At 43.1% G+C, this 57,671-nt stretch carries 47 protein-coding genes and 1 pseudogene (1 of these 48 running past the window's edge); 36 read left to right on the top strand and 12 right to left on the bottom strand.

What is annotated here, in order from left to right:
• Positions 1–285 precede the first annotated feature (285 nt).
• On the bottom strand, positions 286–1,578 hold the full coding sequence (gene metK / locus QVP90_RS16805; RefSeq protein ID WP_021937060.1) for a methionine adenosyltransferase: 1,293 nt from the start codon (positions 1,576–1,578) through the stop codon (positions 286–288).
• Between the two features lie 46 nt (positions 1,579–1,624).
• Positions 1,625–1,750, bottom strand: a pseudogene (locus QVP90_RS16810) (S-adenosylmethionine synthetase N-terminal domain-containing protein); the annotation flags it as partial.
• A gap of 208 nt (positions 1,751–1,958) precedes the next feature.
• On the opposite strand from QVP90_RS16810, the gene QVP90_RS16815 reads away from it, so the two are divergent.
• The 8 genes from QVP90_RS16815 to QVP90_RS16850 all read left to right on the top strand — a co-directional run bounded on the left by QVP90_RS16815 (position 1,959) and on the right by QVP90_RS16850 (position 6,872).
• Entirely contained in the window at positions 1,959–2,141 is a 183-nt protein-coding gene (locus tag QVP90_RS16815) for a hypothetical protein (RefSeq protein ID WP_005927901.1), read from the top strand.
• A 106-nt stretch (positions 2,142–2,247) separates the two neighbouring features.
• Entirely contained in the window at positions 2,248–3,729 is a 1,482-nt protein-coding gene (locus QVP90_RS16820; RefSeq protein ID WP_021937062.1) for a tetratricopeptide repeat protein, read from the top strand.
• Between the two features lie 135 nt (positions 3,730–3,864).
• On the top strand, positions 3,865–4,047 hold the full coding sequence (locus QVP90_RS16825) for a hypothetical protein (protein ID WP_021937063.1): 183 nt from the start codon (positions 3,865–3,867) through the stop codon (positions 4,045–4,047).
• Positions 4,008–4,226: a DUF3244 domain-containing protein gene (locus QVP90_RS16830; RefSeq protein ID WP_224203621.1), complete on the top strand. Its 219-nt coding sequence runs from the start codon at positions 4,008–4,010 to the stop codon at positions 4,224–4,226. The genes QVP90_RS16825 and QVP90_RS16830 overlap by 40 nt, the downstream gene beginning before the upstream one ends.
• A gap of 95 nt (positions 4,227–4,321) precedes the next feature.
• Complete coding sequence (locus tag QVP90_RS16835; RefSeq protein WP_264381015.1) at positions 4,322–4,819, top strand: hypothetical protein; 498 nt, start codon at positions 4,322–4,324, stop codon at positions 4,817–4,819.
• 17 nt (positions 4,820–4,836) lie between these two features.
• Positions 4,837–5,448, top strand: coding sequence for a hypothetical protein (locus QVP90_RS16840; protein WP_055293951.1), 612 nt, complete (start codon positions 4,837–4,839; stop codon positions 5,446–5,448).
• 4 nt (positions 5,449–5,452) lie between these two features.
• Positions 5,453–6,190, top strand: coding sequence for a hypothetical protein (locus QVP90_RS16845; protein WP_021937066.1), 738 nt, complete (start codon positions 5,453–5,455; stop codon positions 6,188–6,190).
• 85 nt (positions 6,191–6,275) lie between these two features.
• Positions 6,276–6,872 (top strand): hypothetical protein, encoded by a 597-nt coding sequence (locus QVP90_RS16850; protein ID WP_007479519.1) that lies wholly within the window; start codon positions 6,276–6,278, stop codon positions 6,870–6,872.
• 145 nt (positions 6,873–7,017) lie between these two features.
• On the opposite strand, the gene folK is transcribed toward QVP90_RS16850, so the two are convergent.
• From folK to QVP90_RS16885, 7 genes are all read right to left on the bottom strand, one after another.
• Positions 7,018–7,485 carry a 2-amino-4-hydroxy-6-hydroxymethyldihydropteridine diphosphokinase gene (gene folK, locus QVP90_RS16855; RefSeq protein ID WP_021937067.1) on the bottom strand — a complete coding sequence of 156 codons (468 nt, stop codon included), beginning with the start codon at positions 7,483–7,485 and terminating at the stop codon, positions 7,018–7,020.
• 11 nt (positions 7,486–7,496) lie between these two features.
• A complete protein-coding gene (gene queA, locus QVP90_RS16860) occupies positions 7,497–8,552 on the bottom strand; it encodes a tRNA preQ1(34) S-adenosylmethionine ribosyltransferase-isomerase QueA (RefSeq protein WP_005927906.1) in 1,056 nt (351 codons plus the stop codon).
• 17 nt (positions 8,553–8,569) lie between these two features.
• Positions 8,570–9,283: a tRNA pseudouridine(55) synthase TruB gene (truB, locus tag QVP90_RS16865; RefSeq protein ID WP_005927909.1), complete on the bottom strand. Its 714-nt coding sequence runs from the start codon at positions 9,281–9,283 to the stop codon at positions 8,570–8,572.
• An 83-nt stretch (positions 9,284–9,366) separates the two neighbouring features.
• Positions 9,367–10,167: an undecaprenyl-diphosphate phosphatase gene (locus QVP90_RS16870; RefSeq protein ID WP_021937068.1), complete on the bottom strand. Its 801-nt coding sequence runs from the start codon at positions 10,165–10,167 to the stop codon at positions 9,367–9,369.
• Positions 10,168–10,169: 2 nt separating this feature from the next.
• A complete protein-coding gene (locus QVP90_RS16875; RefSeq protein WP_005927915.1) occupies positions 10,170–10,409 on the bottom strand; it encodes a DUF3098 domain-containing protein in 240 nt (79 codons plus the stop codon).
• A gap of 74 nt (positions 10,410–10,483) precedes the next feature.
• Positions 10,484–11,365 (bottom strand): cell division protein FtsX, encoded by an 882-nt coding sequence (locus tag QVP90_RS16880; RefSeq protein ID WP_021937069.1) that lies wholly within the window; start codon positions 11,363–11,365, stop codon positions 10,484–10,486.
• Positions 11,365–12,264 carry a class I SAM-dependent methyltransferase gene (locus QVP90_RS16885; protein ID WP_021937070.1) on the bottom strand — a complete coding sequence of 300 codons (900 nt, stop codon included), beginning with the start codon at positions 12,262–12,264 and terminating at the stop codon, positions 11,365–11,367. The genes QVP90_RS16880 and QVP90_RS16885 overlap by 1 nt, the downstream gene beginning before the upstream one ends.
• Before the next feature lie 276 nt (positions 12,265–12,540).
• Between QVP90_RS16885 and QVP90_RS16890 the strand changes: the two genes are divergently transcribed.
• From QVP90_RS16890 to QVP90_RS16945, 12 genes are all read left to right on the top strand, one after another.
• Positions 12,541–13,128 (top strand): RNA polymerase sigma-70 factor, encoded by a 588-nt coding sequence (locus QVP90_RS16890; RefSeq protein WP_221659823.1) that lies wholly within the window; start codon positions 12,541–12,543, stop codon positions 13,126–13,128.
• A gap of 131 nt (positions 13,129–13,259) precedes the next feature.
• Complete coding sequence (locus tag QVP90_RS16895) at positions 13,260–14,264, top strand: FecR family protein (RefSeq protein WP_021937073.1); 1,005 nt, start codon at positions 13,260–13,262, stop codon at positions 14,262–14,264.
• Between the two features lie 186 nt (positions 14,265–14,450).
• The gene (locus QVP90_RS16900; RefSeq protein WP_224203617.1) at positions 14,451–17,927 is read left to right on the top strand and encodes a SusC/RagA family TonB-linked outer membrane protein; all 3,477 of its coding nucleotides are present in this window, start codon (positions 14,451–14,453) and stop codon (positions 17,925–17,927) included.
• A gap of 15 nt (positions 17,928–17,942) precedes the next feature.
• Positions 17,943–19,421, top strand: coding sequence for a RagB/SusD family nutrient uptake outer membrane protein (locus tag QVP90_RS16905; protein ID WP_005927937.1), 1,479 nt, complete (start codon positions 17,943–17,945; stop codon positions 19,419–19,421).
• A gap of 93 nt (positions 19,422–19,514) precedes the next feature.
• A complete protein-coding gene (locus QVP90_RS16910; RefSeq protein WP_021937075.1) occupies positions 19,515–21,467 on the top strand; it encodes a putative Ig domain-containing protein in 1,953 nt (650 codons plus the stop codon).
• A gap of 66 nt (positions 21,468–21,533) precedes the next feature.
• Positions 21,534–23,342 (top strand): T9SS type A sorting domain-containing protein, encoded by a 1,809-nt coding sequence (locus QVP90_RS16915; protein WP_264381014.1) that lies wholly within the window; start codon positions 21,534–21,536, stop codon positions 23,340–23,342.
• Positions 23,343–23,346: 4 nt separating this feature from the next.
• Positions 23,347–24,636: an MFS transporter gene (locus tag QVP90_RS16920; RefSeq protein ID WP_021937077.1), complete on the top strand. Its 1,290-nt coding sequence runs from the start codon at positions 23,347–23,349 to the stop codon at positions 24,634–24,636.
• Between the two features lie 19 nt (positions 24,637–24,655).
• Positions 24,656–25,486: an endonuclease/exonuclease/phosphatase family protein gene (locus QVP90_RS16925; protein WP_021937078.1), complete on the top strand. Its 831-nt coding sequence runs from the start codon at positions 24,656–24,658 to the stop codon at positions 25,484–25,486.
• A gap of 18 nt (positions 25,487–25,504) precedes the next feature.
• Positions 25,505–26,344 carry an endonuclease/exonuclease/phosphatase family protein gene (locus QVP90_RS16930; protein WP_021937079.1) on the top strand — a complete coding sequence of 280 codons (840 nt, stop codon included), beginning with the start codon at positions 25,505–25,507 and terminating at the stop codon, positions 26,342–26,344.
• 21 nt (positions 26,345–26,365) lie between these two features.
• A complete protein-coding gene (locus tag QVP90_RS16935) occupies positions 26,366–27,070 on the top strand; it encodes an N-acetylmannosamine-6-phosphate 2-epimerase (RefSeq protein WP_007479539.1) in 705 nt (234 codons plus the stop codon).
• 30 nt (positions 27,071–27,100) lie between these two features.
• Positions 27,101–28,555, top strand: a complete 1,455-nt coding sequence (locus tag QVP90_RS16940) for a phosphoglucomutase (RefSeq protein ID WP_007479540.1) — start codon at positions 27,101–27,103, stop codon at positions 28,553–28,555.
• Positions 28,552–29,826 carry an acetylxylan esterase gene (locus QVP90_RS16945; protein ID WP_021937080.1) on the top strand — a complete coding sequence of 425 codons (1,275 nt, stop codon included), beginning with the start codon at positions 28,552–28,554 and terminating at the stop codon, positions 29,824–29,826. Before QVP90_RS16940 ends, QVP90_RS16945 begins: the two co-directional genes overlap by 4 nt.
• A 536-nt stretch (positions 29,827–30,362) precedes the next feature.
• Here the strand turns inward: QVP90_RS16945 and QVP90_RS16950 are convergent.
• Both QVP90_RS16950 and miaB read right to left on the bottom strand, forming a co-directional pair.
• On the bottom strand, positions 30,363–31,466 hold the full coding sequence (locus QVP90_RS16950; protein ID WP_007479542.1) for a glycoside hydrolase family 88/105 protein: 1,104 nt from the start codon (positions 31,464–31,466) through the stop codon (positions 30,363–30,365).
• Positions 31,467–31,557: 91 nt separating this feature from the next.
• Positions 31,558–32,931 (bottom strand): tRNA (N6-isopentenyl adenosine(37)-C2)-methylthiotransferase MiaB, encoded by a 1,374-nt coding sequence (miaB, locus tag QVP90_RS16955; RefSeq protein WP_007479543.1) that lies wholly within the window; start codon positions 32,929–32,931, stop codon positions 31,558–31,560.
• A gap of 347 nt (positions 32,932–33,278) precedes the next feature.
• Between miaB and QVP90_RS16960 the strand changes: the two genes are divergently transcribed.
• The 4 genes from QVP90_RS16960 to QVP90_RS16975 all read left to right on the top strand — a co-directional run bounded on the left by QVP90_RS16960 (position 33,279) and on the right by QVP90_RS16975 (position 38,049).
• The gene (locus QVP90_RS16960; protein WP_224203611.1) at positions 33,279–33,635 is read left to right on the top strand and encodes a hypothetical protein; all 357 of its coding nucleotides are present in this window, start codon (positions 33,279–33,281) and stop codon (positions 33,633–33,635) included.
• A 35-nt stretch (positions 33,636–33,670) separates the two neighbouring features.
• Positions 33,671–35,170, top strand: coding sequence for an acetyl-CoA hydrolase/transferase family protein (locus tag QVP90_RS16965; RefSeq protein ID WP_005927971.1), 1,500 nt, complete (start codon positions 33,671–33,673; stop codon positions 35,168–35,170).
• 377 nt (positions 35,171–35,547) lie between these two features.
• Positions 35,548–36,639 carry a DUF4434 domain-containing protein gene (locus QVP90_RS16970; protein ID WP_005927974.1) on the top strand — a complete coding sequence of 364 codons (1,092 nt, stop codon included), beginning with the start codon at positions 35,548–35,550 and terminating at the stop codon, positions 36,637–36,639.
• A gap of 9 nt (positions 36,640–36,648) precedes the next feature.
• Positions 36,649–38,049, top strand: a complete 1,401-nt coding sequence (locus QVP90_RS16975; protein ID WP_021937081.1) for a sugar porter family MFS transporter — start codon at positions 36,649–36,651, stop codon at positions 38,047–38,049.
• A gap of 34 nt (positions 38,050–38,083) precedes the next feature.
• On the opposite strand, the gene QVP90_RS16980 is transcribed toward QVP90_RS16975, so the two are convergent.
• Positions 38,084–38,860, bottom strand: coding sequence for an endonuclease/exonuclease/phosphatase family protein (locus QVP90_RS16980; protein ID WP_005927981.1), 777 nt, complete (start codon positions 38,858–38,860; stop codon positions 38,084–38,086).
• A 282-nt stretch (positions 38,861–39,142) separates the two neighbouring features.
• Here QVP90_RS16980 and QVP90_RS16985 point away from each other — a divergent pair, with 282 nt between their 5' ends.
• The 12 genes from QVP90_RS16985 to QVP90_RS17040 form a co-directional block, all read left to right on the top strand.
• Positions 39,143–39,715 (top strand): RNA polymerase sigma factor, encoded by a 573-nt coding sequence (locus tag QVP90_RS16985; protein ID WP_005927984.1) that lies wholly within the window; start codon positions 39,143–39,145, stop codon positions 39,713–39,715.
• A gap of 66 nt (positions 39,716–39,781) precedes the next feature.
• Positions 39,782–40,819 (top strand): FecR family protein, encoded by a 1,038-nt coding sequence (locus tag QVP90_RS16990; RefSeq protein ID WP_005927987.1) that lies wholly within the window; start codon positions 39,782–39,784, stop codon positions 40,817–40,819.
• Positions 40,820–40,834: 15 nt separating this feature from the next.
• A complete protein-coding gene (locus QVP90_RS16995) occupies positions 40,835–44,149 on the top strand; it encodes a TonB-dependent receptor (protein ID WP_005927989.1) in 3,315 nt (1,104 codons plus the stop codon).
• A 12-nt stretch (positions 44,150–44,161) separates the two neighbouring features.
• On the top strand, positions 44,162–45,925 hold the full coding sequence (locus QVP90_RS17000; RefSeq protein WP_005927993.1) for a RagB/SusD family nutrient uptake outer membrane protein: 1,764 nt from the start codon (positions 44,162–44,164) through the stop codon (positions 45,923–45,925).
• 37 nt (positions 45,926–45,962) lie between these two features.
• The gene (locus tag QVP90_RS17005) at positions 45,963–48,002 is read left to right on the top strand and encodes a DUF6259 domain-containing protein (RefSeq protein WP_007479548.1); all 2,040 of its coding nucleotides are present in this window, start codon (positions 45,963–45,965) and stop codon (positions 48,000–48,002) included.
• A 4-nt stretch (positions 48,003–48,006) separates the two neighbouring features.
• On the top strand, positions 48,007–49,722 hold the full coding sequence (locus QVP90_RS17010) for a phosphodiester glycosidase family protein (RefSeq protein ID WP_021937082.1): 1,716 nt from the start codon (positions 48,007–48,009) through the stop codon (positions 49,720–49,722).
• A gap of 49 nt (positions 49,723–49,771) precedes the next feature.
• On the top strand, positions 49,772–51,076 hold the full coding sequence (locus QVP90_RS17015) for a hypothetical protein (RefSeq protein ID WP_288204901.1): 1,305 nt from the start codon (positions 49,772–49,774) through the stop codon (positions 51,074–51,076).
• Positions 51,077–51,207: 131 nt separating this feature from the next.
• Entirely contained in the window at positions 51,208–53,520 is a 2,313-nt protein-coding gene (locus QVP90_RS17020) for a beta-glucosidase (protein ID WP_021937084.1), read from the top strand.
• Between the two features lie 7 nt (positions 53,521–53,527).
• On the top strand, positions 53,528–54,646 hold the full coding sequence (locus tag QVP90_RS17025) for an SGNH/GDSL hydrolase family protein (RefSeq protein WP_021937085.1): 1,119 nt from the start codon (positions 53,528–53,530) through the stop codon (positions 54,644–54,646).
• The gene (locus QVP90_RS17030) at positions 54,643–55,917 is read left to right on the top strand and encodes a DUF4855 domain-containing protein (RefSeq protein WP_264379970.1); all 1,275 of its coding nucleotides are present in this window, start codon (positions 54,643–54,645) and stop codon (positions 55,915–55,917) included. Before QVP90_RS17025 ends, QVP90_RS17030 begins: the two co-directional genes overlap by 4 nt.
• 168 nt (positions 55,918–56,085) lie before the next feature.
• Positions 56,086–57,240, top strand: coding sequence for a PD40 domain-containing protein (locus QVP90_RS17035; RefSeq protein WP_021937087.1), 1,155 nt, complete (start codon positions 56,086–56,088; stop codon positions 57,238–57,240).
• 285 nt (positions 57,241–57,525) lie between these two features.
• Positions 57,526–57,671 carry the start of a DUF4855 domain-containing protein gene (locus QVP90_RS17040; RefSeq protein WP_005928007.1) on the top strand. 934 nt of this gene lie beyond the right edge of the window, so the window shows 146 of its 1,080 coding nt (coding positions 1–146); the start codon lies at positions 57,526–57,528; its stop codon lies off the right edge, out of view.

Here is a 57,671-nt window from a genome sequence, read left to right on the forward strand (position 1 = left end):
CCAATTCTGTAAACTTTCTGTGAGGTTTTCTTTTGGTTGACATACTTTTTTTTGATTTAGAAAGTGTCAACTTATTCAGTACACTACACAAATTCTGCCCCAGATACATATATCCATTCAGACATATACTATATTACAATAGTTTAGCAGACACTATACTGCTGAACACAAGAACAATCAAACAACAATTACATATCCAATTTACAAAAAGAAGAAAGCCGCCTCTCGTTGCATGATGCACGGGAGGACGGCTCTCTATAATAAATAGCTGTAAAGCTACGCTGATTACAAACCGAAAGCGGTTTTCACCTTATCTACATAATCCAGTTTCTCCCAAGTGAAGAGCTCTACTTCAACAGTCTTGGAAGGTTGATAACGGGAAGTGAAAGTTTTGGTAACGACACGCGGTTCGCGTCCCATATGGCCATAAGCTGCTGTTTCACTATAAATCGGATTACGCAGCTTCAGACGTTCTTCGATAGCCTTCGGGCGAAGGTCGAACAATTCGTCAATCTTTTTGGCTATTTCGCCATCGCTCATCTTCACATGGCTACGTCCGTAAGTATCGACATAAATATTGATCGGACGGGCTACGCCAATCGCATAAGACACCTGTACAAGGATCTCGTCGGCTACACCGGCAGCCACCAGATTCTTGGCAATATGGCGGGCTGCATAAGCAGCGCTACGGTCCACTTTGCTGGGGTCTTTTCCGGAGAAGGCACCACCACCGTGCGCACCTTTACCGCCATAAGTATCTACGATAATCTTACGCCCGGTAAGACCGGTATCACCGTGAGGACCGACAATCACGAACTTGCCCGTCGGATTTACGTGATAAATGATACGATCATTAAACAATGCCAGCACATCGGCATGATGAATGGAAGCGATCACCCGGGGCATCAAAATCTCGATTACATCTTTGCGGATGATCGCAAGCATCTCCTCATCAGCCTTCAATTGAGCTTCCACAGAATCATCTGCCGGCTGTATAAAGTCATCATGTTGAGTAGACACCACAATCGTATCGATACGTACGGGTTTGCCATTATCGTTATATTCAATAGTCACCTGACTCTTAGCATCAGGACGCAGGTAAGTCATCTCCTTTCCTTCGCGACGGATATCTGCCAGTACCAACAAGATACGGTGTGCCAAATCAAGAGAAAGAGGCATGTAATTTTCTGTTTCATTCGTAGCATAACCAAACATCATTCCCTGGTCGCCCGCCCCCTGATTCATCGGGTCTTCGCGTTCTACACCACGGTTGATATCGGCACTCTGCTCATGGATGGCAGAGAATACACCACACGAGTTACTTTCGAACATGTACTCGCCTTTGGTATAACCGATTTTCTTGATTACTTCGCGTGCAACAAGCTGTAAATCAATGTAAGCACTGGTTTTCACTTCTCCCGCAAGTACCACCTGTCCGGTAGTTACTAAGGTTTCGCAAGCTACTTTCGAACTGGGATCAAATGCCAACAGTTTGTCAAGTACAGCGTCCGATATTTGATCGGCCACTTTGTCGGGGTGTCCTTCTGACACCGATTCGGATGTGAATAAATATCCCATACTTCTAAATTAAAGAATGAATAATTAAAGAATGAAAACGAAGCTATTCGCAAGCTACTTTCGAACTGGGGTCGTAAGCCAACAGTTTGTCAAGCACAGCGTCCGATATTTGATCGGCCACTTTGTCGGGGTGTCCTTCAGACACCGATTCGGATGTGAATAAATATCCCATAATTAGAATTATGATTTATAAATTATGATTTATGAAACAGGGATAAGATGAGTAGAGACGCCAAAAGACACAGAAAGGAATGTTGTTTTAGCATTTTTTTCTGTGGTTGCAAGCTACTCAAATCTTTCCACATTTCATTTCGGAAGACAAAGGTAGAGATTATTTCTGATTAATTACTAACTTTGCTGCACATTAACATCATTTTTGTATGAAGAAGAGACTGAAAAGAGTAATAACTCTGCTGATATACATCGGGGTGACGATAGGAATCTATTATGTCGTTTGCCTGTCGATGCACAAGCCTTTTACAGAACTACACTATCTGTATGGAGCCTTAATAGGATGCATTGCTTACCTGCCGCAATTTATTGCGGAGAGAAAGAAGAAGTAAAAAGTTCTTTCATTGTTTTTGCAAACATTAATCTAAAGGTAGTATTAGACGCACTCAATAAGACGAATAACCCACACACAAATAAAAACTATAAGATACAAAAATCATGAACAGAATTGGCGAACCAATTGCAAAGTGTATTATAAGCACTTTAATATCAGTCACTTTATTTTCTTGTCACATGGATAAAGAGTCAGCTATCACACTGTTTGAACAAGGAAAGAAAATGGAAAAAAGAATGCTGCCCGATTCTGCGGTAATTATGTATCAAAGAGCCATAAAACAATCTGCCACTCAAAAGGACATAGAGTTAACCGGAATAATTTATAATCAGTTAGGAGACTTATATTTATCACATTATTTATTTAATAAATCTCTTTCAGCATATAAATTAGGACTAAAATACACCCAGTTATCATCTGATAAAACAAATAAATCCAAATCCCTAAGAGGTATCGGGAAAAGTTATACATACAACTCCAAACCCGATTCAGGATTGATTTACTTATCTCAAGCTTTACTACTATCCAAGTCAATAAATGACAAAGAAGAAGTCGTTCGTATTCACAATAATATCTCTAATGCCTATTTTGAACTAAAACAGTTTAAAAAAGCATTAGAACATAACTCCCGAGCATTGAATATAACAATGGATAGTACAAGCAAGTATATTAATAGTTTCGCAAGAGCTGATATTATGTATCAAATGCAGAAATATGATTCTGCACTCTATTATTACACCATTGGAACCCAGTGTGATAACCTTAACACCCGAACCGGTTGCTATTATATGCTCTATAAACTTTCAAGCCTATTGAATAAACCGGATTCTGCATATTATCTTAGCCATTTTACAACAATTCGAGATTCGATAGAAGAAGCCAATCACCCAGACCTAATTCAATCAGCAGAGAATAATTATCTCACTGATAACATCATCAAGAAGAAAAATAATAATTTAATAGTGGGACTGGGCTTTATTTTATTTCTTTCATCTATCACATTCCTAATAACAATATCCACCCACAAAATAAAACTCAAAAATCATGAAAGAGCCAAAGAAAAAGAAATAAAGAAGTATACTGAAGAAACAAACGAGTTACAACGAAAATTGGCTATATATGCCAAGGAAAAAGAAAGACAAGCAATCAAGCTCTCCCAAACCGAAGCAACACAAAAATTGTCGTTAATACAAAACAGAATTGTTAATGACATAAAAATACATGCAATCGAGTGCAGTGAAGATTTCATGAAGTCACAACTCTATAATGAAATGAAAATACATTTCAGAAAAGACCCTTCATTGTTAACAACTAAAGAACAAAAAAAACTCTTAGACGTAATAAATAAAAGATATCATACATTCGTTCAATATTTGCAAGCATTCACTAACATGCCGGAAGACGACTGCCTTTTGTGTTGTTTAGCTTTAGCTCAATTTACCACCAAAGAATGCTCATTTATTCGTGGTGTCACAAGTGATGCTATTCGCTCACAAAAAGCCCGAATAAAGAAAAGATTAATAGAATCTTTTTGCTCCATAGAACTATTTGAATACATTTTTTCCACAAAAGAAAAAAACAAATAATAGGTTTAGCACATTTTATATTTATACATTACTGATAATGTGATAATTACGCAGAACAGACTTCGCACACTTTTTAATTGTAACCATTTAAATTTCATTCTACATTTGCACCATAAACAATTATAATAACAAAAAATGAAAAAAATTATTTTTATTATTATTGCATTAGTTGTAAATGTAAATATGCTAATGCATGCTCAGCCAAAAGTGCCGACAAAAGTAATCATCCTCACAGGTAAAGGACAATTAACCTCTGAAAGTGTCGAAGTAGAAATGGCTTGGAAAGGTGGCTTGTTAGCAAAATTAACGAACCATTAGAAAATGCCACGATTGAAATTCTAAGCATAGATAGAGAAGTTATTTATCAACAAAATATGGATGCTAAAACTAATGATACACTCTCTATTGAACTACCCAAAAATAAACCAGGAAAATATATAATTGAAATTATTTCTCCACAAGGTATATTAGAAGGAGAATTTTATATCCACAATTGATTAGACAAAATATATCCATGTCTGCCTACTAACAGTAATTATCTACCTACTGCTTTATATCATTTCGATTTTTCATTTGAACACGCAGTTTAATTATGAAAATATTAAATATTTTATCAATACTATATTTACTTCTTTGGTCTATGACTTCATGTAAACAAGACACTAAAAGTTTAGAAATACCGAATTTATGTAAAATCAAAATCTCCACATATAATGATTTTGAGAATTTCGACTTATTCGGTGTTACAATGAGCACATCATCCGGTACATCCATATTATATGATGGAGAATACAATAAACTAGGAAACGCATGTCAGTTGAGGAACACCGATTTTGAGTCGGGCGAGAAAGAAATTAACTTTTTATTTTTTGATAAATCAAAAAATGAACTTGAAATAGTGACTTTCGGTATTGATATAATTGCAAGAGAAGAAGAGAGGAAAATATTAAAAATCAGAATACAAGGTTACAATAACGGTAATCAAATTATTGATACGATGTTCACTTTCCATTCTATATATAATGACGAATTGCCACCGACGGGTAGTATATTAGATATAAACACATATCAAATCAACTTAATAAATTAACTCAAAAAAAAGACCATATGAAAAAACAATTATTATTATTAATTTCAGGTATTATGTTATTTTCGTGTGCCAATGAGGATGACAACATTAAAAAACATTCTACATCTGTGGAATCCAGTAGTCCTATACCGATCGTAGGTAGTTTTAAAGAACTTTATGAACTAAGTGGAATAAAATTTGAAGAACCTATTCAACAATCTTCAGATGATATTATACCATATAAATTACAAGATTACACAGCAATAGGTTATACAAGAATAACCGAAAGCAGGTATATGATTACAATGTTTGAACCTGTATTTGCTGACGCTATTGGACTAGTACCGTATACCACTTACGTATATAATTGGCTATTTGTAGAAAAAGACATCAATACTAATGGTGCAAGATTCTATCGAGGGAAAACATCTCCTAAATGTGGAATGACCCCTGTTATGAGTGATGACTATCAAGAAATTACCGATTTTTTAAATAGAGGTTATAGGATTCTTGATGAAGGAAATCCAACCATATTGAGAACTCATATCTTCTATGTGCTTAGCATATATAACGGTGCTCAACTTAATAAATATGTACCGTGTTTACCTGAAGATTTGCAGTGGAATTATTACTTACTAACTAATGATTAAAAACATGAAAAGAGACATCAAAGAAGCTTTAATAGTGACAATTATAATATGTACGGGATTAACATCATGTGACAACGAATTTGACCCAACCAAAATTGATACTCCTATGGCAAAAGGTGAACTTGTTTCGGATGATATACGGATGAAAATAGAGTTAAATCTTGACACGACAGTTTTTTTCATTGATAACATGGATGACATTAATGCATTGTTAGAAAAAGTATCCCAAGCGAAAGCTTTTGAATTAGAGCACAAGGGTTGGAAAAAGGCAAAAGCAAATACCCATAACGTTTCAACACGAGCAACTGTTAAAGATTATACCATATATGAAGCTACCAGTTATCCTATAGCCAACAGTCAATTCAAAGCAAAATTCAGCGCAAGTCTAGTAAATGAAATAAATGCGGTAACTGGCTCTGAGTTGGATATCAGTTCAAATAAAACATATATATGCGAGTGGAGATATATTGAACCATTTGTAAACCTTGGACCATCTGACATAGTAGCTCAATTGGAATCTCCTCTATGTGGTCTAAGACCGTCAAAAAGAAATGGCTATAGCGCTAGAGGATATGAATCATATACAAATTCATCAGGAACACAGTTTCTTATGCTTACAAATCTTCTGACTATATTATATGAAGATGTCAATCATACAACTACATATCTTAGTATAAAATATCCTTTCTTTTTCAATCATAAGGGGTATGAATTCAATTATTCCATATTAACATTGGATTAAGCCAATTTAGTATAATTATCTCACCTCTCTCGACAGCAGCAAGATACTATCGAATTATTTTCTAATTTCTAAGAATCACCTTATTATGATGAAGATTTTATTTATTATATTTTTATTAGGTACAAGCATGTTTTACTCGTGTACAAGTGATATAATTGATGATGTTAATTCTTCTATAAACACAAATATAGATATGACTTTATCCAACTCTTTAGACCAAATAAATGCATTCGATAATTTAAATATTATCTCGGATTCCACAACAACTATCATAACGGCATCAATACTACCCAAAGGACATTTATTTGAAGATTCTTGTCATGGTTACGCATCGTTTGAACAAGGACCTGTAGAAAAAACTATATTTGCTCCCGAAGTTGCTAAAATTTTAGGAGTGGAACCTTATGTATTATATTTATTTAGGCGCGTATGGGTAACAACGACCATTCATTTTCAAAGTGATGCCGATTTTCGTGTTTTCGACCGTCCCTCCCCCGAATGCGGTCTACTTCCCGCAAGCAATTATGAAATAGGATATACATCCACTGTGGAGGGGAGAAAGTTTATAATGACAACGATTTTATACTACATACAAACACATGTGTCCGGCCAGACAATAAATAAATGGGCTCCAAAACACATAAATGATCTTGTGTGGAATTATGCTTATTACTTTCCATAAAAATCTATGAGCAGTTTTTTTAAATTAACTTGATATGAAATTAGTATATATCAAAGTGAGAATAGGAATCTATTATGTCGTTTGCCTATCAATGCACAATATCTGTATGGAGCCTTAATAGGATGCATTGCTTACCTGCCGCAATTTATTGCGGAGAGAAAGAAGAAATAAAAAGTTCTTTCATTGTTTTGTGCAATACCGGATGTACCACATCGGGAGCAATTTCCGATAAAGGTTCCATTACAAAACGACGTTCGGTCATCAAAGGGTGGGGGAGGATAAGACCCTCTGCGTCCATCACCCTATCGTCATACAATAACAAGTCGATATCTATCAAACGATCGGCATACAGGCCGTTTACCGATTTCTCAGTCCGCCCTAATTCCCGCTCTATCCTCTGAGTTTCCTCAAGTACCTGCAAAGGCAAAAGAGTCGTTTCTACACAAACTGCCGCATTCAGAAAACTATTCTCAGAAGAGAAACCCCAAGGAGCAGTTGCATAAAAAGCGGAAAGAGAAACAACATTCCCTATCCGCTCTTCTATTTTTTTTACAGACATCCGGAGATTCTGCTCTTTATCACCTAAATTGGTGCCAAGCCCCAAATAAACCATAAAAATAGTGATCAGTCAATAATCAACATCGCATCTCCATACGTACCGAAACGATACCCTTCTTTCAACGCTACATGATAAGCATCCATCACCTGATCATACCCGCCGAAAGCAGCTACAATCATCAGCAAGGTGGATAACGGCATGTGGAAGTTGGATATCATGGCATTGGCTACCGTAAACTCATACGGAGGGAAGATGAACTTATTCGTCCAACCTTCAAACTCTTTCAGATGACCGTCTGTGCTGACCGTACTTTCGATGGCGCGCATCACAGTAGTACCCACGGCACAAACATTCTTTCCGAGGTCCTTGGCACGGTTTACAGTCTTTACCGCCTCTTCGGTCACAAACATCTGCTCCGAATCCATCTTATGTTTCGTAAGGTCTTCTACATCGATATCACGGAAGTTGCCCAAACCGGCATGCAGCGTAATATAAGCAAAATCAATACCCTTAATTTCCATACGCTTCATCAGCTCACGGCTAAAGTGCAAGCTGGCGGTAGGAGCAGTAACCGCTCCTTCGTTCTTAGCAAAAATAGACTGGAAACGCACAGCATCTTCTTCTTCCACCGGACGGTTGATAATAGAATGCGGCAGGGGCGTTTCACCCAATGCATAAAGAGCTTTTTTAAACTCGTCATGAGGGCCGTCATAAAGGAAACGCAAGGTACGGCCACGCGAAGTGGTATTATCGATCACCTCAGCCACCATCGAATCGTCATCACCGAAATAGAGCTTATTGCCGATACGGATCTTACGGGCAGGGTCTACCAGCACATCCCACAAACGGAGCTCTTCATTCAACTCGCGCAACAGAAAAACTTCGATACGTGCACCGGTCTTTTCCTTATTACCGTACAAGCGTGCCGGAAACACCTTCGTGTCATTGAAGATAAACACATCCTTATCATCAAAATAATTCAAGATATCCTTAAACATCTTGTGTTCTATCTTCCCCGTCTTACGATGGAGCACCATCAGACGCGACTCATCTCTGTACTTCGTCGGATGCAAAGCAATTTTGTCTTCTGGTAACTTAAATTTAAATTGTGACAGTTTCATATCTATTCTTCTTTACGTTAATTATCTTCTGTTATTTCAATCTCTTGCCGGTCTATCCACTCGGCAAACGTCAAGGGATCAAGGCAATCCTCTAATTTTACTTCCCCCACACGGGTACGTACTAATCCTGTGAGATGAGCACCACTATGGAGCGCCTCTCCGATGTCACGGGCAAGAGCGCGGATATAAGTACCTTTGCTGCAAACCACCCGTATCTTTATTTCCATCTTCACCAGATCACATTCCAGCAATTCAAGCTCATCGATCACAAGCAGCTTCGGCTTCAACTCCACCTCTTCTCCCTTGCGTGCCAGATCGTAAGCCCGCTTACCATCTACTTTACAAGCTGAGAACACAGGAGGAACCTGATGTATCTCTCCCAAAAACTGCTTCAATGTTTCTTCTACCATTTCGCGAGTGATATGCTCCGTCGGGTAGGTGGCATCTATCTCATGTTCCAGATCGTACGATGGAGTAGTGGCACCCAATTGTATGGTAGCAATATACTCCTTGGTATGATACTGAAACTCTTCTATTCTTTTGGTCGCCTTACCGGTACAGACAATCATTACCCCTGTGGCTAACGGATCCAACGTACCGGCATGACCGACTTTCAACTTCTTTACTTTCATCCTCCGACAAATGTGATAACGTGCATGACCTACCACTTTGAACGACGTCCAGCCGAGAGGCTTATTGAAAAAAAGTACTTCTCCTTCTTTAAAGTTCAAATGCTTGCTTATTTATTTACGATTTGACAATTTACGATTTACGATTGAGATTACTTTTTCGTAAGAAAAAGCTCTAATGCTTTTTAATTCAAAAGACTCAATACCAATGTAGCCGTACCTGCTATGGCACAATAAATGGCAAAGTAAATCAGCTTCCCTTTCTTCACAATATTGATCATCCACTTACAGGCCAGGCAACCGGAAACAAAAGCGGCAATAAAACCCACGATCAATGAAAGAGCAGGAATATCCCCTGCCACAGCTTCACCTTTCATCATCTTCATCCCATCCAGCAAAGCTTCGCCCAAAATGGGAGGGATCACCATCAAGAAAGAGAATTGTGCCAATTTCGCTTTATTATCACCCAATAAAAGGCCGGTAGCAATCGTCGAGCCCGAACGGGAAAGTCCCGGAAGCACGGCACATGCCTGAGCCAGACCAATGATAAAGGCATCCTTCATGGATATATTCTCTTTCGGGCGGGGTTTCGCATAATAAGAAAACGTAAGCAGAAGAGCCGTTACAAGCAAACAACAACCCACAATCAACAACCCCGAGCCAAATATAGCCTCTACATAATCCTTAAAAAACACGCCTACAATCCCGATAGGAATCATCGAAATCAGGATATTTATCACATAACGGGTTTCGGCATTCATTTCGAACTTGAACAATCCACGAAAAATCCAGTCGATCTCTTTCCAAAGGATCACAAGAGTACTGAACACAGTAGCCACGTGCACCACAATCGTGAAAGCCAGATTATCTTCTCCCTTGATGTCGAACAAAGCAGAGCCAATAGCCAGATGACCACTACTACTCACAGGTAAATACTCCGTCAGTCCTTGAATGAGACCGAGGATAAGAGCTTCAAACCATTCCATTCTTATTCTTCTATTTTAGTTTTGGGTTTGCGCAATACTGCATATATCATAAAAATAAAGCCGAAGAAACAAACGACCGGCGCTACTTTAATTCTTCTCACACTAAAAATATCCGGTTCGAAAACGGTCTCCGTAGAAGAAGGTCCCGTCATCAGGATAAAACCGATAATTACTACCGCCATTCCGATGGCGAGTAATATAAAGTTAGTTTTATCAAAAGCAAATTTCTGTTTGTCAGCCATGATGTTATTTACGATTTAACGATTTACAATTTACGATTGAAATTACAATGTTTATATTATGTTGCATATTCAGACTATATGTAATACAGGGTGCTTGCCTTCATCCTCAGATATTTATTGATGGACAGGTAAGCACACAGGAATGTAATAATAATACCAAATACCAGAACAGAACCGGATACCAGCAACATCACCTCGGGCGTTATCACACGAATCAGTTCGGGTTCATAAGAAACCAGCCAATACGCTGTTCCCATCAGAATTGCATCGGCCATAATACCGGCCAGCACACCGCTCCATATATTCCGCCGCAAAAACGGACGGCGGATAAAACCCCAACTGGCTCCCACCAACTTCATGGTATGAATAAGAAAGCGTTTGGAGTAAATAGCCAAGCGTATCGTATTATTTATCAAAGCAAAAGAAATAAGCGTGAGCACCACTGCCAAAGTCAGGAGCACCAAGCTTATGTTCCGGATATTTTCATTCACCAGATCGATCAGTTCACGTTGATAAAGCACCTCCTGAATATTGGTGTTTTTCTTTATCAGCTTCTCTATCTTGGCGATACTGTCGGAATTGGCATAATCGGAATGCAATTTGATTTCAATGGAAGCCGTAAAAGGATTGTATCCTAAAAACTCCTCCGGATCGGTTCCCATTGCTTCGGTCTGCTCTTTGAGAGCCTGTTTTTTAGAAATATATTCCGTCTGCTTCACAAACGGTTCTTTATCCAGTCTTTTCTGTAATTTCAAAATATCGGCCTCTTTCATATCATCGCTGATAAGAACGGAGAAATTAATATTCTCCCGGACATAGATGGAAAGATTGTGCGCCGCCAGAACAAAAAACACGACAAGCCCCAACAGCAACAATACCAACGTCGTACTGATGCTCGACGTTATGAATTGCATGTCGAAATAGGAGACTGAATTATTTTTGTTTTTATTCTTCATCAGCGTTTCTTTCTAAATACATAAATCATCGAACTGCTACGTTCTTTCTTACCTAACGCACTGAACCATGCTACCGCTCCGGTACACATTCCTTTCACAAACGGAAACGAACTTCCCCGATGCTTCTCGCTCAACATCGATACATAAAAAGCATCAAACGGCATCGGATGACGCGCTGCCATGATAAATCCGTGCTTGGAAGCAAGTTGCTGTATAGTGACCGGGGTGAAGTGCCACAGATGACGGGGTACGTCATACGCTGCCCAATACTCACCATATTTACCGGCATCGTAAGAAGAGCAATTAGGTACAGCTACGATAAGCACACCTCTATCGGACAAAAGCCCGCGAAGACATTCCCACGTTTCATCCAGATGCTCCAGATGCTCCATCACATGCCATAAAGTAACCACATCGAACGAGCCGGGCTCAAACTCCTGCAAGGCTTTCTCTCCTTTCACTTCCAGTCCGAAGTGCTCTTTGGCAAACACACGTGCCTGGGCATTTTTTTCGATAGCTTCTACTTTCCATCCGCGTTGTTCCATCGTCGCGGCAAAATAGCCTGTCCCCGTACCCATATCGAGCAGACGTCCTCTTTTACGATGGGATTCCTTGGCTACCAGACGCGCTTTCTTGCCCAACATGTACTTACGCACCTGATGGTAAATGGCATTCATTGCGCCTTTTTTCGTATCGGAATGGGAAATGTAATCGGGAGTTTCATAATAACGCCCTATCTCTGCTTCTACAGGAACATCCTGCGTGAAAGTAAATCCGCAATCTTCGCAGGACATCACATCGAACCGTTCACCCGATGCATAGAAATCCGTACAAGTCATGACACGCTTCAAGTGCGTGCCACCGCATAGCGGACAAGCATTTATAGAGAGTTTATTCATTGATTATTGCCATAAATTAAGTGCGGCATTGAGTCACAAGACCGCACTTCACCCGAATTTGGTGCAAAGAAACAAATAAAAAGTGACGCAAGGTAGTTTCTTTGAGGTCTTTTAACAGATAATGTAACTCAAATGCAATGTATATAAAACTGCGATGAAAAGTTGGCATACCGGATAACCGGCTCATACACAAATTCAATACCGGCATAAAGAATATTAGATTTTTTGTTTAACTTCGTAGCCATATTCAATCAGAATACTTCAATAAATTTAGAAATGGAAAAGATAAACAAAGAAATAGTTTTATTACTTATCAATGGTAGTCATTCTGCCTTTTCTAAAATATACGTAAAGTGTCACCGGCAATTCTTTCTACTGGCATTGCGTTATCTGAAATCAAAAGAAATGGCAGAGGATGCCGTACAATATTCATTCATGAGATTGTGGGAAACCCGCACCCAGATTGACGTAGAACAAGGAGTAGAACCTTATCTGTATGGAATCCTTAAAAACCACTTATTAAACACATATAAATTCCATCAGTTAACCCTCGAGAAGAAAGAAGAAATCATATTGGGAATGCCGCTTTTTGAAGAGGAGAATATCACACAAACCCTGTACAGAAAACAACGGGATGAAGCTATACGGAAAGCCTTGGTCTTATTGCCGCCACAAAAGCGCCGCATTTGCCAAATGAAAATTTTCGAAGGACTTTCCAATGCCGAGATAGCCCAGCAACTCAACATTACCGTAAATACGGTAAAGGTATCCTATTACAAAGCTATATTGTCATTGCGTGAAAGTCTCAACGAAAAAGACTTTATCTGTATTTGCATGGTGTTGCTCAGCGCCTCTCTTTCTTGATTACACCCGCATCGAAGTGTTTATAAAAGTTAAACATCAAGAGTTGAGTAATACTTTCTTTCGCCAAGATTTTACTCTATATACAACGCAAGAGCAAACCGTTTTTCTCTCTGCCACTTAAAACTAATAAAATGACAACAGAAAACCATCATCCAATTACCGACGAAGACATCCGCCTTTATTTATGCGATGCCTTGTCACCCGACCGGAGAGCAGAAATACGTCGATGGTTCGGTACCGAAGAAGGGCAACGTTATCTATCGGAAGTAATTGACGAGGATGTAGCCCGTATTCTGTCCGGAGAGGAACTGCATAGCTCAGAATCCATAGAGATACAACCGCTTCATATCGAGATTCCAACAGAAAAAAACAAGAAACGCTTTCAACCGACAATCGGATGGTGGTTGCGCAGTATTGCCATATGGATACCGGCTATTTTATTATTAGCCACCGGAGGATACATGTATTACAACCAGACACAATCTCCCCGTCTGGCCGAAATATATGTTCCTAAAGGAGATATCCAAACAATTATCTTTCAAGACGGCACCAAAGTCATACTGAACGCCGACTCCCGGTTAAAGTACACGCCCGGATTCAAATTATTCAGTCGCGAAGTAGAGTTGGAAGGAGAAGCTTATTTTGAAGTAGCCAAAAACAAGATTCGTCCATTCACAGTACACACTTCGGGAGTGGACATCAGAGTGTTGGGAACAAAATTCAATATCAAAGCATACAATGACGAATCGGATATCACGACTACTTTAAATCAAGGCCATGTCCGGGTCAGTGATATCCAGGGAAGAGCTTTAGAGCTATTTCCGGGAGAACAAATCGTTTATGAAAAGAAAAACGGGACAATGCATAAACGTACTCTCGAAAATGCCGCCGACTACTCGGGCTGGAAAACAAACAGCCTGTATTTTACAGATACCCGCCTGGATCATATCTCGAAAGAACTATCCCGCAAGTTCAATAAAGAAATTGTATTAATGGATCCGTCTTTGGAAAGCTCCATATACACAATATCTTTCAACAACATGCCATTAGATTCAATATTGGAAGATCTGACCCGCATCTCTCCGGTCAGGTATGAAAAAATCAACGACAAGATACTAATATACAAAAGAAAATAAAAAGAGGTAGCCAATAAAGGAATAGGGCCCTTCCATTGACTACCAGTTTCATTTTTATAATATAAAATACAAAACAAAAGTATGAAAATTTTGCCAGTTTTTATCAGAAGACGGGTGATAAGGATTCGTTTTTTAAATTTTCTTAAAAAAGAATCACATTCATTCGTTCTAAGAGGTACAGTAGCCATGCTATTCCTTTTTAGCACAGGGATACTTTATGCTCAAAAGGTATCGGTACGGTACAAAGACGTACCTTTAAAAAACGTATTAAACGACGTTGCCAAACAATCCAAGCTGCGCTTGGCATATAGTGGCAGCTTTACAGACTTATCAGTGAAAGTCTCGGTACAAGCATCCGGGAAAGATGTAAAAGAGGTACTCGCCGAACTCTCTCAAAAAACCAATGTAAATTTTGAGGTGCGTAACGGAAGTATTTATATTTATATCAAGGAACCTCCTCAGAAAAAAAAAGAGAAAGCAGGCTTCTCATTGTCCGGCACTGTTTATGACGAGAACAATCTTCCTCTGATAGGCGTCAATGTATTGATCAAAGGCACCACTAAAGGAACGAGTTCGAATATGGACGGCGAGTTCACCATAACAGCCGAAAAAGGAGACATTCTCGTGCTTTCTTATTTGGGCTATACATCGAAAGAACTGACGGTAAAAAACAAAGAACCGATGCGGATCGTAATGTCTGAAGATACCAAAGTACTTTCCGAGGTTGTGGTAATCGGATACGGTGCAGTTCGTAAAACAGATGTGACGGGTGCCATCTCCAGCATAAAGATGGATGATCTGAGTATCACCACACCGACACTCGAACAGGCGCTGGTAGGTCACGCTGCCGGTGTCGAGATCAAACAGACATCGGGAAGTCCGGGCGAAGGTTTATCACTGCGGGTCCGTGGGGTAAGCTCCATCAATGCCGGCTCGGAACCGCTTTACGTAGTCGACGGATTTCCGACATCCAAAGATGTATATATCAATCCGAACGATGTAGCTTCCATAGAAGTGCTAAAGGACGCAGCATCTGCAGCTATATATGGTTCACGTGCTGCCGGAGGTGTTGTTTTAATAACCACCAAACGGGGTACAAACAGCGGACGTGCAAAAGTAGAGTATGATTTTCAATATGGTTTTCAACAGGTAGATCACAAAATAAAAATGCTGGATGCTTATGGTATGCGCGACTTATCGATAGAATGCGCCAACAATGCCTATCGCGACTGGTGTACCAAAAACGGAAAAGAATACAATCCGTTACACAACAACGAATACCGCATGTCCGTAGCCGGGGCAACCAGTGGAAAAATTTTCCAGATACCGGACATCTTCTTTGATTTCACCACAGGACAACCTGTAGAACCGGCTTATAACACAGACTGGCAGGATGCCATATTCTCCACGGCTCCTATAATGAAACATAATCTGAACATTACCGGTGGTAGTGACCGCATCAGATACATGGCCAGTGCCGGATATATGGAACAGGACGGTATCATCGCTCCTTCTTATCACCACCGGTTCACAACACGTTTCAACATCGACGGCAAGCTGACCGACCGGTTAAGTATAGGTGTCAATACTGCGGCCTCCTATACGAAAAACCGGATTGTACAGGCCGAAGGCCGCCATTACAATGACGGTATCATCATGAGCGCCCTTGTCATGTTCCCACAATTTCCGGTGTACAACACAGACGGCTCGTATGCCGTAGACCAACAAATGCAGTATGCAAAGAAATATTCGGTAGCACCGGCCGAGAATCCGGTAGCCTTAGCACATGAGATTGAAGATTATCAGAAAAGATACATGTCTTCTGTTTCCGGCTATCTCGAACTGGAAGTTATAAAGGGGCTAAAAGCGAAAGTGTATTCCGGAATGCAGTATATATCCCAAACAGAAAGCTACTACCGTCCGTCTACAGTCGGAGGCACCATTATGAATACCGACGGGACAACGGCAGGTAGCGGATATGTAGGCGATCAACGGCTCTCACGTGCTTCCTACAGCACACAGACCAATCTCGACTGGATACTGGAAGCAACGCTTAATTACAACCGCACATTCGGAGATCACGGGATCAATATTCTGGGTGGTTATTCCATGCAAGAAAAAGTATACGACAATTCTTCCATCGGGGCCCGTAACTTTGTAGACGATACCATTCGGGAATTAAGTGCCCACGGCACAGCTCCCGGAGACAGTTGGGGAGATACCGACAAATTCGACTGGGCCATGATGTCTGTATTCGGACGTGTGGTATATTCGTGGAAAGACCGCTATACATTCACCGGTTCGTTACGCGGCGACGGCTCTTCCCGTTTTGGAAAGGACAATCGCTGGGGAATATTCCCGTCTGTTGCCTTGGGATGGAACCTGTCGAACGAAGAATTCTGGACCAACCATATCGGCGAAAACTTCGGTGCCAAATTGAGAGTTAGCTGGGGTATCAGCGGTAATAACAACATTGGCAATTACGAACATGTAGGCTACATGAGTAATTTAGGCGGTTACGTATTAGGGGGGCAGATAGTACCAACCCGCTATCCGAGCGCTTTCGTCGACAATCTGTTAGGATGGGAAAAAACAGACCAATATAATGTCGGAATGGATTTGAGTTTTCTGAGAAACCGTCTCACACTGTCCGCCAATTATTATAACAGTATCTCGAACGACCTGCTGTTCAACAAACCGATATCCGCCATTGCCGGAGCGACACAATATAAATCGAATCTATCCAATGCCAAAATACGCAACACCGGTTTTGACATACAAGTCGACGGACGTATTTTAACCGGCCCTGTCACCTGGAATGTCGGTGCAAACCTTTCTCTGAACCGGAACAAGGTACTCTCGTTGCCCGATTCTCAATCCATTGTCAGTATCGGAGAAAGAAGTGCCATCAGCCACATTACCATGGTTGGAAAGCCGATCGGTTCTTTTTATGGCCTGAATAGTCTCGGAGTCATTTCGGAAGAAGAGTATCAACGTATTCTGGTAGACAAACAACACATCGGTGAAGAAGGTTACCAACTGACCGGTCCGGCCGTATGGAACTATGAAAATGTACAGCCGGGAGATGCAAAATGGAAAGACGTAAACAATGACGGTAAAATTACGGATGACGACCGGGAAATATTAGGAGACAACTACCCCGACTTCACCTACGGCTTCAGCACCAACATCAGCTATAAAGGAGTGAGCCTGAGCGCCTCTTTCTCCGGTGTACAAGGAGCACAAGTCATCAGTTTCCAGAATTACTATCTCCTGAACATGGAAGGCACCTGCAATCAGTTTGCATTGGCCGCCGACCGTTACAACTCCGTAACCAACCCTGATCCGGCCATGTATCGTGCCAACATTGCCACTACCAACAAAAACACTTATGGAGTTTCATCTTACATGGTAAATGATGCATCCTATTTCCGTTGCACTAACATAACCTTAAATTACAACCTGCCTCAGAAATGGGTAGAAAAAATAAAATTAAGGGGTGTATCGCTTTTTGCCTCCATCGATAATGCGTTTACGATCACCGATTATATCGGTTATAATCCGGATGTAAGTTATAAATCGGGTAATTTGATGCCCGGCTTCGATTGGGGAACTTACCCTCTCTCACGAGCTTATAATTTCGGTTGTAAATTATCATTCTAAAAACAAAGCTGCATTATGAAAAGAATAAAATCAATAAAGAATATAATCCTCCTCGGCTACCTGATTATCGGGTTTACTTCCTGTGACTTTCTGGACCGTTCGGATCCCGACAAATTGAACAAAAACGATTTCTATAAAACGGAAAACGATATGTATCAGGCATTAAACGCAGCCTACGACGGATTAAAAACAAACTATTACAACAACATGTACTACTGGACCGAAATCAGATCCGACAATACGACTTTGGCATCCAAAACAGCCAATTCGGGCATATACAATGATTTCGATGTATACAACCTTACATCCAGTAATGCAGAGGTACAACGGGCCTGGTACGGAATGTTTACCTGTGTCCACCGAAGCAATGTAGTGCTCGACTATATCGATAATGTACCGATGGACGACGAAAAGAAAAGCCAGTACAAAGCAGAAGCCCGTTTCTTACGTGCCTTGTCTTACTACAACCTGTCGCAACTGTTCGGAGATGTTCCTATCGTAGACAAGCAACTAAACAGTGAAGCAGAAGTCCTCAAATACGGACGGCGCCCGATAGCGGAAGTCTATGATTTCATTGTAAAAGACCTGAAATTCGTAACACAAAGCCAACTGCCCGACAATTGGGGATTTGACGGAAGTAATCCCAACTTCGGACGCGCCTCAAAAACGGCCGGATATGCTTTATTAGGTAAAGTATACCTCACAATGGCCAAACGACTGAACAACGGCGCTACCCAAGATTACCTCCAACTGGCAAAAGAGGCTCTCGATGCCGCTTATAGTGCACGGCCATTCGGAGAACTGAAAGACATTGCATACGGCAAAGTATTCGGAGTAGCCAATATTACCTGCAACGAAATCATCTTTCAAGTAATGTATCTGCAAGGAACAGACGAAGGCTCTTATTTTGCTAAAAATTTCCAACCTCTCAGCGCCACAGGAATCATTTCGCAATCACAGGGTTTGGGAGACAATATTCCGGAAAACGACCTGATTCAGGAGTATGAAACCGGCGATATGCGCAAAGTCGTCTCCTATAAAACATATGGAACTACCCCTTACGTAAACAAATATGTAGATTTGGGAGATTCCCAAGGACGTGGCGGTTCTTGCTGGATCGTACTTCGTTATGCCGATGTCATCCTGATGCTTGCCGAAGTAAATGAAGCTCTCGGACTCGAACCCGAAGCCATAACCTATATAGATATGATCCGTACCCGTGCCAAACTCAAATCCTATGAGCAGGCCCCGGAATCTTACAAAAACGACTACCCGACAATAAAGGATGTCATCTTGCATGAGCGACGTATCGAGTTGGCTTTCGAAAATCATCGTTGGTTCGACCTTCTCCGTTTCTATAAACCGGACGATTTAGTAAAATTCTTAAATGACAAATCGGTACAAGGATGTTCCAAGCGTGATTTATTGCTTCCTATACCGTGGCGGGAAGTATCTATAAACCCATCCGGGATGTATCAGAACGACGGATACTAAGATCCGGATAACCTCTATTTAAAAACTTTTCCGCAGGGAGTCAACCCTCTCTGTTGGCCCTTGCTATACCTATAAATTAAAAACATTACAATTATGAGAACAAAAGTATTCCTTTTCACAGCACTGGTAATGAACTGTTTAACCGGTTTCTCCCAGAAATATTTATGGAACAGTCAATTTGGTATCGCCGATACAGAAACTTCTGCAAAAAGCATGGCGATAGACACTGATAACAATGCATACCTCACAGGAAACTTTACCGGAGCAGAAATGACAATCGGAAATAAGGAGGTAACGGGAGCCTCAATGGTAATGGATGCATATGTCGCAAAATTTACCCCGAACAATCAATGTGTATTTGCCTCATCAATCAAAAGCTCTTCCGGTTCGATCCTTGTACAAAGTATTGCTGCAGATGCATCGGGCAATTCATTTGTGGCAGGTAACTTCGAATCGGACGCGGAGATCACCGAAACATTAAAAATAGAATCCGACTATAAAGATTTCTTCATCGCCAAATACGATGCCACAGGAAATCCTCTCTGGCTAAAAGGAACCACTTCGGGGATAGAGCCTGTCATCAAGAGTATAGCGGTAAATCCAAACGACGGCAGTTTTGCCATCACGGGAGCTTTCACCGGAAACTTAAACATAGAAATGAACGGAGGTGAACACGAAATCTCATCCGGCAATTCCGAACTCGCCTTCTTCATTGCTAAATACGACAATAATGCTAATCTGATTTGGGCAAAAACCATGTCGGGAAACGGCACCGGGACAGGAAATCTTATTTCCATAGACGAAAAGGGAGATATTTATGCAGTCGGTACATTTAGCGGGACCATCCAATTCGAAACACAGTCCATGACAGCAACTTCTGTAGAAAATACCGATAATTTCCTTGTGAAATATGCAGCCGACGGAAGTATGGTCTGGGCACGCAGCCTAAAGGGCAGTAAGTTGGATGATATCAATGCAATGGATGTAGCCAACCATCAAGTGGTAATCGGTGGAGTGATACGAAGCGAAGACCTTGCGGTGGATAATGCTCCCGGTATCCTTATGAAAACTCTGGACACTACGGGAACGTGGAACAGCATGCTCATTATTTCTTTCGACACCGATGGAAATTATCAATGGAATTATATAGCAGGCAGTAGCAACCAACCGACCGATGTGAAAACGATTGCCATCGAAAAGGACGGTTCGATATGGAATGCCGGTACAACCTTCGGCACATATTATTTCAATCCGGATGCAGAAGATGAAGCGAAACAATTCCCTTCTAAAGCTAAAGGAGGACAGGATATGTATCTGATGAAACTGTCGTCGAAAGGGGAAGTGTTGATAGGACACCGTGTGGGAGATGCAACCAAGGAAGGAGCAATGGCAATGGCGGTAGGCAACGAAGGCATCTTGTACGTAGCCGACATGGTATCCACCCGTAGCGGTGCTACGGCTTCTCCTGTCAATCTATTCGGTGATCCCATTACAGTGCCGACCATTGGTACTGCATACAGTGTCGCCCTATTGTGTTATCAGCAGATCTACGCCACACCTGCCGTCCTGCCGAATGCAGTGCCCGGAACAGCATTCAGCCAGATAATCAATGCCGAAAATGCAAATGGAGATGCCGAATTTACATTATATTGCGGCACACTCCCCGAAGGGTTCACCCTAAACCCGACTACCGGGGAACTAAGCGGTACAAGCACCGTCACAGGAAGCTATCCGATTGTCGTCTGTATGAAAGATGCCGATGGAAATACGGGATTTGCAGAGTACCTTCTCAACGTCTCTACCGGTACCGGATTAGAAGATTACCGGCAGGAGGCAGTCAGGGTATGGGGAGACCACGGCGCTATCGAGATATTAACCGGCACATCCAGCTACCGGGTAATGATATTCGACCTTTCCGGCAGACTGGTAAAACAAGAGCGTTTGCAAGGCAACGAACGTTATTCTCTGGAAAACGGTATCTATACAGTAGTAATGGAAGACAGCATCTCAGGCAAACAGTCCGTATACAAGGCAAGCGTCTATTAATATTAACCCATGGGGAAAATGCCCGGTGCAATGTCCGGGCATCCCTTTCTTTATGACATGTATATCATGAACAGAATCCTAATCATCATTCTACTTCTTACCTGTACCGTATCTCATGCGCAACCGCCCGAGACTGTGCAACATTTAGGAAGTACGATAACCACATACGGACGTAAAATCATATCGGATAAAGGAAGCATCTGGCTGACCGGAGAATTCAACGGAGAACTCATTACCGATACGCAAACCGACCTAACATCCGTCCTTCCTACTGTCTTCGTAGCCCGCTATTCGGTCGAAGGCATTCGTGAGCATCTGAGTATGATTGAAAACGAGTCACAGGTCAGATCGGCTGCAACAGACGAGAACGGAACATTATGGCTGCTCACTGGGACAGACGGAAACGAAAAATTGCACTCCATCTCTCCGGAAGGTGTCCTATCCGTTCCTGTGTCACTCACAGAACGTACGGATCTCATCTTGAAAGATTTTGTATTGCTCGACCATACATTGTATCTCTGTGGGAATTCTGGAGAACAATATTTTCTGGCTGCCTATTCAATGTCCGGAGAGCAACTGTGGAAAATCTCGGAAAGCGAATATGCATCTGCTTCGGCAGAAAAGATAGCGACCGATGGAACGGACATTATTCTTGCCGGAACATGCAGGGGAACAATGACAGGCGATACAAACCTATTTGCGAGCCGTTTCAACACATCCGGAAAGAAATTATGGACTTGCCCGATAATCGGGACAGGAAACGAATCCCTATCCGACATGGCATGCATGAATAACGGTAAGATTGCCCTATCCGGATCTACAACAAGCAAAGAACTTACAATCGGCTCGTCTGTACAAGCCACGACATCCGCAGGCGTACAACATGCATTATGTATCCTGCTAAATCCGGACGGCAGCTATTCGTCTATATACACAGCCGGAGGAACCTCCACAAGCAAAAATACAATGATCAATGCCCTATATATCAATGACAACGACGAAATATATGCCGGAGGTTATTGCACGGGAAAGGTCGTCTTCAATCCGTCCGGTGACAACCGTTACAATCTTCCGGACAAAGGAGCTAAAGATGCTTTTCTGATCAAACTCTCTCCGGAAAACCGGGTGCTGAACGTAAAACGTTTCGGTAATAAAACTGAGGAGGAGATAACCGACCTGCTGTTTATGCCGGATGCGGATGAAACGCGCCTATTCATTCTGACCAATTTTAAAGAAGCCGATGAATATGGCATTACGTATCATACGACTAATCTTACCCTATCCGGCACAACAGCATTTCCATTGGACGCAACCGGTACGGGCAACAACATTGCATTAACCTCTTATCCACATATCCGTATATTCACCGACCATGTGATACCGGCACAAGAAGACATCGCTTACCGTAATTGTATCTACCATCGGGGCGGATCACGAAAAGTGACTTATCAATTGCTATCCGGTAATTTGCCGGCCGGCATATCCCTCTCAGTACAAGGCGACCTGTCGGGTATTCCTTTGGAAAACGGCTCTTTCCCCTTAACAATACAGGGCACTGATGAATTGGGAGATACCTCGGTATCCTCCTGCACACTACAAATTGCCTCCAACGGTGGTACCGGTTTCACAAAAGCTGAAGAGAGCAGCCTGCAAATCTATCCTAACCCGGTAGAAAATGAATTCTTTATCGAAGGCATAACCGGAGCACCCCAAATACGGCTTCAAATCATATCGGCTCAGGGACAACTGGTGCAAGACCGTAAGTTGACCTCTCTCTCCGAAGCGATCAATGTATCCGATCTGCCGCAAGGAATCTACATCATAAGATGTATCTCGGAACAAAATATCCGGTCACAAAAAATCATTAAGAAATAGAGCGATGAACCATACTCAACAAAATAAATATAACCGGACCAAATGGGCTGTATTTGCAGCAGCAACTTTGGGTTATGGCCTGTTTTACGTCTGCCGGCTAAGCCTGAACGTTGTCAAGAAACCGATAGTAGATGCCGGATACCTTACAGAAACAGAGTTAGGAATCATCGGTTCCGCCCTATTCTTTACCTATGCAATCGGTAAATTTGTAAATGGATTCTTAGCAGATAGAGTAAATGTACGTTATCTGATGGCAGGAGGCCTCTTTGTGGCAACTTTGGTAAATGCCGCACTCGGCTTTGCCGTACCCTTTTGGGCGTTTGTCATACTCTGGGCGTTAAACGGCTGGTTTCAATCGGTAGGCGGTCCGTGCAGCGTCATAGCACTCAACCGTTGGTTTACGGAGAAAGAACGTGGCACAGTATACGGTTTCTGGAGCGCGAGCCACAACATAGGAGAGGCGCTTACCTTTATTTTCACTTCATTCATTGTCGGTGCCTTGGGATGGCAGTGGGGATTTATGAGCGCCGCATGTCTGGGAGCCATAGGGGTTGCCCTGATATTTACTTTCCTAAAACCGGCACCTCCCGAATGGAAAGCCGGATTGCCCGGCTCGACCAGCCAGCCAAAGGATTCGACTGTAAAACATAAACAGGCCGAAGTCTTAAAGAACCCGATGATATGGATGTTGGCACTCGCCAGCGCATTTATGTATATCAGCCGTTATGCCGTAAATAGCTGGGGAGTGTACTACTTCGAGATAGAAAAGGGTTACAACATCGTAACAGCCAGTACACTCGTTTCCGTCAGTTCGGTTTGCGGCATTGTAGGGACAGTATTCTCAGGCCTTATTTCCGATAAAATGTTCCGCAGTAACCGGACCATACCGGCCTGCCTGTCAAGTTTGCTTAATCTGGCAGCATTGGCATTATTCCTCTTCGGGCCACGGCAGTGCGAAATACTGGATATCATCTCGATGATATTGTTCGGTATATCTATCGGTATCCTGCTGTGTTTTCTTGGCGGACTTATGGCCATAGATATCGCTCCCAAAGAAGCCACAGGCGCGGCAGTAGGAGTTATCGGCATAGCCAGTTATGCAGCAGCCGGCTTACAGGACGTCGTCAGTGGTTTCCTGATAGAGTCGCGTAAGGCTATCGTCGATGGCAATCCTGTTTACGATTTCTCCGCCATCCGCATTTTCTGGCTTTCGGCCGCACTCGTATCCTTGTTGTTCCTGCTGATTATCTGGGGAGCAAGAAAGAAACATGTATCATCGAACATTCATTACTAAATATAAAATACTACCAGTCATGAAAAGAAACTTTCAAATCCTGTTTATCCTATTATTTGTTTTGACAGGAATCATTTCTCCCGTCCGGGGAAAAAACAAAACCGGCGATTGCAACATCCGCTTCTGTACTTACAACATTCGGGGAGACCTGCCTAACGATGGCATCAACTCCTGGAAATTCCGGAAAGACTCGTTATGTAAAATAATAAATAATCACGATTTCGACATCGTATGTATGCAAGAAGTATTGGCCAACCAACTGGAAGATATAGAGCAAGCCACAGGTTATGCCTTTGTAGGAATCAGAGGACTGTACAACCCTATATTCTACAAGGCCGAACGCTTTGAACTATTGCACAACGAGATGTTCTGGCTATCCGAAACAATGGCTCCTTTCTCAAAGGGATGGGACGGAAAGTACGACCGTTACTGCACTTGGGCCAAATTCCGCGATCGCAAAAGCGGAAGAATATTCTATGTTTTCAACACCCATCTTGACCACAAAGGACGTATAGCCCAACAGGAAGGTGCGGCATTAGTCTGCCGGCAGGCAAGAAAATTTGCGGGTGATACCCCCCTGTTTATATGCGGAGACATGAACAGCTTCGATACTACCGATGCATACAAAAAATACACTGCACATTATAAAGACTCCCGTACCATCGCTCCACATCTCTTAGGCCCGGTAGGTACAGCCCATAACTTCGGACAAGTAGAACCGGTACGAATCGACTACATCTTTGTAAATGATAAAATCAAGATACTGGATTATACAGCCGATGACGAGCATTATCCCAATGGCTTCTTCCCTTCGGACCACTATGCAGTTTTTGTCAATGCCTCTTTATAACCCAATAAGAAAAACGATATGACTTTCAGAATATATATTTTCTTTTTCATTTGCCTCGGTCTTTCGTGGATGCCGGCACAAGGCGAAAATTACGAGAACGAAATTACAATCTGTAGTTTCAATATCCGCGGTTCGAATATGGACACCGGAGTAAATGCCTGGTCGAACCGCAAGAAGATGGTAATCAGAGAATTCACCAATTACCGGTACGACATTGTATGTATGCAGGAACCGTTGGCCGACCAGGTACAAGACTTCCTGTCTATCGGGATCTATGAATGGTTAGGAGTTTCCGCACAAGGTACGGCAGACACCGATGTCTTTACCCCTATCTTCTACAATAAGAAAAAGCTGAATGTATTAGATTACGGAACGTTCTGGCTCTCTGAAACCCCGGATGTTGTCAGCAAAGGATGGGACGGGAAGTTTCCCCGCATCTGTACATGGGCTAAGTTCAGGGATATAGAGAATTGCCGCATGTTTTATGTATTCAATACCCACCTCGACCATGTAGGTACCATTGCTAAACTGGAGGGTGCCCGGCTGATTTGCAAAAAGATAAAAGAAATGACGACAGAGGAAGCCGTATTCATTACAGGAGATATGAACAGTATACCGGGAACTCCGCCTGTCAACGCCTTTCTTAGCGAATTTATCAATTCAAGGGACATCGCCACTGAGAAATCCGGCCCTGCGGGAACGGCACACAGTTATGGTAAACTGTATCCTCCCTCACAGATCGATTATATTTTTGTGAACGAATACGTATCGGTTACCCAAGCTGTAACCATCACCAAAAATTCCGATCCGGTTTATATGTCGGATCACTATCCGATAGTGATTACTGCTGACTTTTAAGAACTTATTATCAAGAAAACAATGATTGACATATTTCAGAAAGTAAAAGGCCGGCTCATCGTTTCGTGTCAGGCCGAAGAGGGTTCACCTTTTAATTCTCCCGAAGGGGTAGGGGCTTTTGCCCAATGTGCCGCCCAAGGAGGTGCCGCCGGCATTCGTTCGTGTGGCATAGAGAAAACCGACTACCTTATACGCCATAGCCGCTTGCCGGTAATCGGACTGACAAAATCTCATTTTGCAGACGGTTTTGTACGTATCACCGGTTCATTCAAGGAAGTAGAGGCACTCATGGCAATCGATACCCCGCTCATTGCCGTAGACGGTACCTTCCGTTTGCGGGAAAACGGGCTCACCGGCCCGGAATACATCCGGAAGATAAAAGAGAGATATGACGGGATAAAAATAATGTCGGACATTTCGACCGTAGACGAAGCAATAGCATGCAGAGAAGCCGGTGCCGACTGTGTTTCGACCACTCTATGCGGTTACACGCCCTATACCATGAAAGAAACTAAGCACGGTCCGTCTCTGGAGATTCTCCGCAATTGTGTCAAAGCCCTTCCCGACTGCCCTGTATTTGCCGAAGGGCGTTATAACACCCCCGTCGAAGCGGCAAGAGGAATAGAAAACGGTGCCTGGGCAGTCGTTGTAGGCTCGGCCATTACCCGCCCCCACCTCATCACACAATGGTTTTCGGAAGCTCTGCAACATGCAAATATCGTCTAAACAGTCAAAAATTCAATAAATAATAAAAACATGAATATATTTTTTGGAACGGATGGATGGCGGGCACACATCGATACAGAAATAAATGAAGAAACCGTATCGATAGCAGCTCAGGCATTTGCCGATTTTATACACCGAGATTATAAAGAAAAATCTCCCTGCGTGGCGCTGGCTTACGATACCCGCAAGAATTCACAATTATTTGCCACTACATTTGCCGAAGTATTATCAGGCAATCGAATACAGGTATTATTATCCGACCGGATCGCCCCGACACCCGTATTATCTTATGCCACCTTACACCTTAATTGCTGTGCCGGCGTAATGATTACCGCTTCACACAATCCGCCTTCATACAATGGCATTAAATTCAAATCGCGGTTGGGAGGTCCGTTCTGCTCGGACGACACACGGAAAGTAGAGCAATATTTATATGCATCTCCAGTGGTACGGTCTACCACGCATATACATAAAATGAATTTCATACCTGCCTATGTAGAACACATCGAAAAACGGATCGATTTTGAGATAATCAGAAAAGCAGCACTGAATATATTAATAGACAGTATGGGCGGGGCAGGTCTTACACTCATTCAAGAGATACTACACAGCCACAACTGCCTTGCCCGAAGTATCTGTTCCGAAGCTTCCGAAACTTTTCACGGACGCTTGGCCGAACCTATCGAAAAGAACCTATTACCCCTAAAAGAAGCGTTGAAAGAAGGTAATTTCGCTTTGGGTGTAGCAACTGACGGAGATGCCGACAGGGTAGGGGTATGTCTCGACACCGGAGAGTGGCTATCAGCACAAAACACCATATTACTACTGGTAGACTATTTAAAACGGGTAAAACAGATTCCGGGCGGTATTGTGAAGACCTCCTCCGTGTCCGACAAGATACGCAGTATTTTCGAATCTCCCCAAACGCCGGTATATGAAGTTCAAGTCGGGTTCAAATACATCGCCGACCTAATGACCACCCATCCCATTGCCTTTGGCGGAGAAGAAAGCGGTGGTTTCGGCTATGGCATGCATATACCCGAACGGGACGGTATATTTTCTTCGCTTCTTCTCCTCGAAATGCTCGCTGCATCGTCTTACCGTAAAATCTCCGATTATCTGAAAGACCGGCAGCAAGCTATGGGACCTATCTATTATGACCGTATCGACATGAGTTACGGACAATCGGATAAAAATGAACTATTACCTTGGTTATATGAAAATCAACCTCTTGAAGTGGCAGGATTCTCCATTCGGGAAGTAAAATCATATTTAAGCAGCCGGGGTGTCGTAAACGGGCTTAAATTTATTTTTAAAGGAGATTGCCGATGGTTGTTGATCCGCAGTTCGGAAACGGAAGATATGATCCGCTTCTATGCAGAGGGACAGACCGGTGAAGAGGTATCGGGCCTGCTCCGGCAAGGACAAAATCTGCTTCTTCAGGTATCCGGCAATATCATTCATTCAAAAAGACATAAAGCATGAAAAAAATATTCATCTTATCCGTTCTGGTTTTCTTTACCATTGGTGCACAGGCAACGAAAGGAAACAAAGATCTCATAACAATTCAAATCACACCCGATCATTATGATTGGAATTATAAGATAGGCGAACCGGCGCATTTCACCATTTCGTTGTTCCGCGATCAACAGAAGCTGAACAATATAAAGATAGAATATGCAGTAGGACCGGAGAAAATGGTGCCGATACAAAAAGATTCTGTTTTACTCAAGAACGGCTCCGTCACAATAAAATCTCCGGGTATGCAACAGCCCGGATTCCTGTCGTGTGAAGTCAGAGCTACGGTAGACGGATTTTCTTATCGCAATCTCATCAACATCGCGTACGATTGCGAACTGATACGGCCTACCACTTTGCTACCCAAAGATTTCCGTTCATTCTGGAACGATCAGATCTGCCGTATGAGAGAATATCCCATGAAATCAGAAATGACCTTCATACCGGAAGAGAGTGACGCCGATGTAAAAGTATACCGTGTAAAAGTTACCCACTATATCCGTGGAAATCACCTATACGGAATATTATGCATTCCCAATAAAGAGGGACGTTTCCCCGCAGTTTTACGCCTGCCGGGAGCCGGTGTGGCAAAACATACCGGTGATAAAGAACTGGCACGCCTGGGAGTCATCACCTTCCGGATCGGAATTCATGGTATTCCTCTGGATTTAAAGGCGGAGGCATACGGCAGTCTACAATTCGGAGCGTTGAAGGATTATATGTATCATCGCATGAACGACCGCGAAAACTACTATTACAACCGGGTGTTTCTCGGTTGCATACGGGCAAACGATTTTCTCACTGCACTCCCACAGTATGACGGAAAGAATCTGGCCGCCTACGGCGGTAGCCAGGGAGGAGCTTTAACTTTAGTGACAGCCGCCCTCGACTCCAGAGTGAAGTATCTGGCAGCTTTCTATCCCGCCCTCTGTGACATAGGCGGATATGCCCACAACCGGGCAGGCGGCTGGTTTGGCGTAAAAGAACTCACACCCGAGGAAACGAAAGTACTGGCATACTACGATGTGGTCAATTTCGCACGTTACATCCGTATCCCCGGATTCTACTCTTGGGGATACAGTGATGAAACCTGCCCACCCACCTCTTTTTACAGTGCATACAACATCATAAAAGCACCCAAAGAACTCTATCTGTTGAAAGAAACCGGACATTGGCGTTATCCGGAACAGAATATAAAAGTCAATCAATGGCTGATAGATAAACTGACCGGAAAATAAGAGTCATAATCCGGATGGGTACAACCGGAAATGGAACCTGCTACGTCTTTTCTTCATCCGAAGGAATTAAAATTTGATGAAACAGTTGGTATTCACTTCGTTTTTACCCCCTTCACCGCATTCACCTTTTTCCATCAAATCCCTTATTCATAGGATATACAAGGTGAAAGACAGAAAAAGAATACGAACTGGGAAACCGATAATTGCAGCCCGGATGCCCACTGTCTCTGAGCACCGTCCTTACAGGCAGTGAAAACAATGCATAATATATACAAGAACCGTCTTCAAGGAACTTTTGCACAGTGCATAATTTCCGGAAGTGCCCTTCACCTTATACATCCGATAAATAAGGGATTTGATGGAAAAAGGTGAATGCGGTGAAGGGGGTAAAAACAAAGTGAAATCCGGTTATTTATACCGGATTTCAATAACAAAGCAGTCGGTCGTAATAATAATATTTCAAGACAAGCAACCTCTCTCCATAATAACAGCGTAACCAGTTAGTTCATGGATATATTAACCCATCAGCCAATTATTTATATTAACTTATAAATCTGATTTCCCGCCAGCAAAAACGCTCCCACACCGTATACCTCGGTCATATCACGTGTCACTTTTTTAGGATCAGCCCCGATAGGTTGTACATATCCCAACTTTCCATCCGTCTCAACAGCAGAGACCAAAGCTTTCCATCCTTTCTCCACGACAGGCAGATAGATATCCTTGTCGAGCAAGCCTTCATTTATCCCATAAGCCAGTGCATATACGATGAATCCGGTAGCACTGGTTTCCGGTGACGGGTAAGATGCCGGATCGAGCATACTGGCATGCCAGAAACCATCGGGACTCTGCAACTTCGCCGCACGTTCGGAAAGAGTAACGAACAGATCTTCATAAAATTTCCGGTTCTTGTCTTTCTTCGGAAAATCCTGAAGCATTTCCGCCAATCCTCCAAGTACCCAGCCGTTGCCACGCCCCCAGAATACTTTCGCACCATTGGCCTCCTTTTGGGTAAGATAACGGGAATCGCGATAAAACAGGCGTTCGTCTTTATCAAACAGAAGATCATAAGTGGCCTTATACTCCTTATTCATGAATTTGATAAATCTCTTATCTCCTGTCAGCACATAAAGCTTCACATATACGGGAGGTGCCATATAAAGTGCATCGCACCAAGTCCAGCGCTCCAGCGTCTCGCGCTTTTTATAATCCAGTTCCATCGGCCCGTCGGAAGGATGGTTAACGACCCATTCTGCACGTGCCTGTGTAGGATACAACATATTCCTATCTTTATATTTACAATATAAATCGACAAAGACCTGCCCTACAGCTATGTCATCAGCGTGATACATCCGCTTATCGGGTTGCCAGCCATAACGCTGTCCCAACTTTACCAGCCAGTCATAATAAGAAGTGTCGCCGGACTCTTTTTCCGCCAGTTCGGCCCAATCGAGCATGCCCATATACAATGCGGCATTGGTCCAGTCGAGCGGTCCGTGTTTTACATCTTTCTGGTGTGCAATCTGCCAATCGGCCACTTTCTTCATTACCTCTTTTACTTCTGACTTTTGAAACGGCAACTGCCCCGACATCGATAACGAGACCAACAAGGAGACGATAGAAAGGAAAAATCTGTTCATAGTAGTATCATTTTAGTGTTTTCAGGACAAAGGTAAACCTTTCCGGTATTTATGCAGGAATTTTCGTATAAAAATTCCTGCACCGGCAGATTTATGCCATTACCTCTTCGCCTTTTAGTGTAGCCGAACTGGACTCGGTAATTTTCACATTTACAAAGTCACCGATTTTATGCGTCCCTCGGTCGAACACCACCACACGATTCTGCTCCGTACGCCCAAAGAGCTGCTCACGCGAACGTTTGGAAACGCCCTCTACCAACACCTCGTAAGTCTTCCCGATGCAACGTGCATTCGATTCGGCCGACAAACGGTTCTGCAAAGCGATAATCTCGTTGAGGCGGCGTATTTTTACCTCTTCAGGCACATTGTCTTCAAGATGCTTGGAAGCATATGTGCCGGGACGTTCGGAATATTTAAACATAAAAGCGGCATCATAACCACAAATTTCCATCAGAGAGAGAGACTCCTGATGATCTTCTTCCGTCTCCGAATGGAAACCGGAGAAAATATCGGTAGTCAACCCACAATCTGGAATTATACGTTTGATGGCATCCACGCGTTCCAGATACCACTCACGATTATACTTACGGTTCATCAGTTTCAAAATACGCGAACTTCCGCTCTGTACCGGCAGATGAATATGTTTGCAAACGTTAGGCATCTGTGCAATAACCTCCAGGGTTTCGTCACTCATATCCTTGGGATGCGAAGTCGTGAAACGGATTCTCACGCCCGGCGCCGCTTCGGCCACAATACGCAGGAGCATTGGAAAAGTAACCACTTCACCGTCCTGCTTTTCAAAACGATAAGAGTTTACATTTTGCCCTAAAAGGGTAATTTCCTTATAACCTTTTGTTACCAAATCCGCCACTTCATTGAGAATGCTTTCGACATCACGGCTACGCTCGCGGCCACGGGTATAAGGCACAATACAGTAGGTACAAAAATTATTGCAACCACGCATAATAGAAACGAAACCGGAAATATGATTCCCACAAATACGCGAAGGAATCACATCACGATACGTCTCGGTAGTAGACAAATCTACATTAATGGCTTTCTCGCCGGCTTCCACCGAAGCCACCAGTTCAGGCAGAGTCAGATAGGCATCCGGTCCCACCACCAAATCGACATGATGATGCTCGATCAGATCGTCTTTCACACGTTCTGCCATGCAACCCAATACCCCAACAATCAGATTCTTCTTCTTTTTTTTCAATGAGTGGAAGAATTCCAGACGGTTCAAAATCTTCTGCTCCGCATTATCGCGGATAGAGCAAGTATTCATAAACACCGCATCCGCTTCATCCAATGATCCGGCCACGCCATATCCCGCCATCTGCATCACAGAAGCAATTACTTCACTGTCGGCCACGTTCATCTGGCAACCATACGTTTCAATAAACAACTTTTTGTTGTCATCGGCAGTTGCGGATTTAAAGTCCGCTCCCGTTAACTCGTTCATAATTTTATAATTTAAATTTTCCTTGCAAAGATACAGCTTCACACCCAATAAGCAGCAAATTGAAACAAAAATAACGCTTTAAGTTAGTATCTGAAGCCTAAATCTTTAATTTACGTTAAAGAAACAAACATTTTTTCACCTACCGCTTGGAGCTTTCTATTTTATTTCACACTTTTGTGCAATGAAAGAAACATTAGATTTTTTCATAGTTAAGGTTTAGGTTAAAAAAATTAAGGGGAGCTGTGAAGCTGCCCTTTTTTCATGCTAAAATGTTAGCTCTAATCAGATTAAATAACTACCTTTGGCGAACTATAATCCTAAAAAACGGACAACAATCCAAAAAGACAATGGAAGATGTAATGCAATTTCTCTTGGTGGCAGGCATTCTTGCTTTTGGAATTTTCAGACAGTTCAATAAAGAAAAAAACAAAAAGTCTGAAAAAGGAAATTCCATGCCTGCTCCGGAATACGAATATGAACCCGAATTCGAAGAACCTGTAATTATTGAAAAAACTTACGAGCAAGTAACAGCCTCCCCGAAACCACCCGTTTTTCAAGAAGGCACAAGAAATACCTATGCTCCTCCGTCACCACCCAAAACAAACAAAAAAGCGGAAACTTGCAAAAATGATTTTTCCATTCGTTCGGCAGAAGAGGCAAGGCGTGCCATCATCTGGTCGGAAATACTTCGAAGAAAATATTAATATAGATATTCTAACACGAAAAATATACGATTTTTATGGCACTTAATTTTATCTCGGCAGCAGAAGCTGCAAGCCTGGTTAAACATGGCTACAACATCGGCCTGAGCGGGTTTACTCCTGCAGGAACGGCCAAAGCCGTTACGGCGGAAATTGCAAAAATAGCAGAAGCGGAACATGCAAAAGGAAACCCTTACCAGATAGGTATTTTTACAGGTGCTTCTACCGGCGATTCTTGCGACGGTGTGCTGTCACGCGCTAAAGCAATTCGTTATCGCGCTCCATACACCACCAATTCCGATTTCCGCAAGGCTGTGAACAATGGCGAAATAGCTTACAATGACATCCATTTGTCACAAATGGCACAAGAAGTTCGTTACGGCTTCATGGGGAAGGTAAATGTTGCCATCATCGAAGCCTGTGAAGTGACTCCGGACGGAAAAATTTATCTGACTGCTGCCGGTGGCATTGCTCCTACCGTTTGTCGTCTGGCAGATAAAATCATCGTGGAGCTGAACAGCGCCCACAGCAAAAACATGATGGGAATGCACGATGTATACGAACCGCTCGATCCCCCTTATCGCCGCGAAATACCGATCTATAAACCCAGTGACCGAATCGGTACACCTTATATACAAGTAGACCCGAAGAAGATTATCGGCGTAGTGGAAACAAACTGGCCGGACGAAGCCCGTTCTTTTGCCGAAGCAGACCCGTTGACAGATAAAATCGGTCAGAACGTAGCCGATTTCTTAGCTGCCGACATGAAGCGTGGCATCATTCCATCTACTTTCCTTCCGTTGCAATCGGGGGTAGGCAATATAGCCAATGCAGTATTGGGAGCCCTCGGACGTGACAAAACGATTCCGGCTTTCGAAATGTACACCGAAGTGATTCAGAATTCCGTTATCGGATTGATCCGCGACGGTCGTGTTAAATTTGGTAGCGCCTGCTCGCTGACCGTTACCAATGACTGCCTGCAAGGTATCTATGATGATATGGATTTCTTCCGGGACAAGCTGGTTCTCCGCCCTTCAGAAATATCCAACAGTCCGGAAGTCGTTCGCCGCTTGGGTATCATTTCCATTAATACAGCTATCGAAACCGATATCTACGGCAATGTCAACTCTACCCACATCGGTGGTACAAAGATGATGAACGGTATAGGCGGTTCGGGAGATTTCACCCGCAATGCTTATATATCCATTTTCACCTGTCCGTCTGTTGCCAAAGAAGGCAAGATCAGTGCCATTGTTCCGATGGTATCTCATCTCGACCATAGTGAGCACTCTGTGAATATCGTTATCACCGAACAAGGAGTAGCCGACCTGCGTGGCAAGAGCCCGAAAGAGCGTGCGCAAGCTATTATTGAAAACTGTGCTCATCCGGACTACAAACAAATTCTTTGGGATTATCTCAAATTGGCAGGCAACAAGGCACAGACTCCTCATTGTATTCAAGCATCGTTGGGTATGCATGCCGAACTATCTAAAAGTGGTGACATGAGAAACATAAATTGGGCAGAGTACACTAAATAACAGCGCCCGTTCAATAACATCATTTAAGAAACAACGACATAAATTCAAAGTTATAACAAGACGAATTTATGCCGTTGTTTTATTTTATATACTCCCCCTTCCCAATACATCTTCAATAATTCTTATTAGCGAAGTGACATTATAGGGCTATTTAATAAAATATTTAATTAAATGCTTGCATTATTATAATTTTATTATTTTATTTGTTCCCACATTAGATACATTATTAGCTAATTAATGATTTTAGCCCCTTGTTTGCCAAGGGTAATCCGGAAAAGCACATAGACACGTGTCCGGCTACTACTCCTTATTAGGAATACAGACAATTCCCGATAACCAAGATAAATAGCAGAATCCAAATAGAAAAACCAGAGAATATGAAAAGCAACAATCGTAGAGAATTTCTGAAGAAATCAGCATTGGCAAGTGCTGCCGCCATTACGTTACCGTCATGGTTGTCTTCCTGCAACTCCAAAAGAGAAGAAACGCCAACTGATGAAATCCGGAGCAGACTCATTGTCCCCAAAAACAATGCATTAAAAATAACCGGCACTTTCCTGGACGAGATATCCCATGACATCCCCCACCAAAATTGGGGAGAAAAAGAATGGGATGCTGACTTCCGGCATATGAAAGCAATTGGTATAGACACCGTCATCATGATCCGATCGGGATATCGTAAATTTATCACCTATCCCTCCGAATATCTGATCGGGCAAGGGTGCTACAAACCTTCAGTCGATCTATTGGATATGTATCTGAGACTGGCAGATAAATATGGCATGAAATTTTATTTCGGCCTGTATGACTCCGGAAAATATTGGGACACGAACGACCTTACCTGGGAAATAGAACACAACAAACATGTAATCGATGAGGTATGGAAAAACTATGGAGAGAAATACAAAAGCTTTCAAGGATGGTATATCAGTACGGAAATCAGCCGAAAGACCAAAGGGGCAATCGGAACATTTCATGCATTAGGAAAACAATGCAAAGATATATCGAATGGATTACCTACATTCATATCTCCATGGATCGATGGGAAAAAAGCCGTACAGGCATCCAGCTCGATACTGACCAAGAAAGAATATGTTTCGGTAAAGGAACATGAAGAAGAGTGGGATGAAATTTTTGCCGGAATCAGTGACGTAGTAGACGCCTGCGCCTTCCAAGACGGTCAGATAGACTATAATGAACTCGACGCTTTCTTTGAAGTCAACAAAAGGTTGGCCGATAAATACGGGCTGAAATGCTGGACCAATGCCGAATCTTTCGACCGGGATATGCCGATCAAATTCTTCCCGATCAAATTCGACAAGTTACGGCTCAAGCTCGAAGCCGCCCAAAGAGCCGGATACGATAAAGCCATCACATTCGAATTTTCTCATTTTATGAGTCCGCAATCGGCCTATCTTCAGGCAGGCCATCTGTACAACCGCTATAAAGAATATTTTGATATTAAATAATATACGGAAATGAACGAATCAAAAACAAATATAGGATATATCCTATTTCTATCGATTGTAGCCGCCTTGGGAGGTTTCCTATTCGGATATGATACAGCGGTTATTTCGGGAACCATTGCACAAGTATCCCAACAGTTCGGATTAACCACCCTGCAAGAAGGATGGTATGTCGGTTGTGCATTGGTAGGTTCCATCGGGGGAGTTGCCTGCGCAGGAGTCCTTAGTGATAAAGCCGGCCGAAAGAATACCATGATCCTCTCGGCTATCCTGTTTTCCGCCTCTGCCATAGGATGCGCCTTATCAGCATCTTTTAACGAGTTGGTTGTATACCGTATCATCGGAGGAATCGGCATTGGGATCGTTTCCATTATCTCTCCGCTATATATATCCGAAGTATCGATTGCCCAGTATCGTGGACGATTGGTATCGCTATATCAATTAGCTATCACTGTCGGCTTTTTAGGTGCATACCTGGCCAATTATCAATTGATGTTGGGAGCAGAATCCGCCGGCCAGTCCGGTTATCCATGGATCGTTAAGATATTCTCAGATGAAATATGGAGAGGTATGTTAGGGCTCGAAACAGTTCCGGCATTACTCTTCTTCCTGATCATTTTCTTTATTCCCGAAAGTCCGCGCTGGCTGGTTCTTCGAAATAAGGACGTCGTAGCCGGTCGCATTCTGCAACGAATTTATGGCAGCAAGAATGAATCCGAAATACAGATAAATGCCATCCGCCAGGTCATCGGTAAAGAATCGAAATCAGAATGGGCCATGCTATTACAACCCGGCATACTCAAAGCTGTAATGATCGGAGTAGCCATCGCCATTTTAGGACAATTCATGGGAGTGAACGCAGTACTTTATTACGGACCGTCCATTTTCGAAAAAAGCGGTTTATCCAACGGCGATTCCCTTTTTTATCAGGTATTGGTAGGAACGGTTAATATGCTCACCACTGTATTAGCTCTGGTAATCATTGATAAAGTAGGGCGAAAAAAGCTGGTATATTACGGTGTATCGGGCATGATACTCTCGCTGATACTCATCGCATTCTATTTTATCAAAGGGGCAGAATTAGGAATACCGAGTATTGCATTACTTGTCTTCTTCTTAAGTTATATTTTCTGCTGTGCCATATCGATATGCGCAGTCATCTGGGTACTCCTTTCCGAAATGTATCCGATCAAAGTCCGGGGCCTGGCTATGTCCATTGCCGGCTTCTCACTCTGGATCGGAACATACCTTATCGGACAATTAACCCCCTGGATGTTGCAGACAATCACTCCGGCCGGTACTTTCCTGATTTTCGCAGGTATGTGCATCCCCTACATGCTGATTATATGGAAACTGGTTCCGGAAACAACCGGAAAAAGCCTTGAAGAAATCGAGAAGAATTGGATCAAGTAATCATCGGTCAACGGATGAAAGGTATATCGATAAATTATTGTTCACGTATGTATTCAAGCTCTGCGACAATAGGAAGATGATCGGACAACAGCGACTGAACAGCTTGAGTTCTTATCAGCCTCCACCCCTTTTTAGGACGGGCGTAGATGTAATCAAGCTTCACTTCCGGATTCCAGGCAGGAAAAGTCGGAGCCGAGTCAGTAGCGTCAAACCAATTACGGGTCATTATATTCTTTATGACCCCGGAGTTGGGTTCCGCATTAAAATCTCCACCGATAATCACAGGATAAGGGGAACTTTTAAAATGATCGGTAATGCATTCTGCCTGCAATTCACGAGTCTTTTCATCCGTTACATCCAAATGGGTGGCTGCAAAGCAGATGGTATCTTTTTTCCCTACTTCGAACAGAGCTTCAAGAAGGACACGGGGTTCAATCTCCGGACGAGGATTGGGTAAAGCTATTTTAGTAACGTTTATATAAGGATATTTGGAAAGTATTCCTATTCCATAATAACCATTACTGAAATGAATGGTTTTCCCGTAAAGACCGAACATATTGGTTTTTCCCGCCAATTCGGAAAGCATGTCTTTGCCGTTCTGATGGGGAGCAAGTGACCGCTGAGTATTTACATCTACCTCCTCAAGCGCCACAAAGTCAGGGTGAAAAGCTTTAATATGTTCAGCCAATTGATCGATAGTTGCAAGTTCTCCGAATCTCAAGTTATAAGTCATGACTTTAAGTCTTAATGTATCTTGAGCATTTAGGTCTAAAGTAAATAAGAGAATAAAAATAAGAAATAAGTTTTTCATGGTACAATCTGTTTAGGCAACAAATATATCATTTATATTTTTTTTCAGTGACAAATATTGCGGTTTATTAACAAGAAAGAAAATATGAGCGGATAAACAGGCAATCACACTTTATGACAACCGGCCATATTGAAGATTAATACAATTTTAAAACTGCCGAAAAGTAAAAGTTAAAAAGAAAGAGAGAGCAAACAAAATCCGTTAACCCACTTGACTGTAACCGAAATAAATGGTATATTTGAAATATACAAAAGCAGAGGATAACCACACATCAATTTTTTCATGAGTAAACTGTATAATATAAACTCCTTCATTTCCGGTGATATGAAAGCCTTTGAATCACTATATAAAGCTTATGCAGGAAAGGTTTTCAATTATATAAATTCTTTTATATATGATCCGGATTTGGCAAAAGACATTACCCAGAACACATTCCTTCAATTATGGGAAGTGCGGTCACAACTTGACCCGAACGGTAATATCGAAGGATACATATATTCCATTTCCCGGAATCTGCTGTTCCGCGAAATACGCCGTTTAAATATCCTTAGGAATTATACCGATCGAATAAAGGAAGAGATAAAAGAAGCAGAAGAACCACAAATAGAAGAAAATCTTTCACGTGACATGATAGAACAACAAATTCTCGCATTATTGGCAGAACTTCCGGAAGCACGCCGCAGGATATTCTTGATGAGATGGAGTAATGGATTGTCCAACAAGGAAATAGCACAGAAGTTATCTATTTCCGAGAAGACGGTCTCTACCCAAATACATCGTACCATCCATTTCTTAAAATCCAAAATAGGCCCTATATTTATGGTCTTTTTAATCATTACTTCAACTAAATTCTAAAATATTTCATTTTCTTGTAATCCTTTTATGGGTGCTGTGGATATATATTATAAATAACCACAGAAAATGAATATAGAACGCATAAAACATTTAGTCACCAATCTGCTCACAGGCTCTTCCTCTACATCGGAACGCACCGAACTTGCCAGGTGGATAAATTCGGAAGATGCCGAACAAACCAGCAGGGAAGCATGGAAAAATGCCTCTGAGAAGATTGACGCTTCTCTCGAAGACGAGATGTGGAATGAAATACGGTCGAAGATAGAAGAAGCAACGCCTCAACCGGCCCCAACACTTACTATCCGACACAGGTCTTATTCTATTTCGAGAATTGCCGCTTCAATTGCCGTTATTCTATGTTCAGCTTTTGCTTCCTATCTGCTATACGATCATTTCACAGGACACAAGGATAAGATAGAAAGCAATATCTATACTTTCGAAGTAGAACCGGGACAAAAAGGAAGCATGCGTCTGGCAGACGGTACCATAGTACACTTGAATTCCGCATCGAAAATATCATTTGCAGGTAATTACAATTCCGAAGAACGAGTAGTAACGCTCAATGGTGAAGCCTATTTCGAAGTCGCTAAAAATCCGGATAAAAGATTCGTCGTAACATGCAACGGAGTGGAGATAGAAGCCTTAGGCACTGAATTCAATGTGAAAGCATATCCGGCCGACAGTGTTATCACTACGACTCTTGCCAAAGGGAAAGTGAAAGTTTTCAATAATGAACAAAGCGTAACGCTGCTTCCCAACGGAGTTGCCACTTACCATATGAAACAACAGACCATCCAATCATCAACAGTAGATGACATATCGGTTGCCAACTATTGGAGAACAGGACAACTTGTTTTCGAAGCCGAACCCCTATCTTCCATCGCCCGGACGATGGAAAGAATGTATAATGTAAAAATCTGCATTGACGACACCAAATTAAAAAACATGAAATTCACGGGAACAATCCAGAACAACTCATTAAACAATGTCCTGTATATAATGAGCCTGAGTTACCCGCTTACATATACAATGACCGACTCTGTCATAACCGTATCATCTCATAAAAATAAAATAACAATTGTAGACCAGAAAAAATCAAATTAGAAACAACAAAAACCTATGAAGAACTATCATTTAAAGATGCTCATATCGTCATGTGTGCTTGGGCTGCTATTGACTATAGCCCACCCGGCAAACGCACAGCATTCGGTTAATATTACGAACAAGACGATCGCTCAGGCAATCAAAGTCATTGAAGGAAATACCGGTTACAAGTTCTTTTACGCAGAGAACCTACCGGATTTCAACAAGAAAGTAAATTTTAAAATAGACAACAAATCTATTGAAACGATTCTTACCAGTCTCCTCAAAGACACGGAGATTGCATATGTTATCAAAAGTCCGAAACAAATCATCCTGTCGAAAAAAACATCTCAAATATCCGATCCGAAAGCGACATCCGGAACTTTTACAATCAGAGGACAAGTGAAAGGAAGTGACGGAGAACCGTTGATAGGCGCCTCTATCATATCGACCAACAACATAGGAACCATTACAGACTTAGACGGTAACTATGAATTACAACTAACCCAACCCACCACATTGACGTATACGTATATAGGCTATACGCCGATAAAGGTAAAGGTCAGCAAATCCGAAACAAAGAATATAACCTTGGAAAGTTCCGATGTCATTCTTGACGATGTAGTAGTAGTGGGTTACGGTACACAAAAAAAAATAAACCTTACAGGATCCGTACAGAGCATAAATAGTGAAGACATCCTCAGACGTAATGTATCCACCGGTTCCGCCGCTCTACAAGGTGTTATTCCGGGACTTACCGCGATTCAGTCGTCCGGACAGCCGGGAGCAGACAATGCCTCTATCAAGATCAGAGGATTAGGATCTCTCAATTCGGCAACCTCTCCATTGGTATTAATCGATGGAGTGGAGGGGGACATGAACCGTATCGACTTAAACTCTGTAGAATCGATCACAGTACTAAAGGATGCAGCTTCTGCCTCTATCTATGGTTCACGAGCTTCAAACGGAGTGATACTTATTACTACCAAACGAGGCTCTGAGGGAAAAGTGAAACTGACATTCAACGGTTATGCCGGATTCAATACACCAACAACCCTGCCTACTCCTACAAGTGCCATAGAATATATGCAGGCAGTAGACGTGGCACGTGCCAACGCAGACCAAGCTCCGTTATACACCCAAACCATCGACATATACCAAAACGGCGGAGTAGATAATATCAATTATTACGACACAGACTGGCGTAACGAGGTGATTAAAGAATCAGCATTGATTCAGAACTACTCGCTCAGCATCAGTGGAGGAAATGATATAACCAAACTTTTCGCCACAGCCGGTTACTATGCACAGGACGGATTGATTGATAATAACAAATTTACACGGACCTCCTTACGTGTCAACACCGATACAAAAGTAAACAAGTGGATGAAGCTCGGAGTAGACATAGGAATACGGCAGTCAACGGCAAAATCACCAGTAATGGATACTGCCGCCAACATTATCGGTAAAGCATTGACAATGACCCCTATCATGTCCGGTATCAACGCCGATGGCACATGGGGATACGGCATTAACGGTACTAATCCCATCGCTATGGTACGGAACGGATGTGTAACGAACAGCACCGCCCCCGAATATACGGCAAGAACCACTCTATCCATCGATCCTTTCGACGGATTCAACATCTTCGGAGCCTATACATGGAAACGTGCAGATGGCGAAACCAACGCTTTTGTAAAACCTTACCAAGTATATGAAAATGGTGTATCCAAAGGAGAATTCCCGACTACCGGTTCATCCAAATCGGAGCAAAGAACAAAAACCGTTACCAAACAGTACAACCTACAAGGTACTTATGAGAAAAATTTCCATAAGAACTACCTAAAAGCATTAGTCGGATTTCAAAGTGAAGAATTAAATTACAGCTATCTGTTGGCCGGTCGTAAGAATTATTATTATGACGGATACGAAGAACTGGTAAACGGAGATATCAGCACAGCCTCCAATTCAAGTTCCAAATATGCATGGGCCATGTTATCGTATTTCTTTAGAATAAACTATGCCTATGACGACCGATATTTACTGGAAGTCAACGGCCGGTATGACGGTACTTCAAGATTCAAGAAAGGACATCGTTGGGGGTTCTTCCCTTCGGTATCTGCCGGATGGAGAATATCCGAAGAAAACTTTTTTGAATCGGCAAAGAGCGTAGTAAGCAATCTGAAAATAAGAGCCTCTTATGGCGAACTGGGCAACCAGGCTATCAGTGGTTATTATCCTTACGCTTCCTCCATAGGCAGTGCAACGAGCTACGGATACTGGTTCGACAAAGAGTTGGCGTCAGGTGTTGCACAAATACAGTTGGCGAACGAAGCCATCACTTGGGAAAAGTCGAAACAAATTAATGCAGGTCTCGATCTCGGCCTGTTTAATAACCGTTTCAACGCAACTTTCGATTATTACATAAAAGACATCACCGACATGCTTCAACAGTTTCCTGTTCCATTATTCGTCGGTATGACCGCTCCATGGGAGAATGCCGGTTCGATGCGCAACAAGGGCTGGGAACTCTCATTAACCTGGCAAGACCGGGTGGGCAACTTAAACTATTACATCAAAGGAAATCTTTCCGATGTAAAAAATGAAGTAACCGATTTATATGGAAAAGAATATGTAGGTACTACAACGATTACCCAAGAAGGCGAACAATACAACTCATGGTACGGATATGTGGCCGACGGTTATTTTCAAAGCCGGGAAGAAATCAACAATTCTCCCGTATACGGTGGTAATCCCGACAATGTAAAACCGGGATATATAAAATATAAAGATATCAGTGGCCCGGAAGGAGTACCCGATGGAAAGATAGACAGTTACGACCGTACAATACTCGGAAACCCCACTCCCCGATATGAATTCGGACTGACATTGGGTGGTGACTGGAAAGGACTCGATTTTTCCTTGTTCTTCCAAGGAGTAGGTAAAAGAGACGTATATTATTCCGGTGCCGGCGCACGTGCTTTATCGGGCAATTATACGATTTACAAATACCAGTTAGATTACTGGACCGAAGACAATCCAAACGCCAAATTCCCGATATTGCTCGAAGATCCCAACGGGACAAATCCCAATAATATGATATCGAGTTTCTGGGTAAAAAGCGGGGCTTATTGCCGTTTGAAAAACATAGTGATAGGATACACATTGCCACAAAGATGGACACAGAAAGCCACCCTATCCAAAGTTAGAATCTATGCAAGCGCACAAAACCTGTTTACGGTAAAGAATAACTTCTACGAAGGTTTCGACCCGGAAAACAGCATCGGATCAGGTGCAAGCTGCTATCCGCTAAACAAGACATTTATATTCGGACTCAATGTAGAATTTTAATTCACCAGAAAGATGAAAAAGACATTATTATATAACTTAACTGCCACAGTTCTTACCGTCATAGGACTTTCCTCATGTGCCGATTTCCTCGACAAGGAGAACCCTGCATACGATGCCGAAGGATTCTATGCCACCGAAGCGGGATTAAAAGAGGGCGTTACAGGAATTTATTCCCTTTTGTATTTCGACATGAACTGGTCGGTACCCGCATGTATCGTTCTTGATCATTACACTGCATACGGACTCGAGCAAGACGAAAACAACTCGATCGGAGCAGGAGGAACACTGAACCCCGATAATGGTAAAATTCAAGCCTTCTGGACCGGAGAATATGCGATAGCCGCCCGCGCTAACTCTGTAATTTACGGTGCCAAAAATGCCGTTGCAGGGATGAGTGATGCAGCCCGGCAATATTATGCCGAAGCGCGTGTACTCAGAGCATATGCCTATTACAACCTCGTATCGGCATTTGGCGACGTACCTTTCTTTACGGCTCCCGTTACCATAGACGAATACCAATCGGGCCGTACCCCCAAAGGAGACATTATCGATTTTCTGATCGAAGACCTTAATGACGCCGCCGACTATCTTCCTTGGACCGGGACTGAACGGGGACGCGTAGATAAAGCCGTAGCATATGGTCTGATAGCCCGCATCGGCCTGTTCGGCGGAAGTTTCAATGTCAACAATAAAGGCAGCGAATATTTCAGAACGGCTGCGGATGCCGCCGAAAAAGTGATTGGAAAACGCAAATTGGCTACCAACTTCTCCGACCTGTTCAACTTAACCGGTCAGGCCAAAAGCGATGTCCGAAATGAACTGCTATGGGAATTGATGTATTCCACAAGCGGAACAAAAAAACTGCATACCGTAGGTTACGGGCATTCATCCCGTAATTATGGCTCATCAGTACGTTTCCCCAGTTCCTTAATCGTAGATACCTATGAATGCATCGACGGCAAACGTATCGACGAATCGGAACTTTATGATCCGAAACACCCCACACGAAACAGGGATCCCCGTTTCAATGCAACATTGGCCGGTCATGGCGACACCATAAATTATACCAATACCGACGGCAACAATCCATTGAAACTCGTTCTCAACATATACGATGATAAAACCCGGTTCTATCCTCGTAGAAATGCCTGGTATACTGCTCAGAATGTGGATGTAACCACCACCAGTCCATCGCTCGTCAACAATGGAGTAGGGTATTTATGGCGTAAATATGCCGATGAGAACACAGAACAACTGATGAGTTCTTCAAGCAATCTGATCTTGATGCGCTATGCCGAAATACTCCTTTCGTATGCCGAAGCCAAGATAGAACTCAACGAACTGGACGAATCGGTGTACTCTGCCATCAATGAAGTGCGCGGACGTGTCGGAATGCCGGATGTATCCACCGATCGAAAAGGAGATCAAACTAAAATGCGCCAATTGATACGCCGTGAACGCAAAGTCGAATTAGCACTTGAAGGATTACTGTTCGTCGACGTCCGCCGTTGGGGCATCAGTGATATGCTGAACGAGCATCCTTCTTACGGACAACCCAAAACCGACATCAGATACGAAGGGCTGGAAGCTACCGATATTCCCAATTTCAAAACGGACGAACGTCACGACCTGAACGATGTTCCTTCCTATGAAAGCTACAAAGATAAACTCAGGGTGCGCGATAAAAACAGATTCTGGGCTTCAAGATTTACATGGTGGCCTATTCCACGTCTTGAGACAGACCGTGATCCGAATCTGACCAATCCCGAATATTGAATCTAAATTTTGTAATACCAGTAATCTATTTAATATCATGATGAAAAGTTGTTTAATATCTATTCTTGTCTCTCTCGCAAGCTTTACTACAGCGTGGGGCCAAGCCAGTGGTACGCAAGTGACCGAAACCGACTCGACCCTAACACTCCGGAACAGCAAAGTGAGAGTGGAATTTCCCAAAGGGGAAGCTTTCGACATCTCAAAGCTGACACTTAACGGAAAAGAATTAGTATTGAGCAAAGGATACAATACCGTTCCCTGGACGCTTACCTACAAAGGACCGCAAGGAGAAAACCCGGTACTTTTCCCCTCTCACGGCGAGTATACCGGATGGGCAAAGACAACGAAGGACGGACATGTCGCCATTGCCTTCAAATGGAACATGCGGCTTACTTACCAAGATCTGGTTCCGGTAGTAATGACCGTTTCCCTTCCCGGCGATTCGGAACTCGCTTATTGGGATATTCAAGCGGGCACTCCGGATGGATGGCTGGTAAGTAATACGCAATTCCCCCGTATCACGGTAACCCGTCCCGATAAAGCCAAGTTGATCACCTCGGCAGGTTGGGGTGCAGAGTATAACCTAAGTAACCCGCAGGTATATACTTCCAGCTATCCCTCGGTGACCGGTTCCATGCAACTCCTGCTTCTTCACAACCCCGACGGATCAGTATATTATGCTACCGAGGACAGAGAAGCCTGCGGCAAAGATTTCAGAGCCGCAGTGGGCGATAAGAGCGTAACTCTCTTAACAGACATTGTAGCCTCCGAAGGATGGTCGGACCATACAAGCAAGACCTTTACCCTTCCGTGGCCGACAGTGATCGGATACTCCCATCTCGGATGGCAGGATGCAGCAACGAAATGGTATCGTCCTTTTACGTTTACCACCGAATGGGGAAGCAAACCGTTAGCATCGCGCAACATCCCTCAATGGCTCTTAGATACCGATACCTGGATCAGAGCCAAAGGAGTGAATGACACCGTACGGACAGCCGTAAACAAAGCCATCGATTTATATGGCAAAAACACCTTCGTGCATTGGTACTTCTGGCATCATCACCCTTATGACACCCACTATCCGGACTACTTCCCCGCAAAAACGGATTTTGCCGAGATGATAGCCGAAGTCCGGGAAAGAGGTTGCCACACCGTCCCTTATATCAACGGGCGGTTGTGGGATCCCGCAAGCGACAGTTATGCTGCCCTGAATGGTGCCTCAGCTTCATGCCGGAAACCGGACGGAACGCTCTATACCGAAATTTATCCCACATCCAAAGTACTGAACTCCGTCACCTGCCCCGCATCCAAACTGTGGCAAGGGATCATTACCGATCTTGTCATTAAAATCCAGAAAGAACTGAAAACCAATGGAGTTTATATTGACCAGATCGCTGCCGCCGCTCCCCAGCCTTGTTGGGCCACCAATCACGGACATGCCCGGGGCGGAGGTGACTACTGGCACAAATCTTACCGCCATCTGATGGATTCACTCCGCACCTATCACCTGGAACCGGGAAATATCTTAATCAGCGAAGAGAATGCAGAATGTTACATCGACATGTTCGATCTGTTGCTCACGGTCAATTCACCCCACAACGGTTGTAAGATAGTACCTTTGTTCCCAATGGTCTATTCCGACAGACTTATCACATCGGCATATACCTATTCGCCTACCGACAGAGTAAATCGTGGCGACTTCCTGTATCAGACCATGCAATGCTTTCTGTACGGTTCACAGTTGGGTTGGGTAGATCCTACGCTTTTAATGAAGGAGGAAGCCAAAAGAGAAGCCGACTTTTTAAAAACACTCTCGGTGCTTCGTAAAAAGCAACACGATGTTTTTGTAGGAGGAAGATATGTAAAGGAGATCATCCCGAAAGGGGATAATCCGATAACCGACGTTCACGGATTCGGCAAAATGAATGTGGTAGCCGGCTCCGAATGGATTTCTCCGAAAGGTCAAAGAGTACAATATTACGTGAACATGGACAGCGTGGACCATGAAATAATATTGCCCGACAATAATAAAAAACGGACTGTAAAAGCCCTGCAAGGCATACGAATTAATTTATAGAATCATGAAAAACAGCTATTCTTTACTATTGTTTTTATTGAGTTGCATCCCGTTCGGCTCTTTTGCTTCCACCACCTGGAAATTGCAAAACGTCGAATATCGTGTAGACACATTGTCACATGTAGTGATAGGCCCCGGTACCACCCAGACAACTTTGATGCTGGAAGGCCCGGTGAAGTTACGTGTATTCTATACAACCACGGACATGACCGATCCGAATGTGAACTTGAAATTGATAATGGGAAAGGATAATCTGACAAGCAATGTAACCGTACCGAACATGCCGGCGTCCCATAATGATCCGGAAAACATCTATTTTGCCGGTGTAAATGCCGACTTCATTGGTGGTATGGGGCCTGTCGGTACTACGGCTGCGAACGGAGAGATGTATAAAAGTTATAAGGGGACCGGATGGTATGCAATAGGTATTGACAAAGATAAAAAACTTCATTCCGGTGCTCCTTATACTACTTTCAAATTAGTCTCGCCAAACGCCGGACAGGCTTCCATCAAAGCCGTTAATGCCGTACGCAGTGACAATGAGATGATATTGTATACTTCTCGTAAAGGCAGCACTACGGGTACCAAAGGGGCAGGAGTAGAGGTCGGTGCCGTAGCTGTCGACGGCCCGTTGAAATCAGAAGGAACTACCCGGATGCGCGTAACGGTTGCACCGGTAAAAGATGTCGGCAATATGGCGATTCCGGAAAATGGGTTCGTACTTTCCGGAACAGGATTTACGACCAATACGCTGACCAAGATGCAACTTGGCGAGGAGTTCGAAGTTACCCCGACCATTTATTTCGATAATGTGGCAACAACAGACATCACAGACATGTGTGGCGGATGCCCGATGCTACTTCAAGAGGGAAAGATTCTTGAAACACAAGGTTCCCTGGATCACCTGGTCAATCGTGAGCCTCGTACGGCAATAGGTTACAACACTGATGGAACAAAGGTAATACTACTTGTTGTCGACGGTCGTCAACCGGGAGTATCGGTCGGTGTACCCTCTAAAGATTTGGCTGCAATACTACTCAATCTGGGGTGTACGGAAGCGCTGAACTTTGATGGAGGAGGTTCCTCTACCCTGTATGTCAAGGAACTGGGCGTTATCAACACGCCGAGCGAAGGAAGCCTGAGAGCTGTAAAAAACGGCCTTTTCATTACAACTCCTGCCACTACAGATAAGGAAATAGCTCAAATCCGCTTTGCCGATTATGCGAAAAAAGCGGAACAGAACAGTTACTACTCTCCAGTGATATACGGCTACAACGCACAAGGATTGCTCATCGATACAAACGTGAAAGGAATAACTCTTTCCTGCAGTACCGAATTGGGAGAAGTACAAGAAAACGGTACTACCGTATTATGTAGCGGTGCAGGTACTCACCCCCTAACTGCTTCATTAGGTGAATTGACCACAACTTTACTTGTTACCGTAAACGGTTCCGGCACAGGAATCGCTTCAACTGCCACCGGCTCTATCGATGTATATCCCAATCCTGCAAGAACAGGAGACCAGGTCTATATCGATTTCAACGGAAGCGGTACTGTCTGCATCTACAGTACCACCGGGCGGTTGATCCATCGTTTCGAATACAAGAAAAACGGCAATACACCGACAGTACTGCCCACAGAATCGTTGACCCCAGGTTTTTATATAATCACCTTATCAGATAAAACATTCAACAGGATAGCTAAATTAATGATACAATGACAAAAAACAAAATCAAAATAATTTCTATTGTTCAACTTAAATTTCAAAAATGATGAAAAAACAATTACTTACAGCAACGATCATGCTAACCGGCATGTTCGTTTTGACTCCTTCTATTGCAGATGCGAAGTCTTCTATGGATTCAAACCTTAAGTTGCTATGGATGAATACAGACGTCGCTCCATTACACACAAGTGCACGTCAAGGATTCGGTATGAATGGAAAATTCTATCTCCAAAACAAAGACACCAAACAAATTGAGGTATGGGATGAAACCGGGAAAATAACAGACATCCCTTCCGGAGAAGGAACCAATATTACATTTGACGATGCGGGAAACATCATTGTGCGTATTGGAACTTTTAACACCAATTATGTCAGTACCCGAAACGAACTGAGAATTATTCCTGCAGATGGTTCAGACGTAATAGATATTCCATTAAGCGGAATTACACCGGGGCGTCTCGACTTTTGGGGACATGTCAGAGGTAACGTACTCGACAAAACGACTGGCGGTCTCCTGTATATGGGTACAGCATGGTATCCTCAACTGATTGAAATACCAATCATAAACGGCCAACAAGACGTAACCAATACGTACACCTATACTTATGAAAGCCCATTCGGAGTATCGGGAAATTTTGCTACCACCACGATAATATCCAGTTGGGAAAATGGCGAAGACTTAGCTATTCTGAGTCCATTATATAATAAAACAAATTGTAACTCCATCCAAAAGTTAGCGTTAGATGATGACGGTAACTGGTCACATGAGTCTTACTATATAACTCCCCGCCATAGCGGATGTGCAGGGGTCTACATCTTCAAGTTAGGAGGGAAAGACTACATCATCTTCAAGTTAGGAGGTAAAGACTACATCGTATATCCTTCCGGCGATAACAATGCCGACGGCTTCACCGTATCCAAATTGGCTACTAAAGCTACATCTGAAATAGAAGACAGTGATGCAGATGTAAGAATAGCAACCAAGTATTCGGAACAAAAAGATGATGGTAATCCCATGTATACAAACAATGCTTTTTATGGAAATCATCTGACAGCAGAAGCTGTCAGCGAAACCGAAGCCTATATTTATCAGTATTATCCTAACGGATACATTGCAAAATATTCATTCACAGTTGGTACAGATACCGGTGTTGAAAAAACAGAAACTCCTAAAGCAACCGTTATCGGTGGTACCGGAGAAATTACAATTGAAGGTGAACCTGCTTCTATCGAAGTCTATACCATAAGCGGTATTCTCATCAGCCGTAATGAGAATAACGTGAAATGTATTCCGGGAACATATATTGTCAAAACCGATAACAATGCAACCAAAGTAATAGTCAAATAAAAGGTTTTTATTTCAAGAGCCTGTTCAAATTCCGACCGGTATCATCCGAAAGTAAATTCAGACAGGCTCTTTCTACATTTTCATAAAAATAGCACCAGTTACATAGAACAAATCAAAACATTTACCACACCATGCACAAGGCCATCATACCCCTTTTATATGTACTCATCTTTTCTGTCAGCAATCTCTTTGCCGGCAACGGCAGTAAGCCACACTACAACGATAAAGACATCAATCATATTGTCAGCCAACTCACTCTGGAACAAAAAGCCCGGCTTTTAGTAGGATGTCCGGGTAGTGATAAAGGAGTCAGCCATATAGTTGCAGGATCTGCAGGATATACTTTTCCGATCGATTCCCTGGATATTCCCTCCATCAATCTGGCAGATGGTCCGGTAGGAGTACGAATCACTCCTGTCCTACCAAACAAACCGTATACTTCTTATTGCACCTGTTTCCCCTCGACCACAGCACTGGCCGCCACTTGGAACAAGGACATAGCCCGGCTGGAAGGTAATGCAATCGGTGATGAGGCTCTGGCCTACGGTGTCGACATCGTACTCACACCGGGCATCAATATTATGCGCAACCCTCTTTGCGGACGCAATTTCGAATATTTCTCCGAAGATCCCTATCTTTCCGGTATAATGGGCGCAGCCATGATCAACGGAATCCAGGACAAAGGAATCGGAGCGAGCCTGAAACATTTTATTGCCAACAATCAGCAAACAGGTAAACTCTACAACGATGCACGCATCTCCCAACGTGCCATCCGTGAAATTTATCTCAAAGGATTCGAAATATGTATCAAAAACTCCGATCCGTGGACCGTGATGGGTTCTTACAATAAAATAGGAGGGCAATATACACAAGCCAATCCGGAACTGCTCCGGACGATTCTCCGGAACGAATGGAATTATAACGGTCTGATTGTAACCGATTGGTATAAAAAACGGGATACTGCCGACCAACTCAATGGCGGAACGGACCTGATGATGCCGGGAGAACAATCTCAGGTAGATGAAATAATAACCGGAGTAAAAAACGGCCGGATCAGCGAAACCACTCTAAACGAAAGTGTGAAGTACGTATTGAAACTCATTTCCAAATCCATCTCTAACAAAGGATGGGAATATAATGAAGCTCCCGACCTTGCTGCAAATGCAGCATTGGCACGCCGTATCGCTACCGAAGGAATGGTGCTCCTGAAAAACGACCGCTCCTTTCTCCCCATATCCCAAGGCGCGAAAATAGCTTTGTTCGGTGCCACTGCATACAAGTCCATTGCCGGAGGTACCGGATCTTCCAACGTAAACAAAGCTCATATCACAGATATATCTACCGGACTCGAAAAGGGCGGTTATACACTAAGCAACAGACTAAAAGGACTCTATACAAAATTCGTGGAATTTCAGAATGACCTTCTCGACAAACATCCGGAAAGCACCGACTGGGAGAAACTATCATACAACCGGACGGTAATCGCCGAAATGGATCTGTCAAAAGCGGAAAGCATTATCGGGCAGGAAGCTAAAAATTCCGACATCGCACTCATCGTCATCGGCAGGGGTTCCGGCGAAGAGTCCGACCGCAGACTGGAAGGTGACTTTTACCTTACGCCCGAAGAAAAATTCATGATTGAAAACGTATCTTCCCAATTTCACGCTGCAGGAAAAAAGGTAGCGGTGGTGATGAACGTTTGCGGGGTCATGGAGATGAACTCCTGGAAGGATGAACCGGATGCCATACTGCTGGCTTGGTTTCCGGGACAGGAGTGCGGAGATGCCATAGCAGATGTAATCAGCGGAAAAGCAAATCCTTCCGGCAAACTTCCGATGACTTTCCCGATAGACTACTTCGACATTCCTTCCTCCAGAAACTTCCCGATGGTGGGAGAGACCAAAAGCGGCAAAAACTTCGATTATACTAATTACGAAGAAGATATCTGGGTAGGATACCGCTACTTCAATACGGCCAATAAAGCCATCGTCTACCCTTTCGGATACGGATTGTCGTATACGGATTTCTCTTTCGGCAAACCGAAGCTCGAAAGAAAGAGCGGAAAATGGGTAGCTACCATCCAGATAACCAATACAGGAAACGTATCCGGAAAAGAGACCGTACAATTATACATTTCCGCCCCGCAGACTTCCATCCAAAAACCAAGCGCAGAGCTAAAAGCTTTCGGGAAAACACGGGAATTAAAGCCGGGGGAAAGCGAAACGATAAAACTCGAATTTACCGATTACGATCTGGCTTCATTTGATGAAGCTAACTCGCAATGGCTTACATCCAAGGGGGAATATACGCTCTCTTTCGGCGCGTCAAGCAAGGATTTCAGAGCTACGCTTCCTCTCAACATCAGCAAAAGTAGAATTTGGAAAGTAAACAATGTACTTCGCCCGGTAGAGAAAATAAACGTCATGAAATTTCCCTTAAAATAACCGGATGATGAAACGTTTGGCATTGATTTTTCTATATGTATGTCTATCGACTCTCATTCTCTTCGGAAGTACCACACAGTCGTCCGGTACCTCCGGGGCAGACTCATTGACGTACTTCGATGCCGCCCGGTTTCCGGTTATCGGAAAGATATACCCCGATTCCTTGCCGCTTTTTTCCCGTATTCCCTATTTCCTGAAACCAACTACGCGGAAAGCGGTGTGGAGCTTAGGACAGAATTCCGCCGGAATTGCAGTACGCTTCCGTTCCGACTCGCCCGTGATCGCTGTGAAATGGGAAAATACGTTCAACAATTCCATGAAACACATGGCACCGGTCGGTATCAAGGGACTCGACCTCTACTGCTTTATCGATGGCAAATGGCGGTTTGTGAACAGTGCGCAACCTTCGGGTAAAACCAATCAATGGCAGATCATATCCGGCATGAATGCCGCCGAGCGTGAATATATGCTCTACCTTCCCCTGTACGACGGGATTCATTCATTGCAGATCGGAGTCACGGCACCGTCTCACATCGGGCAGCCTGCGTTGCCCTGCCCCGATACCCGAAAACCCATCGTATTTTACGGGAGCAGCATTACACAAGGGGCCTGTGCCTCACGTCCCGGAATGGCCGCCACCAACCTGATAGGAAGAAAACTAAACGTAGAAACCATCAACCTGGGATTCAGTGGCAATGCTTTCATCGACTATGAAGTGGCAAAGATGATGGCCCATGTGGATGCATCCGCTTATGTGCTCGATTATGTACCGAATGCATCTCCCGAACAGATTTTGGAAAAAACGGAGAAGTTTGTACGGATACTGAGAGAAAAGCATCCGGACGTCCCTTTGATATTTGTCGAGGACCCCATTTTCCCCCATTCTAAGTTCGACCTTAGAATGGCCAAAGAGATTAAGGACAAAAACGATGTTATGAACCAAGCCTTTTCATCACTGAAAAAGCAGGGACTGAAAAAAATATATCTGGTGAAAGGGAGGTCATTAATCTCCGCCAACAGTGAATCGACTGTCGACGGCATCCATTTCACCGATTGCGGATTCGAACAATACGTCGACGCAATACTACCTGTATTAAAAAAAGCCATAAACCATAAAAAGAAATGATGTCAACTTTAAAAAAAACATATATCACACTCGCCATTACGGTCATTACCGTTTTCCTCGGTGCAAGTACGGCAACAGCTACTTATAAAACGGATGTAGTCTCGGATATGGCCCTCATCTATCAGGGCGGTAACCATCGACCCGAGTGGACGGAAGACGAACTGCGTCCTTACGTGGTCCACACTTTTGCCGATGGTCGTATGGAATGGTTTTTCGACTCGTTTCTCTTTTTCGAATTTACAGATAGCTGGCAGATAGCATTCGGTTCCAGCTACGGAACACGGAATGCCCAAAGAAGCGACTGGGAATGGTTGCTGAACAGAGTATTCGAAAAGGGTAAGTCTCTCGATGCCTTAAATTCGTGTATCGAGCATTACAAAACGATCATCGGAGAGCCGTCATTCAAACACCGAATTGTACTTGGAGTCGTATCGCCCATCACCGGTCAAACCGACTGGGGAAGTCTTGATGGGAAGACGTTGGATTTCACAAACAGAGACGATCAGATAACAGCCGCCAAATGGTATATAGACCAACTGATGGAACGATTTGCAGAAGGAGCTTACAACAATCTGGAACTGACAGGTTTCTACTGGCTCGAAGAGAGTACAGCCAAGTGCGGAGATCTGCCTAAAGATGTCAGCGAATACATTCATCAACTGGACAAACGCTTCTATTGGATTCCATATTGGAATGCATCCGGATATAACTTATGGAAAAAATTAGGATTCGATACCGCTTTCCTACAACCGAACCATTTCTTTAGCAAGGACATACCCGACATCCGGCTGGATCAAGCCTGCAACACTGCCCGAAAATTCGGAATGGGACTGGAAATGGAGTTCGACAGCAACGTGCTATACGAAAAAGAGGATTCTTATTATAGCAGATTGGAAAGCTATATCAATGCTTTCGAAAACAACGGCGTCTTCGAAGAGTCATCCATTGCCTATTATTCGGGAACCAAGGGAATCCTCGATATGTACCGTTCAAACTCTATCGAGAATACGCTTATTCTGGACAGGATTGCCGGCCACATCCTGAACAGACGTAGCCGGGGCGTGGGCATTGAAACGCCCGATCCTCCTAAAACCGATGTTATCGTTGCAGGAGGTGTCGGAGAACTGTATATATCGGGAGATCCCGAATCGATCCGGATATATACCGCCAACGGCATACTGGTCAGCGAAAACAGGAAAAGTTTTCAATGTCCGTCCGGCATTTACATAGTGATAGTCGATGGAGAGACCAGAAAGGTAACCGTTCGCTGATAGTCTAATAATCCCTATTTTACAAATAAAAAAATTAGTAACATTAAAGAGCCTGTTTAAATTTTCCTCTTAAAAGTTTTTATCAGTTTATTTAAAGCACTGCTCGACGAAAGCCGGGGAGACACGCTATACATAGATATTTACCTAAAAAAAGCAGACAACGGATGGGTGAAATACCTACCGCTGAAAAACAAAGTGGCGGAGGAGATAGATCCTTATATATCCTACCGGTTGATAGAACCGTCTTATGTGGGATATGAAGTTATGACCATCAATCAGCGAAATGTAACCAGCTTCGAAGAGAACATCATCTATAATAACTATGCACTCTCTGACGGAGACAACGGGCAATGCGTGAATTGTCACTCCTATCAGAACTATAACCGGGACGGTAACATGCAGATGCATGTGCGCCAACATTTGGGAGGAACCATCATCGTCACAGGAGGAAAAATGAAAAAAGTAAATATGAAAACTCCCGAAACCATTTCGGGGGGCGTATACCCTTCGTGGCATCCCAAAGCGATGCTGATAGCTTACTCTACCAACGATACCGGACAAAGTTTTCATACCAAAGATCATGAAAAAATAGAGGTGCAGGATGCTGCATCCGACTTAATACTGTACGATGTAGAGAAAGATGAAATACAGATTATAGCGAATGATAAAAGCGAATTCGAAACTTTTCCCTATTGGAGCACGGATGGCAAATACCTGTACTACGTTTCGGCATCGGTAAAAGAAATGGACAAAGAAGAGATGAACGCTTATTTAAAAAACGATTATAAAGACGTGAAATACAACCTTTACCGTAAATCGTTCGACCTAACGACCCGGAAATTCGGAGCAACAGATACTCTTTTCAGGGCATCCGACTATGGGAAAAGCGCTACTTTTCCACGGGAATCTCCGGATGGCAGATATTTGCTTTTCACGCTGGGAGACTACGGTACTTTCCACATCTGGCACAAAAGCAGTGACCTATATCTGATGGATTTGAATACTGCAAGTGTCCGCCCGCTTACGGAAATCAACAGTCCGGACGTCGACAGCTATCACAGTTGGTCGTCGAACGGACGATGGATTCTGTTCAGCACCCGCCGTGATGATGGTTCGTATACCCGCCTGTACATGGCCTATTTTGACAAGGAAGGCAAAGCTCATAAACCTTTTATCTTACCGCAAAAAGATCCCGATTATGATGCACAACTGTTCAAATCCTATAATATTCCGGAATTCATGGTGAAACCGGTAGAAACGACCCATTATCAGCTTCTGAAAGCGATTGAAAAAGAAAACATCAATGTAAAATTAAAGAAATAGCGACAATACAATATATTAAGAGGCTGTTTAAATTTTCCTCTTAAAAGCTTTATCAGTTTATTTTGAGTTTATTTTCGGTCTGCTTTCCTGTTTTTACTCGTTAGATAGCCCGCTATCCTCCTCATAAAAACAGAAAAACATCCTCATTCGATCTGTTTTCCTGTTTTTACTCGTCAGATAGCCCGCTATCCTCCTCATAAAAACAGAAAAACATCCTCAAAAATAACTCTCAAAATAATACTGAGCAAAATTTAAACAGGCTCTAAAAAAACAAAATTATTAAACATGAAAAAGATTCTATACCTCTTAACAGCGCTCATTCTCATGGTCCCTTTCCACTCCTCAGAAGCCGGAGGAAACGAAGGAAGCAAGTACAAAACCAATAAAATCCGCGATCTGGCACTCATCTATCAAGGAGGCGTGCAAAGAAT

Source organism: Bacteroides sp. CAG:189 (assembly GCF_000432295.1).
GTDB lineage: Bacteria > Bacteroidota > Bacteroidia > Bacteroidales > Bacteroidaceae > Bacteroides > Bacteroides salyersiae.

What these genes read in the sequence shown, in the direction of transcription:
- QVP90_RS17010 (WP_021937082.1), top strand. Translation starts at nt 48,007, where the DNA reads ATGAAAAACAGCTATTCTTTACTATTGTTTTTATTGAGTTGCATCCCG.
- QVP90_RS16845 (WP_021937066.1), top strand. Translation starts at nt 5,453, where the DNA reads ATGAAAAGAGACATCAAAGAAGCTTTAATAGTGACAATTATAATATGT.
- QVP90_RS17030 (WP_264379970.1), top strand. Translation starts at nt 54,643, where the DNA reads ATGATGTCAACTTTAAAAAAAACATATATCACACTCGCCATTACGGTC.
- QVP90_RS17015 (WP_288204901.1), top strand. Translation starts at nt 49,772, where the DNA reads ATGATGAAAAAACAATTACTTACAGCAACGATCATGCTAACCGGCATG.
- QVP90_RS16935 (WP_007479539.1), top strand. Translation starts at nt 26,366, where the DNA reads ATGATTGACATATTTCAGAAAGTAAAAGGCCGGCTCATCGTTTCGTGT.
- QVP90_RS16950 (WP_007479542.1), bottom strand. Translation starts at nt 31,466, where the DNA reads ATGAACAGATTTTTCCTTTCTATCGTCTCCTTGTTGGTCTCGTTATCG.
- QVP90_RS16995 (WP_005927989.1), top strand. Translation starts at nt 40,835, where the DNA reads ATGAAGAACTATCATTTAAAGATGCTCATATCGTCATGTGTGCTTGGG.
- queA (WP_005927906.1), bottom strand. Translation starts at nt 8,552, where the DNA reads ATGAAACTGTCACAATTTAAATTTAAGTTACCAGAAGACAAAATTGCT.
- QVP90_RS16970 (WP_005927974.1), top strand. Translation starts at nt 35,548, where the DNA reads ATGAAAAGCAACAATCGTAGAGAATTTCTGAAGAAATCAGCATTGGCA.
- QVP90_RS16940 (WP_007479540.1), top strand. Translation starts at nt 27,101, where the DNA reads ATGAATATATTTTTTGGAACGGATGGATGGCGGGCACACATCGATACA.
- QVP90_RS16885 (WP_021937070.1), bottom strand. Translation starts at nt 12,264, where the DNA reads ATGAATAAACTCTCTATAAATGCTTGTCCGCTATGCGGTGGCACGCAC.
- QVP90_RS16890 (WP_221659823.1), top strand. Translation starts at nt 12,541, where the DNA reads ATGGAAAAGATAAACAAAGAAATAGTTTTATTACTTATCAATGGTAGT.
- QVP90_RS16960 (WP_224203611.1), top strand. Translation starts at nt 33,279, where the DNA reads ATGGAAGATGTAATGCAATTTCTCTTGGTGGCAGGCATTCTTGCTTTT.
- QVP90_RS16875 (WP_005927915.1), bottom strand. Translation starts at nt 10,409, where the DNA reads ATGGCTGACAAACAGAAATTTGCTTTTGATAAAACTAACTTTATATTA.
- QVP90_RS17005 (WP_007479548.1), top strand. Translation starts at nt 45,963, where the DNA reads ATGATGAAAAGTTGTTTAATATCTATTCTTGTCTCTCTCGCAAGCTTT.
- QVP90_RS16915 (WP_264381014.1), top strand. Translation starts at nt 21,534, where the DNA reads ATGAACAGAATCCTAATCATCATTCTACTTCTTACCTGTACCGTATCT.
- QVP90_RS16840 (WP_055293951.1), top strand. Translation starts at nt 4,837, where the DNA reads ATGAAAAAACAATTATTATTATTAATTTCAGGTATTATGTTATTTTCG.
- QVP90_RS16975 (WP_021937081.1), top strand. Translation starts at nt 36,649, where the DNA reads ATGAACGAATCAAAAACAAATATAGGATATATCCTATTTCTATCGATT.
- QVP90_RS16990 (WP_005927987.1), top strand. Translation starts at nt 39,782, where the DNA reads ATGAATATAGAACGCATAAAACATTTAGTCACCAATCTGCTCACAGGC.
- QVP90_RS16895 (WP_021937073.1), top strand. Translation starts at nt 13,260, where the DNA reads ATGACAACAGAAAACCATCATCCAATTACCGACGAAGACATCCGCCTT.
- QVP90_RS16965 (WP_005927971.1), top strand. Translation starts at nt 33,671, where the DNA reads ATGGCACTTAATTTTATCTCGGCAGCAGAAGCTGCAAGCCTGGTTAAA.
- QVP90_RS16930 (WP_021937079.1), top strand. Translation starts at nt 25,505, where the DNA reads ATGACTTTCAGAATATATATTTTCTTTTTCATTTGCCTCGGTCTTTCG.
- QVP90_RS16985 (WP_005927984.1), top strand. Translation starts at nt 39,143, where the DNA reads ATGAGTAAACTGTATAATATAAACTCCTTCATTTCCGGTGATATGAAA.
- QVP90_RS16815 (WP_005927901.1), top strand. Translation starts at nt 1,959, where the DNA reads ATGAAGAAGAGACTGAAAAGAGTAATAACTCTGCTGATATACATCGGG.
- QVP90_RS16835 (WP_264381015.1), top strand. Translation starts at nt 4,322, where the DNA reads ATGAAAATATTAAATATTTTATCAATACTATATTTACTTCTTTGGTCT.
- QVP90_RS17025 (WP_021937085.1), top strand. Translation starts at nt 53,528, where the DNA reads ATGAAACGTTTGGCATTGATTTTTCTATATGTATGTCTATCGACTCTC.
- QVP90_RS17020 (WP_021937084.1), top strand. Translation starts at nt 51,208, where the DNA reads ATGCACAAGGCCATCATACCCCTTTTATATGTACTCATCTTTTCTGTC.
- QVP90_RS16900 (WP_224203617.1), top strand. Translation starts at nt 14,451, where the DNA reads ATGCTATTCCTTTTTAGCACAGGGATACTTTATGCTCAAAAGGTATCG.
- QVP90_RS16820 (WP_021937062.1), top strand. Translation starts at nt 2,248, where the DNA reads ATGAACAGAATTGGCGAACCAATTGCAAAGTGTATTATAAGCACTTTA.
- folK (WP_021937067.1), bottom strand. Translation starts at nt 7,485, where the DNA reads ATGGTTTATTTGGGGCTTGGCACCAATTTAGGTGATAAAGAGCAGAAT.
- QVP90_RS16880 (WP_021937069.1), bottom strand. Translation starts at nt 11,365, where the DNA reads ATGAAGAATAAAAACAAAAATAATTCAGTCTCCTATTTCGACATGCAA.
- QVP90_RS16945 (WP_021937080.1), top strand. Translation starts at nt 28,552, where the DNA reads ATGAAAAAAATATTCATCTTATCCGTTCTGGTTTTCTTTACCATTGGT.
- QVP90_RS16920 (WP_021937077.1), top strand. Translation starts at nt 23,347, where the DNA reads ATGAACCATACTCAACAAAATAAATATAACCGGACCAAATGGGCTGTA.
- QVP90_RS16980 (WP_005927981.1), bottom strand. Translation starts at nt 38,860, where the DNA reads ATGAAAAACTTATTTCTTATTTTTATTCTCTTATTTACTTTAGACCTA.
- QVP90_RS16825 (WP_021937063.1), top strand. Translation starts at nt 3,865, where the DNA reads ATGAAAAAAATTATTTTTATTATTATTGCATTAGTTGTAAATGTAAAT.
- QVP90_RS16850 (WP_007479519.1), top strand. Translation starts at nt 6,276, where the DNA reads ATGATGAAGATTTTATTTATTATATTTTTATTAGGTACAAGCATGTTT.
- metK (WP_021937060.1), bottom strand. Translation starts at nt 1,578, where the DNA reads ATGGGATATTTATTCACATCCGAATCGGTGTCAGAAGGACACCCCGAC.
- QVP90_RS16910 (WP_021937075.1), top strand. Translation starts at nt 19,515, where the DNA reads ATGAGAACAAAAGTATTCCTTTTCACAGCACTGGTAATGAACTGTTTA.
- QVP90_RS16870 (WP_021937068.1), bottom strand. Translation starts at nt 10,167, where the DNA reads ATGGAATGGTTTGAAGCTCTTATCCTCGGTCTCATTCAAGGACTGACG.
- miaB (WP_007479543.1), bottom strand. Translation starts at nt 32,931, where the DNA reads ATGAACGAGTTAACGGGAGCGGACTTTAAATCCGCAACTGCCGATGAC.
- QVP90_RS16925 (WP_021937078.1), top strand. Translation starts at nt 24,656, where the DNA reads ATGAAAAGAAACTTTCAAATCCTGTTTATCCTATTATTTGTTTTGACA.
- QVP90_RS16905 (WP_005927937.1), top strand. Translation starts at nt 17,943, where the DNA reads ATGAAAAGAATAAAATCAATAAAGAATATAATCCTCCTCGGCTACCTG.
- QVP90_RS17000 (WP_005927993.1), top strand. Translation starts at nt 44,162, where the DNA reads ATGAAAAAGACATTATTATATAACTTAACTGCCACAGTTCTTACCGTC.